Below are 49740 nucleotides of genomic sequence, written 5' to 3'. Positions count from 1 at the left end.
AAAGATCCAAGTACGGATCCAAAAGATCCAAGTACGGATCCAAAAGATCCAAGTACGGATCCAAAAGATCCAAGTACGGATCCAAAAGATCCAAGTACAGATCCAAAAGATCCAAGTACAGATCCAAAAGATCCAAGTATAGATTCAAAAAATCCACCTACTCAAGAAAATTCTAAGACATCAGTATGGCTTCCTAAAACAGGTGGAACATCAATGGATATGATTTCATATATTGCTGGAATGTTGTTATTGGCTTTAGGTGGATTCGTATTTGTTCGTCAACGAAAGAGATAGAAAGACTAGTTCTGGTACAAATAACTTATCAAACTTGGATATATTGATGCTATCAACTAATTTCTAGATATTATGTATATCTAAGCTAAGTGACTTCAAAGAGAAACTATTATTAACTAGGTATTATCTTAATAGTAATTAACTTAGTAGAAATAATAGGAGAAATGAATCTAGGTAGAATACAAAATCAAAAAGGCTGTAGAGCGCTTTTAAAACGCTTTACGGCCTTTTTGATTTCAAATTATTGGGTTTTATAATTGGTTTTACAACAAGTCATAGACACTCCGCTATTGCGAAACTTATCGCCACATAAGGCTCGATTAGGACCACATGTCTCGACCCCAGTGAGCCGCAGCGGTAAACCCGTCACCACCTGACGCACAGGACAAAATCTCAGTTCCGAATATGGTGCCGTCACGCTCCACACCGTGATGTACCCCGATAGTATACAGTTCCACGCGAAGTTATGCCAAAGCGCTGAGCACCAATAGAGCTAGCTGTTTTAGGATGGATTCCTGTAGGTACCCCATCCGGGCAATGCGGTTCGCCCAAGACTTCAAACCTGCGGTTAGGACGTTCAATCTGGTTGAGGTGGCGCCGTTCGGCGACCATCAGTCGTTCAGCCATCGTTCGATGGTGCACCGGATTCGCCTGGCTCTCGAGGACTGGGAGAACGAAGTTGATCGCGCTCGAAGACTTCAGCATGTAGGCGTTCGACATTAGTTTTGAGCGTCCGACCTCGATGCCGATGCCGTTTTCAGTCCAGCATGCCATCGAAGATTCGGTCACCTCCCCCAAGGACGATTATCATGCGCACAAACTTTGTCGTCTATCTCCAACAATTGGGACATTAATTGTGGAAGATCGTATTTCTTAGACATGTGAACACTCCTTTGGATAATGGTATTGAAATCCCTTTTCAAAATATTTTTGGAAGGTGGATATAGTTCCTCAAATCATTGATCGGTCCTTCTACTGGTGAATCATACACCAACCACCTTTTTGTCTCAGATTAAGTTATTGCCTATTTTATTTGGGATTAAACTGCCCATTTACTTAAGTTCATCCTTTTGCAATCCTATACTGGTATTAACATAAATATTCAGTTGTATTTAGGAATCTTAGCCTATTAACTGGCCATTTAACAGGAAAACTTATTCTTACTCAACAATTTCTTAATAGATTTTTCAATTCCAGATGTTCTTTTTCTTTTCAATATAAATACAACCCTTTAGATAATCTAAAAGGAGTAAACAGTACGACTTTATTTCAAATTTCCACATAACAGGTCACAATATAACCTTTTCTTCATTCGAAGGAAGTCCCCGATTTCAAACAGTTCACAAGGATTTTGTATGGTTAATAGCTCAATATGCACTATTTTGCTGCTATTTAACATGAAAAATGCCCCTTTAGATAGATATGTCTAAAGGAGCAAAATGATGCAATTGTTTAAAGTATGCTATGCCTATTTTATTCGTTGAGAGTAGATATAGGAAGGTTTATATTAACTGTTGTTCCTTTATCTATTTCACTTTCAATAAATATCTTTCCTTGATGCTTCTCAATAATTTTATAGCAAATCATTAATCCTAAACCGATACCATTTTCTTTGAGACTATAGAATGGTTCTCCTAGGTAAGGTATACGTTCCTGTTCAATTCCACACCCATAATCAGTAAATCGAATGTTTACTTGATTTTGATCAGGTGCATATTCGATTTGAATCAATATTTCCCCTCCCATTGAAGTTGCCTCAATTGCATTTTTTAAGATATTTATAAAAGCTTGCTTTAATTGATTACATTCACAAAGTATGAATGAAGTATCAGATGTAAACTGAGTTTTAATTTGTATGCAATTCATTGTCGCTTGAGGTTCAAGTAACATTACAACTTGCTTCATTAATACATTCAGGTCATTAGTTTTAATTTCTAATGCCTCAGGTTTTGCTAATGTCATAAATTCATTAGTAATACTATCTATACGTTCAATCTCTGATAACACTATATCTATGTAATACTTAGTATCCTTATTTCCCATTGAATTTAATAACTGTATAAATCCTTTTATTGCTGTTAAAGGATTTTTAATTTCATGAGCAATTGCAGTGGATAATTGACCTACTACAGCAAGTTTCTCCGATTTTCGTAATAATTCCTCTGTTTTTAGCCGTTCAGTGATGTCTCGAGAGATGCTTAAGAAAACTTTTTTGCCATTCAAGTTAAACACACGAACAGAAAATTCAATTGTCAGGTTTTTTCCTCTAGGAAAAACAAATTCATCTTGTAATGTAAAAGATGTTTGCCCTTCTCTAATTTTTTCTATGATTCTTTGGACCATGGGAGAATCTGGTGGAACGTTACTAGGGAATTGCATCGAAAGAAGTTCTTCTCTACTATATCCAAATCTTTTACACGCAACAGGATTTACTTCGATAAAGCGAGTTGGTAATTCATTATCATTCAATTCCACTACATATACTGCATCAGTTGCTTGTTCGATGAGTGCACGGTATTTCATTTCACTGTCACTTAATTGCTGGTGTAATTGATGCAGTTTTCTTTCTGCTTGTTTCCTTTCAGAAATGTCTCTACAAATTCCTGATAAAGCAATTACATTACCTCTAAAATCTAAAATAGGCGAAATTGTCAGGCTTACATCAATTAGAGTTTTATCTTTTCTTTGTCTAACAGTTTCAAAACGGGTAAGAATTGGGTCATTCATATTGGTATTTTTAATGTGGTCTATATATTTTAAAGTTTGATCTATTAAAAATTCAGGTACGCAAGGTAATTTTTTTCCTACAGACTCTTTTTCTGACCAACCAAATATTCTCTCATAAGATTTATTCGCTTGTAACAAATGTCCATCTAAATCAAATATAGTGATAGCATCCACATTATGATTAATAAATGACTCTAGTCGCTCTTTTGTAACCTTCAGTTCATTTTCCGCATGTATTCTTTTCGTTATATCAACAGTAGAACCAACTACCTCAACCACTTTTCTCCCTCTTTTAACAGGTCTAAGAGAGAGAAGTATCGTAGTCTCATCATTTGGCCATGGTAGTTCAAAAGTTACTTCTTCACCATCCCATGCCTGTTGATAATATTTTAATAGTCGAGGAATTAAATGAAATGGAATAATTGAAGCATCTATATTAGATAAACATTTACCTACGACTTGCTGAGAGTGAAACCCGTATTGATAAAATAATTGTCCATCACATAGAGTATGGACAAAATCCCCTCCTACTTTTTTGAATTTAAAAATACCTCCTTGCAATTGGTGTACGGTATCCTTTAATTCTCGTTTTGATTCTAGTAATGTTTCATTCGCTTTGGCTAAATTTTGTGTTAAAACATATAACTTTTGATACGACTCCATAAGAAAAATCCCAATTAAGAGTCCGCATGATATAAAAAATGTACCTTGGATGTTAAGAAGTATAAGTGGTATAGAAGGAAAAAAGAATCCAAATACAACATGAATTATAACTAGATAAGCAGCTAGATAAAGAAAAACGCTTTTAAAAGGATGGATATTTTTGAGATATGTTTTGAATATAGTATATATAATAGCTATTCCTAAAGTTGCTATTAAAGCTGGTCCCCAATCACCACCAAGGTAGAAAATACGCATAAATACAATAAACATTAATGTAATCCAGCCAGCTGTACGACCAAAATAAATAAACGAAATAATTAGTGGAACGACTCGCAGGTCGTAAAACAATCCCATGTGCTTAAAATTAAAAATCATTAAAATGGCAGCTATGATACCTGCGTAAATGCCACAAAATAAACGAAATGATTTAGATTCTACTTTACTTATAAATACTTGAATAAAAATAGATGTACTAACTAAGAATGCAAAAATAGATAGATTAATGATGAATCCTGTAAAAAGCATGCCATATTCCCCCTTAGTAAATATATTGAAAAATAGAAAGGAAATTCTATGAATTATGTGGTGATTAGACTTGTTATTTGGAAAAGGGAAATGAATATTAATAAAAAAAGAAAACAACTTGGATAGGAACAAATTGTTTTCTTATGAAGGGTACAACAAAGAAAGAGTAGGGAAGGAATACATAAACATGCCAATCTAACGGAGTGGAGTAAAATATTAAAAGACTGAAAAATCAGAAAATTTATAAAGCAAAGTTTCCTATTCAATCTCTTTCTTTGTAAGTATAAGTTTAACATCAATAACAAGATAAAACAACAAAAAAATACAAAATTCTGATAAATTCGACATTAAATAACTGCTAAATAAATCCTTTACGTTAATATGTGAAAAGTTTCTTAACGTACTATTTAATAGGAAAAATACCTGTCACTCCCTGGGAAATGTCGAAACTGCAAAATTCTTTCGACATTTCTGGGATGATGACAATGGATTATTTTTTATAATTCTATTTTCTGGTCCCCACGTTTTTCTAGATTTTTAGCAGTTTTACTTTGGACAACATCTTTTTGGTCTTTAAAGGTTCCCATGAGAAAATCATAGGCTGGATTTGTAACACCATACCAGTAATTTTCATTTTTGAAGTGATGCCATAAATGAACTTTTTTCATCCAACGCCCCCATGGTGATATTGGTTGAAGGGGGCGATGCGCGATATAATGCTTCCACTCATAAAATAATAAAAAGAGCATAATACCTGCAATAAATGCGTTTGTCATGACAAAGCTGGATGAAAGAAAATAAAAAATGGCTCCTGAAATTGCAATGTTTGGCCCACTATACCATAAGGGTAAAAATAATAAATGTAATTCATTCGGATTTGTATGATGGTCATAATGTAGGCGCTTAAGCATTTTTAATAAAAATGCATTCTTTGGTGGCTTTAGATGAAAAATAAACCTGTGAGTAGCGTACTCAGCTAAGGAATACATAATCATTCCTAAAATAAAAGCACCCCAAATTTCGATAGAGGTTAAATGTAAAATCATAAATCCAAAGCTAGTGAGGAAAAGACAGCTCATAATCAAAATATCAGGATAGGAAAAATATTCTTTAAAATATTTTAGTTTCATTTATCACGCCTCCAGCTTTCTTTATTTTTTTCTACCTTTCCAAAGAGCCAAGCTTTTTTCCAAAGTTGTCTTACACAATCTTTCTGCTTCAATCGCATCTCCCTTTAATGCAGCTTTTAATAAATCGTGATAATAGTTGAAGGATAACTCACGATGATCTTTTACAGAAAAATACCTTTTTGCCATATCTACATAAATGGAATCAAAGCTATTTAAAATGAGTAGAAAGATCGGATTGGCAGCAAGCCCAGCACACCTTTTTTGCAAATCCCAATCAAATGCTGCATAGCTTTCTGCACTATCTTCAAGTTGCTCAAGATTAGCCAGGAGAGCAACCACTTTAGGTTGATTAAACGTAACAGCATTACGAATATAAGTCGGAGTCAACGAACTTCTAAATTCTAATAAATACATAATAAATTCATCTGTAATGGTATGATGATTCTCAACAATATTAATAAGTGTCGTTAGATTACCATTGCTCCAATAATCATTAATAATCGATGGCATTCCTTTTCTCCCTGTTATCCATCCACTCCTTCCTAAACGTTGAAGCGCCTCACGAATAGTTGGGCGACCAACACCAAATTCTTTCGCAAGCTCTCTTTCCGGTGGTAAAGTACTTCCTACAGAATAAACACCACCCAATATGGATCTAATTAATTCATTCTCAATTTTATCTGAGGTGCTTTCCTTTTCTTTCAAGCCATCTTCCCCTTTATTTTTATGGTAATACATGTTAAGTATATTGGTAATACCAAAAATTATATAATGAATTTGAATTTTCCGTCAATAACAAAGATGCGAATTTTTATAAATAGGTTTATCGAACAAGCCCGTAAACTATTTAGTAGGATGGAAAATGATTACTTAAATACGCTGTTAAAGTAACGAGTGTTACAGTGAAAGAAGAATTAATCGAATTAAAAGATTGAGACCATATTTTTGTTATTCCATTAAAGGGTGCTTTAATTGAGCAAGAATCACAAAAATAATCAAATTTTTTTATAAAAGGATGACTCAATTGAATATAGAAAAAGCGTGTTTTAATTAATCTTTTTTCAAAACACGCTTTTTCTATTTGTTGTTTTATCAGGATGTATTAAGTTAATTTAATCAAACTTTTTTCAGGAGCTACAAATCAATCGTGTTTCCTTCTGAATCGATGGCACGATATAAATACATCCATTGTCCTTTTACTTTAATATAGGTTTTATCGGTTTTCCATGAGTTATTTGTTGATTTAAGATGTTACCATACTTTCTCTAACAAATGAATGAACCCAGCTCATAATCGTTGTATGAGCAACAGATAGTCCTCTTTTCTCCATCATTTTCACCTGGAGATGCCAATTTTCTCGTTCTGGGGTATTTATTTTTCTTAGGTTGATGACGATGGGATAGCATCCCACATCTATCAACTTAAGGTATATTTTTATACAAAATGCGGTCTTTCCATATAGTTTTTTATTATCTTTTATAGATTTTATAAAAGTAGGCATATCAAATAAACCCTGACGGGCTTCAATTTTTTTACTATGCTACCTGATGAGTAGAAGTGGTATACTCATAAACAACACCCAAAATATCAAAGACTGTCTTTTTCTCATATCGATGAGATTTTCGTCCGTTGTGCTGTAGGAGGTTAAACAGACGAAGGAGAACCTTTGATAATTCTTGGGTGTTTTTGTGTAATGCTTGGTAAAAAAGTAAAAAATAATCCTTAATTATGTACATCGCTTTATATTCACTTAGCTCTTTCTGTTTCTTACGTAACAGGAGTTCTCGCATTTTAAACATAGTAGAAGAACATAATAGAATACTAATGAGTTGCCCATAAAGGTGACATTCTAATCGTTCTTGTTTAATAGATTTACAACGATGAATTTGAAGCCAAGATTTCCATATTTTAAATAGCAGTTCAATTTGCCAACGTAGTGAATATAGAACATAGATTTTCTCTTTTGGTACCCATTCCGTAGGAATGTTTGTCATATATATCGTAATGCCTTGTAAAAGTTTTGTACGCTCTGTATATGTAATTCCTTTTTTCTTTTCGCGAATAGCTCGATCACGTAGGCGTTTCTGTTTTTGCTCCTCAGTACATCTATAAACCACAATGCGATTAGGCAGTTTGTCTTTACTCCCCACATATACATCATGTAATTCATACACTTGACCAGGTTGTAATTGCTTCATAATGTCTTTCAAATGAATTTGTATATATACCGGTTAGTTCAGAAAAAATGGTCTCGTTAGATTCTTTAAGACCATTGAAACTTTCTTAACCTTGTTAAAAATGGGGGATCGACTTGAAAATGGTCTTAGCAATGTAAATCCGCATTTTCCTGCCGGTAACGATATATGTTTCATTGACTCTACAGGGGGCATTTAATTGTTTTAGATCATGTCGGATTCTTTTGTCCAAGACTGATGAACCCAACGCATAATTGTTATAGAAGTAATGGATAAGTTCCGTTACCCTAACATTTTTTAACAAGTTATGGAAACTTAATATTGATGTAGCGGTAGTACATAATAGTTATTTGCAAAATTACCACTTATGACTATGTATATATAATAGTTAACATTCCTCCATATAGATATGCAATTTTACATATCCATATAGAGGAAGAAATAATTGGAGAGTACTAAAAAATTATACTAAAATAATTTTTAGGAAATGAAAATTTACCCAGTTAAATTAAAACAGGTATCTTTTTATTAGTATTATTAAATTATAATTATTTTAATTGTAGGAGTGAAGTTCCATAGCAATTTTAGAAGTATAGTATTTTAATGTGTACACATATTAAATAATTAAGATGAAAAAACAAAAAGGACAAAATTATACAAAAACCGACAAAATTTTACTATATACGCACTGAAAATATGATGTTTTAATAGGGGCATAAGATGTTAGTTACATTTTAAGCCATATAAAATCAAGATCATCTTCGTATATGCTTTTTATGTAATGACTTAGGGAATAAGTTTATAGTAGGGCATTATGTACAAATGTTTACAATCTATATTTATATTCCTTAAAACTCATCTTTAAAACAATCTATATAGATTGTTAGTTTTATTGTTGGATTTCAAATTAATTAGAATTTAGTCCAACTATTTTATTAAAAGACACCAATAAATGGAGGGATCACTATGAAAAAAGCGTTAGTCGCAGGGTTATTAGTTACAGCAGTATCTACAAGCTACTTCGCACCTGTAAATACTTTTGCAGAAAGTAGGACTACTTATTTACAACAAACAAGTAGTCAAAACCAAGTTGCTTTGAATAGGTTATCAGAATCGCTTAGGACATTAGGCTCACAGACGCCATTAATTCAAGGATATGGGTTAATCATATTAAAGCAACCAGACCTTGCAGTAAATGCTATACCTGGAATAACAACTGATCAACGTACTGCAAGAAACAATGTTAATGAATGGCTGGATAAATATAATCCAAAACTATTCAAAGTAAATCTAGACTTGCAGAGTTTTGGAACAAGTTTTACAGGTTATTATGATATATTGGTTGAACTAGCTGAAGAAATAAATAAAGATCCGCAAGCAAAAAAAGACTTTGTAAGCGTTCTTGATATGATTCAAGATGATGTGGAAGCAATTCAGCTTGATATGAAAGGAATTTCAGCAAGCTTAAACTATTATAAAGATGGTTTAGTTAGAAATAGTGATAGTTTTTCTGATAAAGTTAGCCGCGCGATCCAAGGTTATAAGAGCTCAGGTGGAGACATTGAAAAATTAAGGGCGGATATTGAAAAACTTGATGAAGGCATTCAAAATGATTTTACAAAACTTTTAGCTCTGCCAAAAGAAAATATAAAAGGTTCTCTAAATATTGGAATGACGATTATTGATATTTGGAAAGACGCAGGTAAGGATCAAACTTTAGACACGTCTAATTTGGAAGTGATTTATAACCAAGTTGGACAACTCCAAAATGATGAAGTAACAAAACTGAATACTGCTATTCATCAGAAGAATCAACAAAAAATTCTATTGCTACAAAAGTTATCGCGAATTGAAGTGCAAGCAACTCAAATGACACTTATTGATCGTCAATTACAAAACTTTACAAGCGGAGTTCAAAATCAAGTTCAGAGTTTTGACAATCTATTAAGTGGTTGGGAAATCTTTAATAGAACAATGACTGAAATGAAGACATATCTTAATAATGATAAGCAACTAGATTCTGATGCAGTAAAAGCAAAATTAACTGAATTTAAAAATTTTACAGATGAATTGAATAAACAAACAAATGAATATTATGATAGTGTTACAAAAATAAAAGTAACTGAAGCAAAATAGTCGAATGAAGAATCATACTTCTTAACAATATGATATAAGGAGAGAAGAATCTAATGAAGAAACCTTATAAAGTAATGGCTTTATCTACATTAATAGCAACAATCGTAGCGGGTAGCATTACGCCATCATATGCCTCAGCAGCGGAAGATACAACAAAATCAGTACCTAATTATACAGATGCAGCAGATAACTACCCAGAGTATTCACTTGGACCACAAGGGCTTCAAGATGCGTTAACGAAAACTGGATCCAATATGTTGGTAATGGACCTGTATGCTTTAACTATTCTTAAACAAGCAAATGTTAATTTGGATGGTTTAACTACAATTAACAATGATTTACAAAATAGTTTGAAGTATAACCAGGATGTTGCTAGACAAAATGCAAAGCAATGGTTAGATGGTATAAAACCACAAATAATTCAGACTAATCAAAATATAATCAGTTATAATCAGGAGTTTCAAAGTTATTATGATATTTTAGTAGAAGCTGCAAAGGATCAGGACAAAGAAACATTACAAGCTGTGCTTAAAGAGTTAATTAATAGTATTTCAGCTTATCAAGGAACCGTGAACAAATTAGCGAAGGATTTGGGGGATTTACGCACTAAATTAGGAGATGATACACGTAACTTAAAAGGTAATGCTGGCCAAATAACAGATATTTTAGCTGGTGAAAAACAAGGAATTCCAGCGATGAAGAAGCAAATCGAAGCAAATTACACATTAATTGATGAGAATAACAAAGTTTATATTGGATCGTCGGTTGCAACTGCCCTCGGTGCATACTTAGTTGCTACGATTATCTTCGCGCCTATTGGTGCAGGTGGATTAGGAGGCGGGATATACGGAGTTGTTACATCGCAGCAGCAGATAAAGCAAGCACAAGAAGAGATTAAAAGGCTAACACAAAATATTTCTACTGCAGAACAACAGGTAGTTAGGTTAACGACATTGGAAAAAAATACTAATAATTTAACAGCAACAATTGATACAGCTATTACTGCTGTTGAAAAGATAAAGGATCAGTGGACGATAATGGGCTCACAATATCAATCATTGTATGATATTGTTGGAAAAGTTAAGCCAGACCAGATTCCTAAAGTTGTAGGAAGACAACTGGAAGCAGCGCAGAAAAGCTGGAACCTGGTTAGCAACCATGCTAAAAACATCCAAAATAGTGAGATTAAATTTGTGGAAGGTAAATAATAATTTTACTTCATGAAATTCCTAGATTAATGAAAAATATAATATACTGACTTTCCCTTTTGTCTCCTGTTCAAGTTTGAGCAGGGGACTTTCTATATAGTTATGAAACCTGACAAAGATTATAGAATAAGAAAATATGAAAACCTCTATTTTAACATGTTGTTTTATTTGCAATGATCGTAATTCATTTGAATTAAAGAATAGTAGTTTATGAATTTAATAGAATACGTAATCCATTTGAAAGGATAGGTGAAAAAAGATGAATAAAAAATTGTATAAGAAAGTTATTTTATCAACGATCATTACTGGAATGGCGGCGAGTAATGTAATCCCACTTCATACTTTTGCAGCAGAACAAACCGTGAAAAATAATGTGTCCCAACAGCAAGAAGGTATTGAGGACTATTCTCTTGGTCCCGATAAATATAAAGAAGTAATGGAGAAAATGGGGGCAAGTATCCTGACAATGGATTCATATGCTCAAACAATCCTTAATCAACAACAGACAGATTTAAGTAACATAAGTTCTATAAATAGCGATTTCCAAGCAAATATGATTGAGCATCAAAAGGAAGCACAATCGAATGCATTATATTGGCTAGGTATTCTAAAGTCTGATATTATGGAAACGATTCAGAATAGTGTAAGTTATAATGATACCTTTCAAGAGAGTTATAATCAATTATTAACTGCTATAGATCAAAAAAATATAGTGACATTTAAATTAAGACTGCTAAGTTTATATCATAGTATTTTGGAAAATAGTACAGAATTTAATACACTAACAAAAAGGTTGGAAACATTCCGAGATAAAATGTCTGAAGATACCAGAAGTTTTAATGAAGATTCTGAGCAATTGATTTCTATTTTAAAAGGCACGAACGGCAATATTTCACTTCTACAACAACAAATCGATAATTGTAATAATATAATTAAAGAAAACTATGATAAACGTGGTGGCTATATAGCTTTATCTGTATTTATGCCTCCAGTTGGTATACCATTGATTGTCACTGCTGACAAGAATATCGCATCTGCACAACAAGAAATAGAACAATTAAAGTCCAAAATTTCTGGAGCAGAGGCAGAAATTGTTATTTTGACTGATGTCAAAAATAAAATGGCACATATGAATGCAACAATTGATACAGCTACAACTGTTACTGAAAATATAAAGAAGCAGTGGGAGACAATCGGGGCAAAATATGCTTCTTTACTAAACAGTGTTAACAACATTAATCCAGAAAATCTTGCTTTAATAAAGGCACAGTTGAATATCGCGAAAAAGGGCTGGCAAGATCTTAAAAATTATGCAGATAATTTATATGAAGGTGCTAAGGTTTTACAAAAAACGGAGAATGTAAAAATAGGAGAGCCAATAAAAGGGCTTGTACAAACAGGACCGGATTGCACTTGAATACGTGTAAAATAACAAGATATACGTTATATAGAAAAGATAGTTTAGTTATTTCAAATTCTTGAAATGTAGGAGACACTATTAATAATGAATCATGTAGCAAAAGAAAAGAGATACAAAAAGGTCTTAGAAGAGATCAAAGATAAAAATTGAGAGATTAGCATACAGTATATAGAAATCCCTTAACAAAACCGGCTGAAACTAGTCAGTTTCTTTTTAAGCACCTTAACAACTTGAAGTAAATCTTTATTTGTTGCACATGTATTTGTATTGGTTTGTCGTTTAAAACCTGATACATACGAATCTGAGGGTCTGTTTTTTGAGGGTGATTAGATAAAAAATTGAATTTAATATTAAAATGGTGTTATTTTACAAAAAAATGAGAGAAAAATATTATTTTAGATAAATATGAAATAATAGAGGGATGATAGAAATATAAATTGTTTAATCTAATTATCTAATAAAAGAAAACACTAAATAACTAGCATGGTATTACTATTTTAAGAAGACGGTTTCAAAAGAACCGTCTTCTTTTTGTTTTTCTATAAAAAGATAGAGACTACTTATTGCCCATTGCTATGTTTTATAATTGTAATAGATTTATTTTAAGCAGTTTTTTAGTAGTAGCTATTTTAAAGATATTATTTTTCATGCTATAAAATTGTAGGCATAATGAAATAATTATAGAAATATATACATATCTTATAAACCTTCTACAGAATTAAAACAAGCAGAAGGTTATTATGTTCAGGAATTTATAAAAATAGCAAGGAACTTAAAATAAGTTCCTTGCTATTTTTATCCTAATCGTCCAAAATTAATTGTTTTTGAATTGGTTTTATTCTATGAATGATGATATTGCACCAATTGAAAAAATCGTTAAACCTGCTAAGATAACCGGTGGATACATCGGTTATCTTAGCAGGAATCTCCCACTTCAAAAAGTCCGTAAGGACGTTAAGTGGTGAGTAGTTCAACATTTATGTTTCCCTATTCTTCCTAAGCTATCTTTAATAGTTGTTTCTCCAAGCTGTGTGTATAATAAGGCCGTATCTTGACTAGTATGCCCAAGTTGTTGCATGACTTGTAACGAGTCTTTTTCTTCCATATATAGCTTATTTGCCAGTGTGTGTCTTAATTTATGAGGAGACATTTTTTTGCCATAGGCCTTAGTATATTTTTCTACTATATCCTGGATAGCCCTAACCGAAAGAGGCTGTGCAGTATGTTTATACTTCGATAAAAACACATTTTTTAATTCTTTCCCTGGAGCGTATTTATTATCTCTAATTTCCATATACTTTTCAAGATCATTCAACGCAATGGGGGTAATCCATACTGAATCTTCTTTATTTCCTTTGCGGATTACATCAATTAGTCTTTCTTTTAGGTTTATATCCTCCACACGAAGATCTGCTAATTCACTTACACGAATACCACTACCAAGAAAGAGGGAGAGGATAGCTACATCACGATCTTTATCTCTAAGGAAATAGAACAACTGATGTTTTGTTAAAGATTTTTCATGTTCGTACTTAACGTAGTTCAAAAATTCTTGATCGTCATTATTATGAAATATCTTAGATCTCATACGTTTTGCACGAGCATTTAATGTTTCTTTATCTTTATGTATTTCTATTTTAGCCATTACATTTCTATAAAAATAACATTCTCCATCTTCATTCTCTGATAGGGAGGTAAGATACTTAAATAATGATTTTAAGGCTGAAATTTTTCTGTTAACAGAGGAATTCTGCATGTTTTGTTGTAGTTTTAAAAATCTCATAAAATTTTCAACATCGTTTTTCTTTAAATTTTCCAAATCAGAGAAGGATATGTCTTTAGTGGGTTTCAATTCAATAATTTGTTCAGATAATAACCAATTAAAGAAGACTCTAAAATCATATACATAATTCAGTAGGGTGGAGGGAGAGGCATCATGCAATTCTTTGTACTCCACAAATTCTTCTATGTAAAAGGGCATTTCATTTAGATTTTCGTATAATTTCTTACGATGTACGGATTTTTGACGTTGCTTGCTGTAATCCATAAAAATCACCTCATATATACCATAACAGAAAAAACACACGAACACAAGTTCGCGTGAAATTCAATTTTTACACAGACTTATTTACATAATTAAATTATGGTTACTTGAATATACCCGAAATTGAATAAGGATAGTGTAATTATTCTATTGAAAATTATAGATAACCAATTGATAAATAAAAATTACATGTGAATGTAGATAAAATAAAGGATTCTTCATACAAAAATCAATATGTGGAAATTGTTTAAAAGTCGTTATCAAATATGAATTGATTATTTGAATCATGATTATGAGGAGTTAATTGGATCAACATAAGAAAAGATTTTATAAATTAAAATGTAATTTACTATAAACATTATTGACGAGTAACTCAGTATTTAATAATTTCTATATAAAATGTGAATTATATAGGTACATATCAATACACTAAGATTAATGTAATTAGGCACAAAAGCCCTAAATAGTGTATTAGATTTTTATATAAGCTTATAATTATTCGTAAAAACGGTATTTCGTGCGAAGTTTGAAGTGTTTATTTTTGCCTCTTTAAAATTGCATCATTCACTTCCCTTTCGTCATTATGAGACGGTGAATAAACAATATAAACCAAAGCGTGAGTTATCCTATGAGGAAGTAAAACTGCTGTTAAATTACTATAAGAATAACGAAATTAACTATGCGTTATTTTCAGTATTTCTTTAGACATTTTTATGTACAGTATTTATATGATTACACAGGACTTGCACCTCATGCAATAAAAGCGGCAGTTGGTCATAAAAATGATCAGACTATGAAAGAGAATTATCTGAAGCAGAGATTAACTAAAGATAACGATGCAGGGAATTTAATTAATGAGAACAGTGATTATTATAAGGTGTTTGTCTTATTTGTTAGTGTTGATTCAAGTTATTTAGAACAGGAATCTTTATATTGAGTGGTGTGGAATCCATGCATAGGATAAAAAAGGACAGATTGATTTAGAAAATCAGTCTGTCCAAAATCAAAAAGAGTTCATTCTCCAAATGTTTGGATTTATAGCATAAAATATGATTCCGTTAAAAACCTATTTCCTTAAAGATATCACCCTTGCTAGTGAATTCATTGCTTTTTCTTTGTTTAAACTTGTCTACGAAACTCATACATATTAAAAGGGATTCCGAAATAGCTCTCTTTGCTATAACGTGTTCATTTATATTGTTAAATGATTAATACCCCCAAATGTCTACTTCAGCTGCAGAAGCGAATCCATTTTGTCCGTTTGTTACTTCTACTTTTACATATTTTGCAGTAACCGGGTCGAATTTTACAGATTTTTTATCTGCATTATTTTCCCACGTTCCAGAAGTTACCTTGTCATACTTAGTGCCATCCACACTCGTGTAAATATTGTAGTTTAAAATGCGTCCATTCTCAGATCCATCTTGCCTTGGTAGATAGTCTACTTGTGAAATCGTTTTGTTGTTATCAAGTTGCAATGTTAAATTGTATGGATATTGATTTGCTACCCAACTGCTATGCCAAAACGTATCTGATTTTCCATCAATCGCCTTACTAGCTGAATCTTGTGATTCCACGCTACTTGCACTTGCTGTCATCGTGTTTTTAGGTAATACATATGGTTGAGCTGAAGTGACTGCTATTTCTGCTGCAGATGCATAACCACTGTGACCTGCCACTACTTCCAGTTTTACATACTGTGCATTAGTATTTGCAAATGTAGCAGTCTTTTTAGTAGAATCATCTGCCCAATTTCCACTTGCAACTTTTGTGAAATTTGTACCGTCAAGGCTAGTATAAATATTATACGAAGTTATATTACCATTACTACCATTATCTTGTCTTGGTAAATATGTCAAACTAGAAATGGTTTGAGATTTATTGAGTTTTAAAGTGATGTAAGGATTTTTATCACTTTGATCCCATTTGTTATGCCAGAATGTTGATGGATCCCCATCAATTGCATTTATTGCAGCTTGACTACTATCATTTTCTTTACTAGATACCGCGTATATTGAAAGCAAAGCAAGACCGTCTTTTTCAATTTCTGAACGTACAGTTGTTAACATTTGTCGTTCCGCATTATTAGGAGTGCTTTTAACGTTAGCAAGTGTATTATTTAATTGAGTCATTAAATTTTGCTTATTTGTATCATTATTATTAATTAATTGATCCTTATATAGACGTACAAGGTCATAAAGTGCTCGAGGATCATTTGCAAATTGTTTCATGACTTGATCATTGATAGTGGACCATTGTGCTGATGTTGTATTCCCTTGCTTGACAAGACCTCTAATATAATCAGCCCAAAGCGGAAAGTTTGGCTGTCCAGCTTGGTCCAAGGTCAACGCAGCAGAACGAATATTATTAGCCGCATTAGCATCTTGACTTATAAGATAATTAGCTAAGAAACGTAACTGTTCTTGAGTAGTTACAGTAGGTGTCATTGCACCTGTATGATTGGTTGCATTTTCATACGTATTAATGTAAGAAGGGGAAAAGTTCGGTCCACCTGAAATTAGAAAATCAGTTCCCCAAGGCTGATACCATGTACTTACTGACTGTCCCCAACCAGTAATATCATTATTGAGTTGCCAGTAGAATTTCCCATCGTCTTGAACTCCCATATAAGACATAGCTGCATGGCCAGGCTGTCCGTACACGCTTGCTGGAACCCCAAAAGCCTTTGCAACTTGACTACCAAACATTGAAATGGTACCACAAACACCACCGTCTCTTAATACATTTGATAAATTCCAAGGAACCCCAAAGAATTTGTCGGATCCCTCATGAACGCTGGCATTGTTATTGTTAGGGTTTTTATCTTGATAAGGCAACAACCATAGAACATTTGAAATATGACTTTGATCTAATTGAATACCAGCAGAATTGAACTTTTCAGTTCCTATTCTTGAACGAACGTAGTCCTGAATATAATCAATATCAGCATCTGTCAAACTAGTGTCCACTACCATACGCATATGCACTACGTCATACCCATTGAAACTAGTAAACAACTTACCGTTCTGTTGCATTTTTTTGAATTTTAGATATCTAGAAACAGGATCGATTTCTGAATGAACCCCACTGCCATCGGCCGCTACACTAGTTGCTTCCCAAGTAGTAATTGGCTTTGAAAAGTCTAATGCCACTGCCATAGCCATTCTTAGATAAACACCATTGCTTGTTTGATTGGCAATGTCTTTATCCGCAACCCATAACTTTACTAAAATCTCAAGTGATTTCATCGGATCACCACTAGGAACGCCACCTTGCAAATATGTGTTAAGCACATCATTGTTTGACATCAGCCAGTTTAGGCCCTGTGCATATGCTGGCCCCCTATTTGCGAATGCTTGCAGTTTTTCTGTTCCACCACTTTGTGTTATAAATTGTGCTTGCAGTATTTTTGACAAATTGGTGGCATCACTTGTCATTGCGATAATATCACTAGCCGACATCGTTTTTAAACTAGAAACGTCAAAAGTTGGAGATGATAAATTAACTTGTTGTGTTGCAGTAGTATCAGCGTGTACACTTAAATTATTTGTCATAATAGGTGTAAATAACGTAGTTGCCAAAATAGCGGATGTTGCAAGCACTTTTATTGGTTTTTGTAATCTTCGATTCTTCCTGTTGTTCATATGGAGCACCCTTTCTTCTTAAATTAGTATTATTAAAGCGTTTTCGCTAAATTAATGAAATGAATTATGATTTCTGATGTAATTCCACATTTTTAATTAACTGTTAATTTTAAAGAATATTCTGAAAAAATAACTTAAACTATGAAACTAATACACGTTATCACAATGGAATTCTCAAGTAGCTCTCTCCCGCGATAACATGTTCATTTATATCGCTAAATGATTAATATCCCCAAATGTCTACTTCAGCTGCAGAAGCCAATCCATTCTGTCCGTTTGTCACTTCTATTTTCACGTATTTCGCAGTAACAGGATTAAATGTTGCCGTTTTCTTATCACTATTATTTTCCCATGTTCCCGAGGATACTTTGTCATACTTAACGCCATCTATACTCGTATAAATATTGTAGTTTAAAATACGGCCATTTTCCGAACCATCTTGTCTTGGCAGATAGTCTACTTTTGAGATCGTTTGATTTTTATCAAGCTCCAATGTTAAATTGTATGGATATTGATTTGCTGTCCAACCGCTATGCCACATTGTATCTGTTTTTCCATCAATCGCCTTACTCGCTGAACCGGTTAATTCTTCACTATTTGCACTTGCTTTCATGGTGTTTTTAGGCAATAAATATGGTTTAACAGATGTAACATCAGTCAAAATATCTACTTCAGCTGCAGAAGCCAACCCATTCTGTCCATTCGTTACTTCTACTTTCACATATTTCGCAGTAACAGGATTAAATGTTGCTGTTTTCTTATCACTATTATTTTCCCATGTCCCCGAGGATACTTTGTCATACTTAACACCATCTACACTCGTATAAATATTGTAATTTAAAATACGGCCATTTTCCGAACTATCTTGTCTTGGCAGATATGCTACTTGTGTAATAGTTTTCGTTTCACCAAGATCTAACGTCAAATTGTATGGATATTGATTTGCTGTCCAACTGCTATGCCACATTGTATCTGTTTTTCCATCAATTGCCTTACTCGCTGAACCAGTTGATTCCTCACTATTTGCACTTGCTTTCATTATATTTTTCGACAATGTAGCTAGTGGTTTTACAGGTTTAGAGTCAGTTGCTTCCCAGATAGGGGCAATTAATGTCGGGTTATTCAAAGCTTCGATTTTTTGTCTTGTTTCTTGCGTTGCTTTCAGTCCCCACTGATCAAAGAATGGAAGTACATTTTGTTTCGCCACTTTGGATGTATTGTAAATAAATGCTTGTATTTTATCTGCATCTGTTTTTGGAAGTTGATCCTCTGGTAACTCTCGATATAGTTTGTGAAGATTTGCATAGAATTCTTCACCATATGCTAAATAAAGTTGCCAAAGCATAACTATTTTTATATCCGCATCTCTAAGTTTTGTATAATCTTTATCTGTTTGTTTTAAATATTGAAAGGCTTGATCGTAACGATTACTACCTTCTAAAAGTGATGGTTGATTAGGGTATATTTCTTTATATGCGGCCGCAGTATACAGGTTAACAGTAACTTCACCCATTCCGCATCCGCCTGTCTCCTCTTCCCACCATGTCCATGGTTGTTGTTGCCTCGCGTGTCCATATTCATGCATCTGCCCTGGTCCAATCTTATTTACATCTAAAGTTTCTTTAATTGTTGCACCAACGAATGCTGCTCCATCAAAAGTTGCATATAAGCCCCAAGATTCTCTAGGATTCTCAAAAGCAGCCCACATACGTTGTGTTGGCCGATGTAACGGATTAGGATCTGTTTCAGATAACCCTGATATTTTATCTTGTGCTCCAATCAGTTTGTCGTATGCTTCCAATAATGGAACTGGATCTTGATTCACTATATACTTATTAGCACTATCTTGTGTAACTGTAAGTACTGCTTTCTTTGATTTTAGTTGTACAGCATGAGCATCTGGATATTTTTTCATCATTGCAATCCAGTCTTCTTTCGTATGCTTCCCTAATTCAAAGAATGGAACAGGGCTTCCACCTTGTGTAATTTTGACCTTAACTGTTCCTGTGTTTTGATAATTATCAAGCCCTAATAACCCACCGTTTGGAGAAGATATCTTATTCGTACCAGGAGAAAGTTCGATTTCTTTTCCCCATTCTTTATCATAGCCATGTGTCCCAATAATCGCTCTAATCTTATTCGTTCCCGATACTTCAATTGTAACCTCTTCATTCGGTTTTATATAAATTCCTGTTGGCATATAATTTTTTTGTTGACTTCTTCGCTCTCTTTTCGCTTCATCCCAATAACTCCCTGTAGCTGGAAGATCAAACTCTCTCTGTTCATATTGATTTACAGTTTGTGCGGCAACTGTTTCAGCGTGTACACTTAAATTATTTGTCATAATAGGTGTAAATAACGTAGTTGCCAAAATAGCGGATGTTGCAAGCACCTTTATTGGTTTTTGTAATCTACGATTCTTCCTTTTGTTCATATGGAGCACCCTTTCTTCTTGAATTTTACGTTAAAGCGCTTTCGATAAATTAATGAAATCAAATATGACTTCTGATATATTCCCAATATTTTTAATCGGCAGCTCCATGTACACAATATAAAAGCCTCCATAGAGCACATATCAGTTATCATCTGTTGTTTGGAGTTATAATTCATGGTTATTAAACATTGCCAAGAACATAAACTTCTGCCTGTTTAAAAATATGATACTTTGCTAATTCTAGATTTTTAAAATAAATTTACTGATTATTCTGAAAATAAATTCGACATAATGTTACTTGAAAATTTATGATACTTTTATTAGTTTTTTCTCCCTTCTTAGTGAACTACCAATTACACCTTTATTAAAACATTAAATCTTTTGTGCGTAAATAGTAGAATTTTGTCGGATTTTTTTAAGTATCTTAATTATTTAATATGTGTTCAAATGAAAATACTATATGTATATAAAGTTATTTTTGAATATCCAAACATTAATCTTAATAGTTATTACTTGATATATACGGTTTTAAATAAAATCTATTCAAAATTCAATTAATTTAAAGTGAATTTTGAATAATTTACTCATACTCTGCATATCAGTTTTTGTTATTTCAGTATGCAAAATTGCATGTTTTAACAAAGATTAAAATAAGATACGCTCTTTTGAATTACTCACTACTTAATTTTACAACATATTATATAAATAAAGGGATTAATAAGTAGAGAATTCTCAACTAAAGTGTATATGAAAGTCTTAACTTGATAGCAATTTGGTGCTACCCCTAGTTGATAAATAGATCAACAAAAAAGAACCCAATTAATAGGTTCTCTTTTGTTGCTTATGATTTTTGTGCTAAAATACGTTCAACCTCATCTATGCCTAATTTACTGGCTTTAGCAATCGTTTCAATTGGTACACCAAGTTCATGCATCCCTTTAATCATCTGTATTTTTCCTTGCTGAACCCCTTCTTGAATTCCTTCTTTTTTTCCCTCATTACGAGCATGAGCAAACTTTGCAGCCTCATCCATTAAGGCCTTTTCTCTTGCTTCATATGCTTGACGGAAAGAAGAATCTTGACTCATATGTTCCCACTTATTCATTGCTTTTTGTAAAATTGGATCTTGGTTCATGGCAATGTCCTCCAATGTTTGTGTGAGATACTCATCTTCATTCGCTGGTAATAATAATAACCAACGAACAAACGAATCTTCCCACGGATTAACTTTCTCTTCACGCCATTGCTGTAGTAACTTTGGAATCTCTACAATATGAACTTCTATATCGTCACTTAATAACTTTTGTTGTTGCTGATTCCAAAGGATTCCTGTTGTATGAAATGCTTCATATTCTGGAAACATTACAAAGTTTAATAAGTTTATGGTAATCGTTTTATGAAGTGAGCTATAAGGCATTCCTTTTTGCAATTGAGAGGTGTATAACCTTCCCCAATAATACAAGCTTCGTTTGATCATATCATGATTGTTATTCAATTGTATTTCTACATTTACCTTTGTTCCTGTATTTAATGTAGCCGAAATATCTAAAATTGATAATTTATCTTCTTCGTATTCGCGATGCAAATGTGGATCTTCTAATTGTAGGGCAGCAATAGGTGATTCCAAAGAATCTTTTAATATGGCATTTAAAAAGGCAACTAAAATATCTTCATTCCCATTTGTGCCAAATAACTGCTTAAATGCAAAATCGATACGTAAGTTTACTAACGAATTGGACATGGTTTTCCTCTTCCTGTTTTAGACTATATCTTTACCTTTATTGTACATAAAACCAAAGCTAATATGCAAACAATCCCCTTTGATTTATATAGGGATTTAAGTCTTCTCTTAAAGGTGTACCGCCACATCACTATCAATCTAACAAAATAAAATACCCCTTAAAATAAAAAAACGCTTTTCTTCCGTAAACTTATAGGAAAGGATAGCGTTTTTTTACACTTGGGGGTAAAGTAAATTCTTAAGTTGATGGGCATGTATGCTCACCCCTATAATGTCTTTTTTACAAACAAAATAAAAATCAACAGACTAATAAACCCAGATACCGCACATACAATAAATAACATTTGATATCCCATGAGTTGTGAAACAAACCCTAGAATGATTGATCCTAAACCAATCCCTAAATCAAAAGCAGTGAAAAATGTAGCGTTTGCTACGCCCCTTTTCTCTGGTGGAGCTAATCGTATAGTTACTACTTGAAGAGCGGGTTGTGCCGATCCAAATCCAATTCCATACAAAATAGCTGTTATAACGAGTCCAACAAGACCTTTTGTCATTGCTAGGACTAATAGTGCAATTATCATTATAAAAAGCGCAGGAACAATAATGATTCCTTCTCCGCGCTTATCGGATATTCTCCCTGCAATCGGTCTAATTACTATAAGTGTGACAGCATAAACTAAGAAAAAAGTACCAGCGTTCACTTGAATCTTTGCCGCAAACAGTGGTAAAAATGTTGTAATGCCACCAAAAGTAAGGGATAAGAAAAATGTCACATTAGCGATTGGTAAAACCGTTTTTTCAAAAAATGATATTGGTTGTTTTGAGGTATGCTGAACGGCTGAAATTTTTGTACCAAGCGCAAGTATGAATGCAATAAGTGCTAATGCTGTGCATAGTAGAAATAAATAATGAAATGAAAATGATTTTGCTACCCAAAGACCTACTATTGGTCCTAAAGCCATACCTAAAGTCATTGCAAGTCCGTACCATCCCATTCCTTCTCCGCGACGAGATGGTGGAATCACATCAGTCACAGCTGTTCCAATCGAAGTTGTAGCAACCGCCCAGCCGATTCCATGGAGGATACGTAATACCACTAAAAATATAACTCCTGTTACCCAATCATAAAAATACATTGTAATTGCAAAAAATAGTAGTCCGCTTATTATAAATACGCACCGACCATATCGATCCATTAATCCTCCAACAATAGGACGGAAAATTACTGCCGATATTGTAAATACTCCAATAATAAATCCAACTTGAGATTCACTTCCGCCTAATTGTTTAATAAACATAGGCAGTGTTGGCATTAGTAAATAAAAACCACTAAATAGTAATAATGCTGTAATTGTCAGCATGATATAGTTTTTTGTCCATAAACGTTCCATTGTAAAGTACTCCTGCTTTCTATCGTAGAATAAATTGAGAATAAAAAACTCGCATCAATTAGGTTCTTACTGCTCCAAAATAGCGAGATAAGCAAATAAAAAAGCAGTACCACCGCTATAGAATTGTTGGTACTGCCATATTGAGTGACGAGTGTTTTATTAATTAGAACGTAGTTGCTACTTTAACTGCCTTTTCAAGCCCTGTAGAAATAATTTCTTCTGCTTTTTCTGGGAATTGGTTGTGGCCTTCAATCACGACTTTCTCCATATCTTTTACACCGAAGAAGCCCATCATACTTGCTACATATTTAATGGCCATTTCCATTTCAGCTTTTGGTCCTATAGAATATACACCGCCGCTTGCGTTTAATAATGCAATTTTTTTATCTCCAATAAGACCGACTGGACCTTCTGGCGTATATTTAAATGTTTTGCCCGCGCGATTTAAGTAATCAATATATGTGTGTAGTACAGCTGGGATTGTTAAATTCCATAATGGGAAACCAAAGACTACTTTATCAGCTGCGAGGAATTGATCTAAATATTTATCAGCAACAGCTACTGCTTTTGCTTCTTCTGCTGTTAAGTCAAATCCTCTGCTTGCTTTAAATGTGCCGTTAATCATATCTACTCCTACATATGGTAATTCTTCCTTGTATAAATCAAGCTCTATCACTGTATCATTTGGATGTGATTCTTTATAGCTTGCTAAAAAAACCTCATATAATTTCACACTAACCGCCTGATCTGCTGGACGATTGTTTGCTTTTACAAATAAAACTGTTGTCATTCTCTTTTCCTCCTGTTACTCTTCTCACGTTGTTATATTTTTAAAGGGATTATATTGTTTTTATAATGTCTTTTTAAAACTGCACTCCATTTCTCCACCTAGCGCTTCAGCTGTATCACCAGTTTCTCTGAAATCATGTGTATGAATTAGTTCAAACTGACCAAAATCTGTTTGTTTATAAAATTCATAGCAAGGGAATCCATCATGTTTACCTTCGATATCAACTGTACCATCTTTTTTGACATGCATAGTTAAAAGATAGTCAACAGCAGGTGCATTTATATTTAATGGATTGCTAGCACTTGCACTCATTTGAAACTTGACGTCATTAGTACTCCATTCAATATCAGTGCATACAATACGTTCTGTACTAGCTTTTCCTGTTCTTGTATGAACGGAACCATCTGGAGTTGTAACTCTTTCCGTTGTTATACCCGTATTTCCATATGTGAAAATTTCTTTTTTGTGAAAATCTACAACTACTTCTTGTTCAACTCTAGAACGCATAGCATTTACAGCATAAGGGGTAAATTCACGTGAATCACCTTCGAACTCGATTAAGTCTCCCGTTTGATTAGATCCAGTCCAACCTATTGAAACCCAAGACATTGGGATAAATACACTTGCTCTAATTTTAACGATATCAGCCATGAGAAACACCTCTGTAATTTTATTTTTAAGTAATACAAAACATTGACTCATTGAGCAAAACAGGTCACAATTTTTTAGGACAATCAATTGTTTTACCTTTAATACTCGCTACCGAATGTTAAGTGTGATCCTTTTTTGATTTGTATTTATATTTAAATTGTCTTTTTAAAACTGTATTCCATCTCTCCAGCTAGCGCCTTTGGAGTATCACCAGTTTTTCTGTAATCGTGTGTATAGATTAATTCAAATCGCCCGAAGTCTGTTTGCTTATAAAATTCATAGCAAGGGAACCCATCATGTTTACCTTCAATATGCAAAGCTCCACTTTTGCTAACACGTATAGTTAATAAATAGTCAGCTGCAGGTGCTGCTGCATCTAAAGGGTTGCTGGCACTGGCCTTCATTTCAAAAGAAACCTCATCAGCGCTCCACACAACATTCGTACATACAATGTTTTCTGTACCTGTTTTTCCTTTTTGATGCTCAATAGAACCATCTGGATTTGTAATTTTTACAGTTGTAATACAAGCATCTGCAAATGTAAAAATTTCTTTTTTATAAAAATCAATAATCACTTCTTGCTCTAATCTTGAACGCATCGTGTTTACGGCGTATGGTGTAAATTCACGTGCATCACCAGTATATTCTAAGATCCTTCCTGTTGCAGAATCCTTAATAGGTTCTAAGCAAGCATACGGAGCAAATACACTTCCTCTAATTTTTACAATATTAGCCATGAGAAACCTCCATAATGTATTAATTTTATTTCGGTGAATCCTATTTCTTTTATATTTTAAATATAGTCAATATAGTTGACTACAATCTGTATAGTACAATAGGATTTGAATTTAGTCAACTGTATTGACTTCATTTGAGAAGGTTTTATATATGAATCATCAAATACTGAGTGAATTCAATCTTATATTACTTTTGCCATTATTCATTCTCACCTTTCTGTTTTTAATAGGATAGAAAATAAACCGACATAACTAGAAATAAAATAACTAAGTTACAAATAGTAACTTCAATGATTAATTTAGTCATTATTTTTGTGTTGTATTTATATTCTCTTTTCTAAAAAAACGTCTATATAGGTTCGTATTTTAAAAATTATTTCTATTAATTTTTTGATGTAAGTAAAAAATTAAATCCTTATTTTATATGGTTTTAAGGTGTGTTTATATAATTAGGAAACTATTTATTTACTAGCCAATAAAAAATAATCAGAAGTGAAATAAAATAGTAAAAATAGTTGACTATTTTATTTACCTTGGTTACTATTAGTGGCATAAAGTGTTTCTGGTTACTATTAGTAACCTTTATTAACGCAAGCAAATAAGACACTTTACAAATACATTGAGAGTTGAAAATACAATACAAAACATCAAGGAAGAAGGAATAATCACATGAATACATTTAATCTTTCCAATGACGGATCTATTCAAACAAATTTGAAAGGGAAAAATCTACTTGCTCAACCTTTCTTAAATAAAGGAATAGCATTCACAAATAAAGAGCGTAAAGATCTTGGCTTAGAAGGGATATTGCCCCCAACAGTTTTATCATTAGAAGAACAAGTTAAACGTGCTTATTTACAATTTAAAGAACAACCTAATAACTTACGGAAAAATGTTTGGTTAAACGATTTATCTAATCGCAATACCGTATTATTCTATCGATTGCTAACAAATCATCTTAGTGAAATGTTACCTATCATTTACACTCCGACTGTTGGACAAGCCATTCAAGAGTATAGTCATGAATATCATCGTCCAGACGGTGTTTATCTTTCTATTAATGATATGGATGGAATTGAAAAAGCATTTGCAAATAGTGGATTTAAAGCAGAGGATATTGATTTAATTGTAGCTACAGATTCTGAAAGTATTCTTGGTATTGGTGATTGGGGAGCAAATGGAATCAATATTTCTGTTGGTAAATTGGCTGTTTACACGGCAGCAGCTGGAATCGATCCCGGTCGTGTGTTGCCTGTTGTATTAGATGTAGGGACAAGCAACGAAGAGTTGTTACAAGATCCTTTTTATATTGGAAATCGACATGAACGAGTTCGAGGCGAAAAATACGACGAATTTATTGATGCCTATGTTGAAAAAGCATTAGAAATGTTCCCAAATGCTTTATTACATTGGGAAGACTTCGGTAATGTCAATGCTCGCAACATTATTGAGAAATACGGAGATAAGATTTTAACATTTAATGATGACATTGAAGGTACTGGAGCTATTACATTAGCAGCTATCCTTTCTGCTGTTCAAGTTACTGATGTCCCATTACGAGAGCATCGAGTAGTGGTATTTGGACCAGGAGCTGCAGGGATTGGTAATGCTGATCAAATTCATGATGCGATGGTGTTTGATGGTCTTTCGAAAGAAGAAGCATATAGTAGATTTTGGGCTGTTGATTACCGAGGGCTTTTAACAGACGATATGGATGGTATTTTAAACTTCCAAAAATCTTACTTACAAAAAACGGAAGAAGTAAAAGGTTGGGCGCGTGATGAATCCGGTAAAATAACTCTTCTAGAAGTGATTAAACAAGTAAAACCTACTATTCTGATTGGAACATCAGGTGTAAAGGGAGCCTTCTCAGAAGAAATCGTAAAAGAAATGGCCAAACATGTGGAACGCCCAGTCATTATGCCAATGTCAAACCCAACGCCATTAGCAGAGGCAACTCCGCAAGATTTACTTACTTGGACAGATGGAAAAGCACTAATTGCAACAGGAAGTCCGTTTGAGCCCGTTTCTTATAAAGGTACAGTATACGAAATTGGTCAATCAAACAACGCATTTGTATTCCCTGGTTTAGGACTTGGTGCGATTGTTGTAAAAGCGAAAGTGATTACAAGCGGTATGTTTACTGCTGCTGCAAATGCTGTAACTGATATGACTGATAGTCGTAAAGCTGGTGCTTCATTACTTCCAAGTACAAAGGACTTGCGTTCTGTCTCTGTAGCAGTAGCAATTAAAGTTGCAAAAGCAGCTATTCAAGATGGCGTGGCTCAACATGTTCCAGAAGATGTTGAACAAGCTGTAAAAGATGCTATGTGGCATCCAACTTATAAATCAATCAAATCTAGTGAAATTTCGGAGATAACTATGTAGGTTTAAATGAATGCCTATCACCTTGATAGGCATCGGTATTTACCGGAAATTATTCACTTTGAAGTTAAAGCGTAATTTAGATATATATATTATGGAGGATTTTAAAATGGAAACTAGTCAAATCTTTATTATTCTAACACCTATTTTCTTTACCATCCTATTAGGATATTTAGCTGGATATTTTAAAAAATTTGATGCGAAGACATCAAAAGGATTAAATACATTAGTAACTAAATTTGCATTACCAGCCCATCTGTTTGTGGGGATTACAACAACCCCTAAGCAAACATTAATTGAAAAATGGCCATTTTTACTTGCCTTAGTTATTGGTATTGTAGGCTTTTATATTGTTTTCCTATTAATTGCTAAATACGTATTTAAGTTTTCATTAACAAAAGCATCAATGTTTTCTTTAAACTCAGCCCAACCAACTTTTGCATTTATGGGGACTCCGGTTTTAGGGAGTTTGTTTGGAGCAAGTGTGGCTGCGCTTCCAATTGCCATTACAGGAATCGTTGTGAATGCCATACTAGATCCATTAGCTACTATTATTGGTGCAGTGGGTCAACGTCAGAATGAAGAGACTGACGAGAAAGAAGGTCTTTTGAAAGTAACTGTTAAATCAATTTTACATGGTCTTTCAGAGCCGCTAGCATGTGTTCCTTTAATTGGGGTTATTCTTGTGCTATGCGGGTTCCAATCACCACATTTATTAGAGAAGAGTTTAGAGCAAATTGGTGGCATTACATCGGGTGCAGCGTTATTTGCTGTTGGGGTTACAATCGGAATTCGTAAAGTTCAATTTAGCCCAACTGCATTTGGGATTTCAATTCTTAAAGTAGTCGTTCAACCACTTATCATGCTTGGAATTGCACATGCAATAGGATTATCTTCAGATGACGTAACAAAGTTAGTTTTATTAGTAGCATTCCCAGGATCTTCAGTAGCTGCTATGATTTCGTTGAAATTTGACAGTCTAGCAGGTGAGACAGCCTCTTCCTTCTTTATTAGTGCGCTTATGTCTCTTGTTACCCTGCCCTTCTTCATTTCTTGGTTGATGTAAATAAAGTTACTGTCAATCAATTGAGGTTGTAAAGTCCTTAAAATTCCCCTCAGACGCTTGAAGGGTACCCTATAAAATGGAAAGTTTAATAAAAAGGCCTTAAAAAATCAAGCGCTTAAGAGATGGTCTCGGTATTCTACCGGGGCCATCTCTTTTAGTATCCGCTGATAAGGGTTATAATTATAGTCCTAAAATGATTCGAGTAAACAACTGAAAATTATTTTGGTGGATTAAGTTGATATACACAATACTATAGTGCTAGATACTATTGTGGGATAAATTAGATACAAGGTAAGTGAAGAAAATCCTAGGAGAGTTTTTATTAAACACAGTATTGTTACTATAATAAATATAATTAGCAATACTGTGTTTTTAGATTGAAATATTTAAAAATATTTAGCAACTTCTTTAGCTCTAATAATAGCTTTTTTCTTAATCTCTTCGGCCTGTTCTGGAAATTTGTTATGTCCCTCGACAAATATCCCTTCAAAGAAAGAGGTTCCAAAGAATTCCATCATAACTTCTAAATACCGATGGCCCATCTCCTTACGCGCTTCTGGTCCTTCAGAGTAAATATCGCCACGTGCTTGAATGTGCAATGCTTTTTTACCTGTTAATAATCCTACCGATCCTTCTTTTGTATACTTAAATGTTTTTCCTGATACAGCCACAGCGTCAAGATATGTTTTTAAAATGGCTGGAATAGAAAAATTCCACATTGGAGTGACGAATACATACTTGTCAGCTAATAGAAATTGTCCGCCTAATTCAGCTAGACGTCCTACTTTTGATATTTCAATAGGTGTTAATTCATGTAAAGGAATTCCAGATCTAAGTTTCTCCCAACCATTAAATACATCAGCATCAAGATATGGAATATCCGCTTTGTATAAATCAAGATGAACAACTTCATCATAGGGATTTAATTCTTTATAGGACTTAATAAATTCTTTTCCAACTGTCAAACTGTATGATTCGGTATTATCAAATGGATGCGCTGTAATATAAAGAAGATTTGCCATTTGTTTCTTCCTACCTTTCTAAAATGAGGTCAGCTATTACTTTAATATGAAACAGTGTAATTTTTTTAATATGAATTGTCTACTTATTAAATGTATTGACTATATTTTTTAGGAGATTGCACTTTGTCTATTCTTAATATTTGTTTGATTTTTGTATTTGTAAGAACCTTTATATTTACTCTTTTATCCAACTTTCAGCCCATTGACTAATTGGTCCAAGAATTTTCCCTAATTCTGTTCCTTTTTTTGTTAGTAAATACTCTATTCGTACAGGGCGTTCCGTGCTCACATGTCGCACTACCATATCGTTATCCTCAAGTTCTTTCATTCTTTCTGTAAGCATACGTTTACTTAAATCTGGAATCATTGAATGAATTTCACTAAAACGTTTAGGACCACTCATTAGTACATAAATAATTAATCCTGTCCACCTTTTCCCTATTAATTCAAAGCTTTTTTCTATTTTAGGTCCTATGTCTCGTTTTTCATCCATCTTTCATACCTCCGTATAGATGATTTGTAATCTTTTATTCCCCGTGTATTTATTGTAATCACATAAATTATATCAAATAAATAAAACAATTCCTTTATTTTGGTAGGAAATTATAATTAATTGGATATTTAAAGTAACCTGTATATTTTTGTAATGAGGAAAATTTTTTGAAAAAATCGATATTTTTATCATGTTATTTCTTATTTAATATGTAATTTTACTAAGTTTTTATGTGAATAAATATTTCTTGATGTTGTAAGTGAGGCATATTACTTTCATAACAAAAACAACATAGTTAACTTGATGGATTATGTTATTCGTAGTACAATGAATCAAAAAGTCAACTTAATTGACTTTTAAGGAGGTCTTATGTATGAATCATCAAGTATTTAGTGAATTAGATCTTACATCCCTTTTGTCATTATCCTTTAGTACATCGATTAATGAACTACATGACAGATTGAGTGAATTGGGATTTGGAGATATTAGACCTATACATGGTTTTATGTTTAAATACATCACCCCTAATGGAGCGACAGGTATAGAACTAGCTGAATATTTAGGAATTACAAAGCAAGCTGTAAGTAAAATGGTGGATTATCTTGAGAAAAGTGGTTATGTAATGCGTAAAACTCATCCCACTGATAAGAGAGGGAAAATTATTGTTTTGACTGAACGGGGTTGGTTAGTAGTGCAAGCAAAAGAGAAGATACTAACTGAGATTGAAGAGCGCTGGATTGAAAACATAGGTGCTGAACGAATGCAAATGCTCAAGGAAGATTTAACAAAATTAGTTTATGAAGCAAATGAAAGTAATTCACCAGTGAAGTTTAGACCTGTCTGGTAAATATAAATTTTATAAAGAAGATTAACTGTACGTCTATTAACAGTTTAAGAAACAGACAATCCTCCAAACGATAAAAGTGAAAGTAAGATTTTTCTATTTAAATGGAAACAAACTTTTCGTTATGGTGGGTTTCAAAATATTAATTTGATGGGTATGGAGTAATTTCGCCTAAAAGATTGTTTGTGGAAATAAAAACCCTAACCAAGATGTTATTGCCTAAACATATAATGCTTTAAAACCAATATAACACTGTAGGGTGTATGTTGGTTTTTTCATTTTTTGTTATACTTGTTATTTTTGCTTTTGTGGGCTTTAAGACTTTAATCTGATGATTATAGGTTAGAATTTCTTTAGCGTAGAAAAAGCAACCTTAATTTTCTAGAAAATGTATTAGCGTGGGGTTTTTCCGATTATCTTAACTCCAAAGTGACAATCATTGTTAAATCAATGGTTGTCACTTTGTTTACATGTATTCAATGTAGTTTTAAGTTGTTTAATTAACTCTGTTCGAGGAAAATTTATACTAATCCGGCTTTATAAACCAAAAACTAGTCAATAACACGAAAATAAAGTGTTAGATTGTTTTTTGGTTTATTGCATTATCGATCCCCGTGAGCGGAACAAAAAAGGTTTGAGTCTCTTTGTCCGGCTGCTTTCGACCAGCTGTCCCGACGGTCGGATTCACATCGGCAAGTTCGTCGGCACACACAGCCCCCGCCATCAGCGGACGCAAGCTGCCATCTCCCAGCAAATTTTCGGCTTCCGGTAGCGGTGCATGTCCGTTTCCGTCAACACGTTGATCGCCCATCCGTCAAACACCCGACGCATATCTGCTTCGTCAAAAAAACGTTTCCGCCGCCCCTCATGCTCGTAATAACGGGGTTCCAATTCGATGCCCTGACCGGCACCGTAATGAACATCGCACGTGGAATTCAAGCGGGCTAGCAGCAATCCGCCAGTGCCGACAACTCTCGCAATTTCGCTAACAATAGAAACAGTATCGTCCCAGTGAAAATAATGCAGGGACAAATCCGCGACAACCGCCCTCGCGCTACCATCCGGAAACGGCAATCCTCCTGTCATATCGAATAGGTTTGTTTCAACGCCTGGCACATATTTGCGTATAATCGCCAACGACTCAGAGGAGAAGTCGCAGGCGATGACCCGATAACCTCGTTCTGTTAAAAATAAAGAGTCGCTGCCATATCCGCAGCCAAGATCAATGACCGGTCCATCTTGGGCCAATCCTAGCATCGGCTCGTATTTTTCCAGCCAAAAATCTACTTGCGGCTTGCCGAGATTCACATCGGCAAACACCTCGTTCCAATGTTCAGCTTCTGAACGCCTCGTCATAGTCAGAACCTCACTTTCTGCGGAGAAGAGCGTAATAATTAGATGCTTGCTATCATTTTGACAAAAGGAACGCTTCCTTTCTAAATCGGACACATCTTAAGTGTTTTCTGTACGTTAAGAGACATCTGTCCAGAAAATCTTATGTTTATGAACAGAGGATAAAACTCAATAATAGAATATTAATATTCTATTTTTATATAAAAAAAATAAGATCCGAAGAGCTTATTTTAATAATAATATCAACGCAATTATCAATGATATTATCGAAGATACAATCATAAATAATAAAGCTCAGTCATGAGTTATTGCCCTGTAACTGTCATTCCTGCTGTGTAAATTGTATCAATAGAACCATCTGTGCTTACAACTTCAACTTTGTATCGGTATGTGCCATTTTCATAAACATCATCGCCATATCCTGTGAAAGTTGAAATTTCATCATATGAGCCAGCTGGAACCCACTGATTGTTCCATTTGAAATTAGTTTCAAATTCTCCCCAGCTATCTCCGTTTTTCTTTTCGATGCTGACATTGTAATGAATTTCTTCAGCTCGGTCATTCGTGATTCTTGCAATTAAGCTATTACCAAAAGTAACTTGTGTAGAATGTATTTTAACCGTAACATCGTTTACTGTTTCGCCAGGACCACAGATATAATGACAGCCATCCCATTCCTCAGCTTGTGCCTTTGATGTATCTAAATTCATAACCGTTAAACCGCCTAAAGCTAACGCACCACTCAACGCAATTGTAGCTAATTTTTTCATGATAATTCCTCCTATTAACCGTTATAAGTGAATGTTTTTGTTTTTACGTATTCATTGCCAGCATAAAAAGGTTTCTATGACTCATTTCTATCACCCTTCAGCTTATATAATTCGACAAATGGTGATAATTTCCTGCAAATAAAATAAATAAGCACTCCCGCAGGAATGCTTATTCAAATTCAATTTCTGTTTTATTGTCTGATGTGAAGTATCTTATGGTTGTTTTGCCGTATTCTTGCAAGCCACTCTGCGCAACGGCGTCTTTTAACTTTATTCTCGTTCTGTAGCCGAATTTTTCCCGTAGGCCTTCGTCTGCATTTGACAATGCTGTTTTGTCAACGAAAACATATAGGGGTCCCGCCACATTGCTATCAAGCAAAAAAAATACAACTACCCACAATGAAATTTTGTGCTAACTTGTTATAAAAAAGCTTATTTTTTCGTTTTGGGGGTATTTGCTTTTCTTAGCTTGATGGTGATGGAGTAGCACCAACAAAACGCGAATTTGGCCCAGTACCAGCGTTGCTGTAACCAGGGGCAAAGTAGCAAATAATGATATATTATTTCTACTCTGTCCCATTCATTTGTATTGCTAATTATCTTTTTGTTGTATTTTACGATACAGCGTCATGCGAGAGATACCAGCTTTTTCTGCAGCATCCGTACGATTCATTCCTTGATCTATAAGATATAAAGCATAATTTACCTTTTCCTCATCAGTTTTGGGTCTTCCGGGATGTTTCCCACGTTTCTTGGCTGCTATGATTCCCTCTTTTGTTCGTTCAGAGGTTAAATCTCTTTCAAATTGAGCAATCCCTGCAAAAACAGTAAAGAGCATTTTTCCATGTGCTGTTGTTGTATCAAGCCAAGCTTCTTTTAGGCTTTTCAAGTTTGCTCCTTTTTGAGAAATGAGTTCGGCAATTTCAATTAAATCTTTTGTAGAACGAGAAAGACGAGTCAAATCTGTTACTACTACTGTATCTCCTTGGCGTAGAAATTCTAACATACGATTCAACTCAGGGCGGTCTCGTTTAACTCCTGTTATTTTTTCAAAAAAAATACGTTCACAACCGGCTTCTTTTAATTGTTGTTCTTGGCGATCTAAATTTTGATCAATCGTAGACACTCGCATATATCCAAATTTCATGTAATTCTTCCTTTTTTTATTTTCATTGTATCAAAAATGTCTTTTAATAGATATTGTTACAAATAATTTTGTTACACATTTTTGTTACACCTAGATTACTGGTTTACTTGACTTCATATTTTGATACAAACTGCTGTAACAAAAATGGTCGTTTTAGTTACAATCCTTAGCTTACAAAAATCAAGGTTTCGACTTCCAAAAAATGTATTAACGTGGTTTTTATGTCATTTGGCTGGCGGGACCCCAATAAAAAAATGAAACCCGTTAGGGTTTATTTGATATGCAGAATTTTCAATAATCTACACTGGTTTTTTAGAAAAAGAAAAAAGCCATTTTTGAAAATGACTTTTATTAACCTTAGCTTGATAGCGATGTGCTGTGCCCCAAAAAAAGTTTTATGCTAATCTATTTCTTCCCATCTTTCATGCTATAATACCCTAAATTAATCACAATTAAGAAATAACCACCCATAATTCCGGCAGCAAATGTCCATATAACACTATAGTGTTCAATCTCATACATAATAATCGCACCGAGTATCGCTGCTGCAAACCGATTAATCATACCAAGCGTCGGTGTTTTTGTTTTTTTTACAATGCTATCTCCAAACTTTTCAATACGCCTTCCTAAAATCCAAACACAATACATACTAACAAGCAAGCCAATGCTTGCACCTAAAAAATGGGGCGAAAAAGGCGTCATAATCCATCCTAATAACATCGTGCCTAGCAAATAATACATTTGTATTTTAAATGCCCTTAGTGCCATACGAATCATGCTGTACTCCTTTACCTTTCTCATTGAGACTTTATTACTTAGGCTCAAGGGTCTTCTTTTTTTCTTCCAGTATAATTTGATTTATTTTAATTAAGGTATCGGTCATTTGCTGCAAGGCTTCGATATCAATTTTAGAGAAGTATTTCTCAATAAGTAAATCATCTAGCTGAGACAATCGTTCTATATACTTGCTACCGTTAGGACCAATTGTAAGGAAATACTCACGTTTATTGTTAGGATTTACGTGTTTCGAAATCATATTATGTTTCTCCAATTTAGATAAAACTTGGCTGACAGCACTTTTGGATATATTAAAAGTGGTCGCAATACTGTTAGCTGTAGTATTTTTATTTAAATTAATATAGATTATCATGTTCTCTTGCTGCCCTGTAAGACCAAACTCATTCTTTAACTCCTGAGATAGTAAAATGTTTAATTCATTGTAGGCTCGGTTCATGTCGGTAATTACTTCTTTATAAGAACTAGTCATACTATTCTTCCTCCAATCATTCTGTTATTCCATTGTACGCCGTTTTTTCGTTTTGACATATAGTTTAGTTTAGTTAACTTAACTATATAATACCTTTATGTTAGTGTAAAGGAAAAAGTAATCAAATTTGTTTTGATTACTTTTTTCGGAATTATAATAAAGGGGAAATTAGACGCATTAGGGATTCCAGTATTCGTTTTTGAATACTACGTTTTTGAAACGATTCCCATCGAATTTCAGTTGAATAATTAAAGTCCTTTTCAAAATCACGTTTAATATCAAGAACTGTCTTAGATTCATAAAGTACGCTAATGATTTCATAATTTAGTTCAAAGCTACGGACATCCATATTTGCTGTGCCAATTGTGGCAATTTTATCATCTACAAGTACAATTTTAGCGTGCATAAAACCATCTTTATAGCTGTAAATTGAAGCACCGGCTTTTAGAAGTGGTGTGAAGTATGATTGAGATGCTTGATCACTCATGATTCTATCTCTCTTACCTGGATATAGAATGCGTACATCTATTCCAGCTATTGCACTTAAACGTAGTAATGTTAATGTTTCTTGATCCGGAATGAAGTAGGGTGTTGCGATCCAAATTGATTTCTTAGCAGAACCTATAACAGCAAGTAAAGTATTACGAATACTTGTATCATCTGAACTTGGTCCACTTGCTACAATTTGAACAGCACCTTCTGCATGAGGATTTTCTCTATCTGGAAAGTACTTTGTATTCATAAATTGATTCCAAGAATAAGTATTTAGACTACTAGAGGCATAGAGCCAATCCTCAAGGAATACTGCTTGTAATTTGTACAATGCTTTTCCTTCTATTCTTAAGTGGCTATCACGCCAAATTGGGAATTTTTTAGAACGACCAAGATACTCATCTCCAACGTTGAGTCCACCTGTAAAACCAATCTCTCCATCTACAATGACAATTTTACGATGGTTACGATAATTTACTGTTTCAAGTGGCCATGGCGAACGAATGGGATCAAATGCCACAACCTCAATTCCTGCATCTTTCATAGGTTGTAAGAAACGATTTCGTAATAAATTGCTTCCGATCCCATCATAAAGAAAGCGTACAGTTACACCAGATTTTGCTTTCTTTATTAATGCATCTCGAATTTTTGTACCAATTTCATCTGCTCGATAAATAAAGTATTGAATATGTATATGATGTGTAGCATTTTCGATAGCTTGTATAATGTTTGTAAATGTTTGATCCCCATTTGTTAAGAGTTTTGTTGTGGTATTATTGGCAACAGGACCGCCACCGAATTTTTGTACAACCTGTGTTAAATAAGCAGAGCGCTCACTTAATGAGGAAGTGAATGATAAATCTAGGCGTTTTCCTTCTAAAATCTCACGGAATAATTTTCTTTTCTCTTCTGAACGATATAGATGCTTCTTTCTTCTCCAACGACTTCGGCCAAAAAGAGCGTACAAAAGTACACCAACAACAGGAAGAAGTGCTAATACTAAAAACCATGCTAAAGTACTTTGTGGGGAACGGTTTTCGATAAAAATAATGAAGGCAATTCCTACTATTGTGATAGACCATAGTACGTCGACAAAGTTATATAATGAGATAATGGATGTATCCAACAGAAAGAGAACGATAGAGACAAGTGTAAATACAAATAATAATTGAACTTTAGGATTTTTCATCTTTATAAAATTCACCTATTCTTTCTTAAATATAGGATTCGTATATGGAAGCTGTAACCTAACATTTCTATTAGGGATAATCATAGGGTTGGTGCTTTAGTCCGTCATATAATTCCCGTAAAATGTAATAGGTTAATAAATTATAGAGTTTTTAAAACTCGTTTCTTCAAGTTTTCGTTAATGCACCATCCAATAAATTGGATTTTGTGCTATTCTATTTATTGGATGATGCTGAATAAATTCAAGCACATGAAAGTCAAAGAGATACAAGGAATTTTCCTTGTATCTCTTTGACTATAGATTTACTTCCTCTATACTGACGCAGTAGATATAGAACCTTTTTGTTTATCTTTTTTGAATACAGACAGTACTATAATTATAAGAGATACAAGCCCAACGAGCCCCATCGTCTGAACATATGATCCCATTCCATATCCTTCAAAAAAGAAACTGCTACGCAATGCTTCTACACTGTACTTAAGAGGGGTCCAAGAATATAACCAATGTTTGGTCAGATCTGGAAGAAATTCGTGTGCCAGTGATAAGATTGGCATAGAAAAGAAGAAGACTAGCATTAATATTGGTACCCCTAGACGCCCAATCCAGTTGAGTACTGCACTTTGCAAAAGAAAGAACATAAAGCCAAAGAAAAGTAATAATAAGAAAATTTCTCCTTGGTTCGGTATGTTTACCCCGAGTATAGTATGAGCAATGAAAAGAATTAAACTTGCAATTACTATCACGAAAACAGAACCTGCAAGAATCTGTGATAGGACTAATTTTCCTGTAATACGTCCGTTTGTAAACTTTTGGACAGCCATAAATAAGATTAATGAACTGATAAGAATAGTAAACCATAAAACTTGTGTCATCATAGCAGGGATATTTCCGTTTCCTGTATGTGATTGAACTGGATGAATCAACTCCGTTTTAACAAGTAATGGGCTTGCTAATAACTTTGCCTGTTCAGTTGTTATTGTCATATTTCTTTGTGAAAGCTGATCAAGCAAGGTATTACGGATATTTTCGTTTATCCCTCCAATGAGCTTATCGATCATTTGGTTCGAAGTCATTGAAACATTATAGTTTAGTCCTTGATTCACCAAGACTTGCACCTCAGTTTGTTGTCCCTTAGGTGTGGTCAGCGATACAAGTTGCTGGGATATTTCTGGTGGAAACACAATTGCAGCGTAATACTTCTTATCCTTCATCCCTTGCAATACATCTTTTTGCGTTTGTAAGAACGTCCATTTAACTGGGATTTGCTTATTTTGCAGAATTTGCTCTTTTATTTTATCTCCTACATTTACACTTCCTTGTCCTGGTAAGTTCACACCTGTATCCTGTATTACCAGAGCGATCGGCAAGTCTTTTGGTACAGGATTAACAGTTGATCCCATAAAAGCAAAACTAGCGATGATAACAGCAGCCATAATGCCTAACAAGCCACCTAGAACCATCTTTTGTTTGAAAAATTGCTTTATTGTAAGCATTTAAAATTATTCCTCCTAGTATTCGTTCAACGAAAAGATAGATAACGAACAATGTGTAGTTTATAATAAAAGCGTGTTGTTTATAGTGTAATTATATCGTTTTTACTACACAATTCAATTTACATTTAAGGCATGAATGTACGATAAGAAACAAAAGGATGAAATCTGTTGTGTATAATAACAATAACGAACAGGGAGGTATAAGATGTTGAAAAAAGCAGATCTGCGGATTATTCGGACAAAGAAATTTATATATGATGCTTTTATCAAACTGATAGCGGAAAAGGGATACGATGCTATTACCATTCAAGATATCACAGATGAGGCACTCATTAATCGGGCAACATTTTTCTCACATTATAGGAAAAAAGAAGCCAATCTAACTTTTAGATTAGCTTCTTTTTGTAATATTAAACTAAGTTTAATACAGTTACTTTTTCACGTGTCATAGATTCAAGGCTCTTATGAATACCTTGTGCTCCCATACCAGAACCTTTTACACCGATGAATGGGAAGTGATCAGGACCGCGCTCTGTACGTCCGTTAATTTGAACAGAACCCGTATCGATTTTGTTAGCAATTGCAAATGCTTTGTTAATGTCTTTTGTGAAGACACTTGCTTGTAAACCGAAATCTGATTTGTTCGCAATTTCAATTGCTTGTTCATCAGAAGAAACACGGATGATTGGAAGGATTGGACCGAATGGCTCTTCCCAAGCAACTTTCATGTCTTCTGTTACATCGTCAATTAATGTTGGGTAAATTAAGTTGCGCTCACGTTTGTTACCGATTACGATTGTTGCACCTTTTTCTACCGCATCGTCAACTAAACCTTGAACGAAATCAGCAGATTTATCGTCGATTAATGGAACGATTGTGCTGTCTTGTTCTGGAGAACCAACAGTTAATTCAGCCACTTGATCTTTTAATAAGCTAACAAGTTCGTCTGCTACATTTTCATGCACAAGCACGCGCTTAATTGCTGTACAACGTTGACCAGAGTATGAGAATGCACCGCTTACGATATGTTTCGCAGCTTCCTCTAGGTCAGCATCTTCACGAACGATACCAGGGTCTTTACCACCAAGCTCTAATACAAGTGGAATCATCGCAGCTTTTTTCGCTAAGTGTTTACCTGTATTTGTACCACCTGTGAACGATACCATATCGATGCCAGCATGCTCTACTAAGTAGTCACCAATTACAGAACCACGTCCTGTAATTACATTTACAAGTCCTTTTGGAAGACCTGCTTTATGAAGTGCTTCAACCATTTTAATACCGCTAATTGCGCCTTGTGTTGCTGGTTTGAAGATAACAGCGTTACCCATAATAAGTGCTGGTGCAAGTTTTGCAGCAGATAAGTTTACTGGGTAGTTAAATGGTGAGATTGCTAATACAACACCAAGTGGTGCGCGTTGGATAATCGCAAGTTTAGATTTAGATCCGCCAGGGAAGCTATCCCCCATCATGCTTTCTCCGTGCATGTGAAGTGCTTCGTCAACTGTGTAACGAATAAAGTCAGCTGTACGAACAACTTCTTTCTTTGCATCTTTATATCCTTTACCAACTTCTTTCATAATGATATCGGCAATTTCATCTTGCATATTTACGAGCTCATCAGCCCATTTATATAAATATTTTGCGCGATCTTGTAGGGAAGCTTCCGCCCATGATTTTTGAGCTTCTTTTGCAGATGCAATTGCTTCATCTACTTCTCCGCGAGTAATTGCTTGTACTTGACCAATTACTTCGTATAAGTATGGAGATGGAATGTCGATTATTTCTCCTGAAGAGCTTTCTCTCCATTCTCCGTTTACATAAAATTTGTACGTATTGCTAGTTGTCATGATTAGTCCTCCTAAAATAGTAACCTGTAAAAGTGAGTATAAATTGGGTGTTTTCCCCCATCCCCCTTCTCATGGGATGGGAAAAGTTACCCAAATTCAGATTCCAGCCCAAACATCTTTTCCGTATCGTCCTTCACGTTGTAACTGATCCAACCAATTTCTTGCCTCTTGTTCACTGACTCCATGCATTTCTTGATATGCGTGACAAAGAGTATCTTCTACATCCGGAGCCATTCGGCTTCCATCACCACATATATAAAGGTGGGCACCGTTATCTAATAACGAAATTAAATTCGCTCCATCTTGTTTCATTAAGTGCTGTACATATGTTTTTGGATGTCCTTCCGAGCGAGAAAAAGCTGTGTGTAAAGATATTAAGCCATCTTTTTCATCATTTTCTAGTTCTGTACGATAGAGATAATCTTTTTCAGGATGACGACAACCGAAATACAGATGCGCTTCCCCTAAGTTAACACCTTTTTGCTTTTGAACACGACGCGTTTGTAAGAATCCACGGAATGGTGCAACTCCAGTACCTGGTCCAACCATGATAATTGGTTTTTCTGGATCTTCAGGTAACTGAAAACGGGATTCTGGCGTTCTAATAAAACAAGTAATCTCATCTTCATTGTGACGCTGAGCTAAATAATTAGATGCGACACCTTTATATTCTCCTTGTCCACTCCATGCAGGTCCACTAACAACACCGACCGTAATACTTAGACGATCCTGTGCAACGAGTGGAGAACTTGAAATAGAATAGTAACGCGGTTTGAGTGCAGGGAGAAGTTCTAAAAAGCGTTCAAACGGGATTTCACACGCTTCATACTTTTCAAGAAGATCCAACATTGAAATGTGTTTCTTTAGTATTTGGTCCTGATAAACTTCATCTTCCAATAATGCTTCCAATTCGTATTTATGAGGAGGACAAACTGTAAATCTTGCCAATTCTCGTATTTGTGCTCGAGTTGCCGCTTCTTGAATCTCAACACTATGGCTAAGAAGGTCAAATAAACTAACAGGACGGTCCAAAGGAAGATGAGCTGTACTGCTTCCACTTGTACTCAGAATGACTTGATCCTTCTCGTTTAATCTAAAACGTTTTAAAATTCGGTTGACATTTTTTCGGCTGTTACTTGGCAGTACTCCAAGGTGATCTCCTACTTGATAAGTAACGCCTTCCGGCAAGGCTATCTCAATATGTCGAGTGCTCCGCTCACTTTCAGATGACTGAAGCTCCCTGCTAGCAATCACCGTTGCATAAACAGCTTCGTTTTTTTGAACGATTGGATTAGCATGAGGACCTGAAATCAACTGAACGGAAAGCGATGATTGATGAGACACTGTTTCTGTTCCCTCTTTCATCTTTAGGCCAAAAACATTCGAGACATCCTTCCACATGTTCTTTTGCCATTGGACAAAATCATTCTCGAAATCTCCTCCAGCGTCAGCCTCTCCTCTTTCGGTATACCTTATGGCACCTTTCAGTTCAAGCTCTTTGTCAATAAATTTCGGAACACTCTGGTAAGTATTCGCCCAATTTCGATCTCCGCAACCCAAAACTGCATACCTGATCCCTGTACATTCCTCTGCGCTTGCTTGTTCCAGCCATTTTACGAACTGAGCGGCATTCTCAGGAGGTTGACCATTATATGAAGAAGTTACAATGAGTACCGCACCTTCTTTAGGTAACTTTCCGATATAATCATTTAATGTTCTCACATCGCTCTGGAAGCCCAGTAACCTTGCATGGTCTGCGAGCTTCCTAGCAAACTCTTCCGCTCTTCCTAGATTTGAACCATATAATACAAGCAGAGATACGTTTTCAGCACCTTCAAGTACTTCTTGTTTTGAATATTGAGAAGTCACTTTTTTCTTTTCTTCATTCTCCTTTTCATCATCTAACGGAAGATTCAATAAAGGTGCAACTTCCTTCCCTTCTCTTAATTTAACTCTAATTCTGAAATTTTCTGGTTTTATGGTCAATGATTGCTTAATCTTCAACTGATAGTTTTCAGAATCAATTAATTCCAACTTTTGAAGAATCATTCCAAGCACAAGCGTAGCTTCATAAAGTGCGAACTGCATACCGATACAAGCACGTTGACCATTCCCAAATGGTTTATATGCATGATTTGGTACTTTGGAAGGGTCTGCGAAACGTTCCGGACGGAATTCTTCTGCATCCTCTCCCCACACTTCTTTATCCCGATGAAGCGCGGGAAGAAGCACGGTCAACCCTTCACCTTTTTTCACATGATACTGTCCGCCGATTATAGTATCCTCCTTTGGATACACATCAAAAGATGGAGCGGTCGGCCATAACCGTATGGCCTCGTTTAGAATCATGCGAATGTATTTGAGGTTTAGCACTTGTTTATAAGATGGAGTGGAATCACCGAGGACCTGATCCACTTCTTCGTATGCTTTCTTCAGAACTTCCGGATGTTTCAGTAAAAAATAAGTCGTAAAGGATAATAAACCACTTGTTGTTTCATGCCCAGCAATTAAGAAAGTAATAATTTGGTATCGGATATTCTCATCATCCAACACTTCCCCGGTCTCAGGGTCTTTACTGCTTAACATGCGGGCCAGCAGATCTATCTCTCCATTATTTCCATTAGCCTTCCGCTCTTTAATAATTTTATCTACCAACGAAAACATGCTTTGTATATCATCTTGGAATTGTCTGTTTTTTCTAATCATCAGAGTATCCAGGCCCTTCGAGCGGGCAATTTTATGCATAGCTTCGTCAAGTGCACGTACCATGCTGTCGATAAATGGATCATGTTTTTCTTTATAAAAACTATTAAATCGGTAGTTAAAACCACAAAGACCGATCGTATCCAAAGTAAGGCGGGTCATGTCTCCCGGTACATCGATATAATCACTATCGTGATTCAACCGAGCCCATTTCTGAATCAGCTGCGAAGCGATGTCTAACATCATGGTATGATATCCCTTCATGGCTTGTTGGCTGAATGTTGGCAGCAATATATTATGGGCTTTTCGCCAGTTTGGCTCCGATGTTTTACTCGTAAACAGACCGTCCCCCGTAAATTCACGTACATGCACCATATCATTTGCGACATGTTTATCAAAACGATTGATATCACAGACTTCCGTTACAAGTTTGTGTTCAGAGATACATATTGTTTTAAAACCTGGAGCAGTCAACCGAAATATTGGTCCATATTCTTTCGCCATCTCGCAAAAAGAAATAGTAGGTTGACTCATGTCGAATAAAGGGTAGTTGCCTAGTGGTCCATATGTTTTGGGTTGTGGAATATTACTTGTTTGTTCTTCTCTCATGTTCATCCTCCTAGCATACGTTCAACAAAAAGATAGATAACGAACAACATGTAGTTTATAATAAAAGCGTGTTGTTTATAGTGTAATTATATCGTTTTCGCTACACAATTCAATTTACATTTAAGACATAAATGTACGATAAGAAACAAAAGGATGAAATCTGTTGTGTATAATGACAATAACGAACAGGGAGGTATAAGATGTTGAAAAAAGCGGATCTGCGGATTATTCGGACAAAGAAATTTATATATGATGCTTTTATCAAACTGATAGCGGAAAAGGGATACGATGCTATTACCATTCAAGACATCACAGATGAGGCACTCATCAATCGGGCAACATTTTACTCGCATTACAGGGATAAACAAGATTTGTTAACAAAGCTTAGTGAGAATGTACTAGGAGAGTTGACAAGTAAGATGGTCCTATATGCCCATGTGCAGGGACATCAAATAGATCTTTCGGAATTCGAGGGGATTTTACAATCCATATTTGAGTGTATATTAAAACATGCAGACTTTTATAAAAGCATGCTTGGACCTCATGGCATTCATGATTTTAACCTAAAAATGCAGCAGACTATTATGGATAATCTTGAACAAAATTTCATTGCGCTTAAAATTGAAGACCATGACTTAGATATTCCAAAGGATATGGTATTCCATTTCATCACTTCCTGTGTTGTTGGGATGGCAATTTGGTGGCTTCAAAATGACATGAAATATTCACCGAAATATACTGCAAAACAATTAGTGAAGCTTATGACTAAAGGACCCTTGTGTGCAGTGGGTTTTACTTTGTTTAATGAGGGCTAGAAGGAACAACTGTGCCGGGAAGTGCAAAGTGGTTTCTAATAAATATATTATAGAAGAAACACGAAGTTTTTTACTACTGTGTTTCTTCAAATTTTCGCTAATGGATTGCTCGATAAAGAGAACCTTACAAAGAAAGGAATAAAATATTCTCCTCGTAGTAAACAACTCAGTGGTATCAATGTATATATGGTGCCCTCTACTACCATAAGGAAGTTTCTTTTTTGAAAAATCTTAAGAAGATCTCTGGAGTGTTAGACGTTCTTTCATATTTAATTTGAATGTCCCATATGGATTTACGTGGGCATAGATAAGTGGTGTTAAAGCTCTAAAATCTTCTGGCACTAACTTTTGCAGTAAAGATTTATTTTTGTCTAGGAGAACTTCTTGAATCATTAAAGTATTGATTAATACTAAACAATTTTGGAGGAGATGAAGAGAAAGTACGGCAATCTCTTGATCTTCCATACGATTCGTTTGAATCTCTCCTCCTTTTCCATAAAAAATGAAGCTGTTAGCAGAGTTCCAATTCTCAACTACATTTAATCCTTCGTGGATTTCTCTCCGGATCTCTTCTGATGATAAATACTCACAGAGAAAAATGGTTTTTAATGCTTTTCCTAATTCACTTAGTGCTCGATAAGTTGGATGCCCACTGTTACGGGTAAATCGTTTGAGAACCGCCTCCGTTTCAGCTGTACCAAGCCGTAAGGCTGTAGCATACTTAATCATTTGATCATACTGTTGTTCTATTAAATTCCAATTGATTGGTCGAGTTAAAACTGGCTGCAAGTTTGGATATGACTCTTGCATACCTACATCCGGACGATACAACTTTTGTGCATGAATGGCTTTGAACCTTGGCATCAGTTGAAATCCCAGCAAATGACAAAAAGCAAAAGCAACTTCACTTTGTCCATGTGTATCTACATAGTTCTTCTCTACTTCCATATTTGTACAATGCCGCAGCAATCCTTCAATCATAGCAGCTACTTCTGAAGAAGAACAAGATTTGAGTTGCGAATAAATACACGTAGAATTCTTTTCTACATGCCAATAAATCATTACTCCCCGACCTCTATATCGAATATGCCATTCTGTCAGTAAGTTTTGATCCCATGCTCCAAACTTTTTACTATCAGATGCACATGCCGTCGTTCCTTTTCCCCATATTTCGGTTACACGAGTGGCTAGAATAGCATTGGTTACTTTTGAAATGGCTTGTCGTAAATTTTCTTTATGAATAAATTTACGGCGCACATAAAGCAACTCTTTATAACTTTCTCCATGGTCCCCGGCAGCAACACGTTTTAATCCTGTGTTCGTTCCCAATCCATATAGACAAAGGATAAGTCTACGTTGAAGTGTCTCCTTATCGAGAATCTCTCGATTCCCTAATGTTTGAAATGTATCTGTTAAATGGACACGTAAATCTGCTTCTTTTAAAATATCTAAAAGATTGGTCATTGGCCAGCGATTCATAACCTCTGCTTTTACGAGATTGAGATTAACTGGTTCAGCCTGTGCCTGCAAAGGAGACACAGAAATCCACCCGTTTCCTTTACTCAAAATGCGTACTTTATTCTCGTTCTTCACATGTTTATTTAATTTTTCCAAAGCCGTATTCATACTATTTTTTAATTCTTGAATAAGTGTTTGTGCTTCAAGGGGTTTCCGTAGGGCTTCGTAATGTTTTTCCCTGTTTTGTTCAAAGTCCTCTGGTAAATCTTCCTCTGGATTTCTATATCGGTCTGCTCCGACTACCCATACTTCTTTGCAACGCAATCGATCTCGTAAAGCTTGAAGAACGCAGATTTCATAATTCATTCGGTTGATACGATTTGTTTCTTTATCAATAACTGTATCAATCCATGCTGGTTTTACAACTCCTTCTATCGGAATGTAATCTGCTTCATTGTATGTATATTGATTGGTAAGCTTATATTGCTTGAGTAAATCAATTGCATCTATTACAGGGCGATGTACGTCATTGTTCGATCGAAACTCTAAAATATCCAATAACGCGGGAACCATTCTCCTATAATGAGTACCGTAGGAAGACCTCATAACGGTATGAACCTTTTGTCTGTAAGCCGGGCCTGTATGCTTCATTTCTTTCACAATGCCTTTTAATGTATCTTCACCTACGACAGGAAATAAAACATCTCGTATAATACCATCCGGTTGTTCCACTGCTTTTTCGGCCATGCGAAATAATACGTTTGTCTTACCACTTACTTTACGAAAATCACGTAAAAACTCCTTTTCCACTTTTCGTTCTGCACGAGCCCCAATACGGTGAACAATTTGAATAATGAGTTCAACTAAATTATCTGTAATTTCTCTACCTCTACACCAAAAGAAAGCTGCTAATAATGTGTAACGGATAGGATCTGGGTGCCTACGTAACTCTCTAATATCTTCAGAAACCGCACGCTGTCTGTACGTTCGGATCATCTTAGGTGGAACACCGGAGAATAAATCTGATGGAAGCTGTATATCTCGTACAATTCGGAGCTTTTCTATTTCTTGTAACAAACTATCTAATCCAATTCTTCCAGGATCAGATACAAGTTCGCGAAAACTAAGGATAGTTTGATCCTCTTCAAGTTGTTCTATCTGGGACCAAGTACGTATAAAGGCATCTAATTGGGACTTTGAATGCTCTGAAAGCTGTGTGAAAATGAGTCTTGAAATATGTTCTTCATATTGGCGAATAGCTGATTTGATATTTCTCTCTAGTTGGTATTGAGTTGGAGGAATAAGCTGTTGTTGTCTGAGATAGTGTAGAACATATTCTCGTACACGATCTATTTGTAGTTCTTGTGGTAGAATGTTAGCTTGTAGCCATAGTTTTATTTGTTCCATATCTTCGGAAGTACTCTCTCGAAATCCCATATATTCACGGATTTGTGCTCGATGATATTTAATGGAGCGTCCGTTCCAATCATATTCCTGAAAGGAATCTGCAGGTACTCCTACTTGTTTTGCAACATATTCAATCAGCTGTTTATTAATTTCTTGTTTTCCTTTTGGAAAGCGACCCTGGTACTGAAAAAGTTTTAGGGAAACAGCAAATCCAAGTCGTGTGCTTCCATATTTATTTCCAATTAAGCGCATCTCTTCGGGGATAACTGTAAAATGTTCAATAAGTTCCTCTAGCTCCCAGTTTTGCTTCACCTTATTATGCCTCCTTATCGTATCTATCAAGAAAATTTTAGCATATTAAAAAAGTTCTGGAAGCCAGAACTCTATTGTTTAAAATATTTACTTTGCCCCTGGTTACAGCAACGCTGGTACTGGGCCAATTTCGTACGCTAGGCAAATTTCCATAGAAAAAAAGCCGTTTACTCTAAGTTTAGAGAGATAATCGGCTTTTTCTTTGTAAATCAAAAAAATAAAATCATATGAAACCTATAAATATATATTATTACATAAAATATGATTCTTAGTATTCTATAATCAATTAATCCTCATCATACAAATTATCTACAGATTCTTGTAAAGAATCTAATAGATAGTCGCTGAAGTTTTCATAAGTAATGGTATACAGTTCCTTTGAAAAACGACTCCAAAAAACAACAGGGCACTCGCCATCTTTCATTTGATTGGTATCTAAACATGTCACAGTACCATCGATATCATTTAAAACAATGTATTGTTCAGGAAGGTTATATGTTTCTCTATATAACTTGGTTTGGTAAACAACGGAAGAATCCACAGCTGTTGTCTCACAACCATGGATATCCATACCATCCAGTCCGCCGCTACCGTACTGTTTTAAAAACCAATGATAGCTGTCTGGGAAATTAATGTTTAGCATTTGTGTTGCTTCTCGAATTGTATCTTCATTTATCCCTCCCATAAAATCGCCATTTTTTTCATATTTGGTAATGATTGAAATAATCTTGTCATTCATCTTTTTATTTCCCTTCTAAATGTTCTCGCGTTCTCATTTTCCAATAGTTGTTTCTAAAATTATTATACTGTTTATGTTTATATAGCTCTTTGTCGTTTCTAAAACTTTCTCCTGATTCTACTAAACCATGTAATGCTTTAGTAAATTCATCATGTTTATTGGCTGGTATTTCAACCATTGCTCCAGGTTCTTTTTGCGTTAAATAATGCAACTCAATTTTGTAGCTATCCTGTTGTAAAAGGTACCCCGCCATCTAAAGCTAGTTGAAGATTCGACTTTCCGCTTTTATTAACGGATGGTGGGGCGACGTAATCCCAATCTATATTTTTTCATACGGTAAACCCCATTTCTATCAAGCTAAGCTCATACAACATCAATCATAGTAGAGGTTGCTTCTTTTTTCTAAAGGTTACGTGTAGGGAATTTAAAGATTTGCATACGAAATAAACCCTAACTGGTTTCATTTTTTTGAATTAAGCCGCTTGATTATCAGACTCCCGAAATGATATGGTGACTCCTATTTATCGATCAATATCAATGGTTAATTAAAGAGATGACTTCACTAATTATAAATTTTTAATAAACTAGTAAAA

The 49740-nt window shown here is 34.6% G+C and carries 34 protein-coding genes and 7 pseudogenes; 12 read left to right on the top strand and 29 right to left on the bottom strand.

Features of this window, described 5'->3' with window-relative positions; translation table 11 throughout:
- Positions 1-294: LPXTG cell wall anchor domain-containing protein (locus V7S50_RS29385; protein WP_336376503.1), on the top strand; the 294-nt coding region annotated here is incomplete at its 5' end.
- Positions 295-1767: 1473 nt separating this feature from the next.
- Here the strand turns inward: V7S50_RS29385 and V7S50_RS29380 are convergent.
- The 5 genes and pseudogenes from V7S50_RS29380 to V7S50_RS29360 form a co-directional block, all read right to left on the bottom strand.
- Positions 1768-4209 (bottom strand): PAS domain S-box protein, encoded by a 2442-nt coding sequence (locus V7S50_RS29380; RefSeq protein WP_336376502.1) that lies wholly within the window; start codon positions 4207-4209, stop codon positions 1768-1770.
- A gap of 497 nt (positions 4210-4706) precedes the next feature.
- Positions 4707-5339, bottom strand: coding sequence for a sterol desaturase family protein (locus V7S50_RS29375; protein ID WP_147807482.1), 633 nt, complete (start codon positions 5337-5339; stop codon positions 4707-4709).
- Between the two features lie 21 nt (positions 5340-5360).
- Entirely contained in the window at positions 5361-6044 is a 684-nt protein-coding gene (locus V7S50_RS29370) for a GntR family transcriptional regulator (protein ID WP_336376501.1), read from the bottom strand.
- A gap of 435 nt (positions 6045-6479) precedes the next feature.
- Positions 6480-6678: pseudogene (locus V7S50_RS29365) on the bottom strand (DDE-type integrase/transposase/recombinase); the annotation flags it as partial.
- Between the two features lie 196 nt (positions 6679-6874).
- Positions 6875-7570 (bottom strand): annotated as a pseudogene (locus V7S50_RS29360) (IS4 family transposase); the annotation flags it as partial.
- 930 nt (positions 7571-8500) lie between these two features.
- On the opposite strand from V7S50_RS29360, the gene nheA reads away from it, so the two are divergent.
- From nheA to V7S50_RS29340, 4 genes and pseudogenes are all read left to right on the top strand, one after another.
- Positions 8501-9670, top strand: a complete 1170-nt coding sequence (nheA, locus tag V7S50_RS29355; protein WP_336376500.1) for a non-hemolytic enterotoxin subunit A — start codon at positions 8501-8503, stop codon at positions 9668-9670.
- 53 nt (positions 9671-9723) lie between these two features.
- Complete coding sequence (gene nheB / locus V7S50_RS29350) at positions 9724-10878, top strand: non-hemolytic enterotoxin subunit B (RefSeq protein ID WP_336376499.1); 1155 nt, start codon at positions 9724-9726, stop codon at positions 10876-10878.
- Positions 10879-11137: 259 nt separating this feature from the next.
- The gene (gene nheC / locus V7S50_RS29345) at positions 11138-12295 is read left to right on the top strand and encodes a non-hemolytic enterotoxin subunit C (RefSeq protein WP_336376498.1); all 1158 of its coding nucleotides are present in this window, start codon (positions 11138-11140) and stop codon (positions 12293-12295) included.
- Between the two features lie 679 nt (positions 12296-12974).
- Positions 12975-13079 (top strand): annotated as a pseudogene (locus V7S50_RS29340) (LysR family transcriptional regulator); the annotation flags it as partial.
- A 189-nt stretch (positions 13080-13268) separates the two neighbouring features.
- Here V7S50_RS29340 and xerS read toward each other — a convergent pair.
- A complete protein-coding gene (gene xerS / locus V7S50_RS29335; protein ID WP_336376497.1) occupies positions 13269-14345 on the bottom strand; it encodes a tyrosine recombinase XerS in 1077 nt (358 codons plus the stop codon).
- A gap of 585 nt (positions 14346-14930) precedes the next feature.
- Here xerS and V7S50_RS29330 point away from each other — a divergent pair.
- Both V7S50_RS29330 and V7S50_RS29325 read left to right on the top strand, forming a co-directional pair.
- A pseudogene (locus tag V7S50_RS29330) lies at positions 14931-15279 on the top strand (hypothetical protein); the annotation flags it as partial.
- Positions 15246-15388 (top strand): annotated as a pseudogene (locus tag V7S50_RS29325) (IS6 family transposase); the annotation flags it as partial. The pseudogenes V7S50_RS29330 and V7S50_RS29325, both read left to right, overlap by 34 nt.
- Positions 15389-15550: 162 nt before the next feature.
- Here the strand turns inward: V7S50_RS29325 and V7S50_RS29320 are convergent.
- The 7 genes from V7S50_RS29320 to V7S50_RS29290 form a co-directional block, all read right to left on the bottom strand.
- The gene (locus V7S50_RS29320; protein ID WP_336376594.1) at positions 15551-17986 is read right to left on the bottom strand and encodes a discoidin domain-containing protein; all 2436 of its coding nucleotides are present in this window, start codon (positions 17984-17986) and stop codon (positions 15551-15553) included.
- A 223-nt stretch (positions 17987-18209) separates the two neighbouring features.
- Positions 18210-20420 carry a discoidin domain-containing protein gene (locus V7S50_RS29315; protein WP_336376496.1) on the bottom strand — a complete coding sequence of 737 codons (2211 nt, stop codon included), beginning with the start codon at positions 20418-20420 and terminating at the stop codon, positions 18210-18212.
- Between the two features lie 841 nt (positions 20421-21261).
- Positions 21262-22161 (bottom strand): Rpn family recombination-promoting nuclease/putative transposase, encoded by a 900-nt coding sequence (locus V7S50_RS29310; RefSeq protein WP_336376495.1) that lies wholly within the window; start codon positions 22159-22161, stop codon positions 21262-21264.
- Between the two features lie 266 nt (positions 22162-22427).
- Positions 22428-23555, bottom strand: a complete 1128-nt coding sequence (locus V7S50_RS29305; RefSeq protein WP_336376494.1) for an MFS transporter — start codon at positions 23553-23555, stop codon at positions 22428-22430.
- Between the two features lie 163 nt (positions 23556-23718).
- Entirely contained in the window at positions 23719-24345 is a 627-nt protein-coding gene (locus tag V7S50_RS29300) for an FMN-dependent NADH-azoreductase (RefSeq protein WP_336376493.1), read from the bottom strand.
- A gap of 60 nt (positions 24346-24405) precedes the next feature.
- Entirely contained in the window at positions 24406-24996 is a 591-nt protein-coding gene (locus tag V7S50_RS29295; RefSeq protein WP_336376492.1) for a DUF3238 domain-containing protein, read from the bottom strand.
- A gap of 152 nt (positions 24997-25148) precedes the next feature.
- Positions 25149-25733 (bottom strand): DUF3238 domain-containing protein, encoded by a 585-nt coding sequence (locus V7S50_RS29290; protein ID WP_147807493.1) that lies wholly within the window; start codon positions 25731-25733, stop codon positions 25149-25151.
- A 669-nt stretch (positions 25734-26402) separates the two neighbouring features.
- Here V7S50_RS29290 and V7S50_RS29285 point away from each other — a divergent pair.
- The gene (locus tag V7S50_RS29285; RefSeq protein ID WP_336376491.1) at positions 26403-28121 is read left to right on the top strand and encodes an NAD-dependent malic enzyme; all 1719 of its coding nucleotides are present in this window, start codon (positions 26403-26405) and stop codon (positions 28119-28121) included.
- Positions 28122-28227: 106 nt separating this feature from the next.
- Positions 28228-29184, top strand: a complete 957-nt coding sequence (locus V7S50_RS29280) for an AEC family transporter (protein WP_336376490.1) — start codon at positions 28228-28230, stop codon at positions 29182-29184.
- Between the two features lie 386 nt (positions 29185-29570).
- Here V7S50_RS29280 and V7S50_RS29275 read toward each other — a convergent pair whose 3' ends face one another.
- Positions 29571-30206, bottom strand: coding sequence for an FMN-dependent NADH-azoreductase (locus V7S50_RS29275; RefSeq protein WP_147807496.1), 636 nt, complete (start codon positions 30204-30206; stop codon positions 29571-29573).
- A 175-nt stretch (positions 30207-30381) separates the two neighbouring features.
- The gene (locus V7S50_RS29270; RefSeq protein WP_147807497.1) at positions 30382-30699 is read right to left on the bottom strand and encodes a winged helix-turn-helix transcriptional regulator; all 318 of its coding nucleotides are present in this window, start codon (positions 30697-30699) and stop codon (positions 30382-30384) included.
- Between the two features lie 373 nt (positions 30700-31072).
- Here V7S50_RS29270 and V7S50_RS29265 point away from each other — a divergent pair, with 373 nt between their 5' ends.
- Positions 31073-31546 (top strand): MarR family winged helix-turn-helix transcriptional regulator, encoded by a 474-nt coding sequence (locus tag V7S50_RS29265; protein WP_336376489.1) that lies wholly within the window; start codon positions 31073-31075, stop codon positions 31544-31546.
- Between the two features lie 574 nt (positions 31547-32120).
- Here the strand turns inward: V7S50_RS29265 and V7S50_RS29260 are convergent.
- The 9 genes and pseudogenes from V7S50_RS29260 to V7S50_RS29220 form a co-directional block, all read right to left on the bottom strand.
- Complete coding sequence (locus V7S50_RS29260; protein ID WP_170833709.1) at positions 32121-32279, bottom strand: hypothetical protein; 159 nt, start codon at positions 32277-32279, stop codon at positions 32121-32123.
- The gene (locus V7S50_RS29255) at positions 32267-32899 is read right to left on the bottom strand and encodes a class I SAM-dependent methyltransferase (RefSeq protein ID WP_336376487.1); all 633 of its coding nucleotides are present in this window, start codon (positions 32897-32899) and stop codon (positions 32267-32269) included. Before V7S50_RS29255 ends, V7S50_RS29260 begins: the two co-directional genes overlap by 13 nt.
- Before the next feature lie 302 nt (positions 32900-33201).
- Positions 33202-33666, bottom strand: coding sequence for a hypothetical protein (locus V7S50_RS29250; RefSeq protein WP_336376486.1), 465 nt, complete (start codon positions 33664-33666; stop codon positions 33202-33204).
- Positions 33667-33835: 169 nt separating this feature from the next.
- Positions 33836-34018: pseudogene (locus tag V7S50_RS29245) on the bottom strand (hypothetical protein); the annotation flags it as partial.
- 240 nt (positions 34019-34258) lie between these two features.
- Positions 34259-34813, bottom strand: coding sequence for a recombinase family protein (locus V7S50_RS29240; protein ID WP_199668330.1), 555 nt, complete (start codon positions 34811-34813; stop codon positions 34259-34261).
- Between the two features lie 405 nt (positions 34814-35218).
- A complete protein-coding gene (locus V7S50_RS29235) occupies positions 35219-35590 on the bottom strand; it encodes an ATP synthase subunit I (protein WP_336376593.1) in 372 nt (123 codons plus the stop codon).
- Positions 35591-35624: 34 nt separating this feature from the next.
- Positions 35625-36080, bottom strand: coding sequence for a MarR family winged helix-turn-helix transcriptional regulator (locus V7S50_RS29230; RefSeq protein ID WP_018783527.1), 456 nt, complete (start codon positions 36078-36080; stop codon positions 35625-35627).
- A gap of 151 nt (positions 36081-36231) precedes the next feature.
- Positions 36232-37761 (bottom strand): cardiolipin synthase, encoded by a 1530-nt coding sequence (locus V7S50_RS29225; protein ID WP_262715092.1) that lies wholly within the window; start codon positions 37759-37761, stop codon positions 36232-36234.
- Positions 37762-38072: 311 nt separating this feature from the next.
- Positions 38073-39254: a YhgE/Pip domain-containing protein gene (locus V7S50_RS29220; RefSeq protein WP_336376485.1), complete on the bottom strand. Its 1182-nt coding sequence runs from the start codon at positions 39252-39254 to the stop codon at positions 38073-38075.
- 205 nt (positions 39255-39459) lie between these two features.
- On the opposite strand from V7S50_RS29220, the pseudogene V7S50_RS29215 reads away from it, so the two are divergent.
- Positions 39460-39639, top strand: a pseudogene (locus tag V7S50_RS29215) (TetR/AcrR family transcriptional regulator); the annotation flags it as partial.
- Between the two features lie 25 nt (positions 39640-39664).
- On the opposite strand, the gene gapN reads toward V7S50_RS29215, so the two are convergent.
- Together gapN and V7S50_RS29205 are read right to left on the bottom strand one after the other, a co-directional pair.
- Positions 39665-41104 carry an NADP-dependent glyceraldehyde-3-phosphate dehydrogenase gene (gapN, locus tag V7S50_RS29210; RefSeq protein ID WP_336376484.1) on the bottom strand — a complete coding sequence of 480 codons (1440 nt, stop codon included), beginning with the start codon at positions 41102-41104 and terminating at the stop codon, positions 39665-39667.
- 96 nt (positions 41105-41200) lie between these two features.
- Complete coding sequence (locus tag V7S50_RS29205) at positions 41201-44416, bottom strand: bifunctional cytochrome P450/NADPH--P450 reductase (RefSeq protein ID WP_336376483.1); 3216 nt, start codon at positions 44414-44416, stop codon at positions 41201-41203.
- Between the two features lie 200 nt (positions 44417-44616).
- Between V7S50_RS29205 and V7S50_RS29200 the strand changes: the two genes are divergently transcribed.
- Complete coding sequence (locus tag V7S50_RS29200; RefSeq protein ID WP_336376482.1) at positions 44617-45231, top strand: TetR/AcrR family transcriptional regulator; 615 nt, start codon at positions 44617-44619, stop codon at positions 45229-45231.
- Positions 45232-45462: 231 nt separating this feature from the next.
- On the opposite strand, the gene V7S50_RS29195 is transcribed toward V7S50_RS29200, so the two are convergent.
- The 3 genes from V7S50_RS29195 to V7S50_RS29185 all read right to left on the bottom strand — a co-directional run bounded on the left by V7S50_RS29195 (position 45463) and on the right by V7S50_RS29185 (position 49400).
- Positions 45463-48426 carry a Tn3 family transposase gene (locus V7S50_RS29195; protein ID WP_336376592.1) on the bottom strand — a complete coding sequence of 988 codons (2964 nt, stop codon included), beginning with the start codon at positions 48424-48426 and terminating at the stop codon, positions 45463-45465.
- A gap of 268 nt (positions 48427-48694) precedes the next feature.
- The gene (locus tag V7S50_RS29190; RefSeq protein WP_336376481.1) at positions 48695-49147 is read right to left on the bottom strand and encodes an SMI1/KNR4 family protein; all 453 of its coding nucleotides are present in this window, start codon (positions 49145-49147) and stop codon (positions 48695-48697) included.
- Positions 49148-49151: 4 nt separating this feature from the next.
- Positions 49152-49400, bottom strand: a complete 249-nt coding sequence (locus tag V7S50_RS29185) for an HNH/ENDO VII family nuclease (RefSeq protein WP_336376480.1) — start codon at positions 49398-49400, stop codon at positions 49152-49154.
- Positions 49401-49740 lie beyond the last annotated feature (340 nt).

Source organism: Bacillus sp. CCNWLW194 (assembly GCF_037120585.1).
Lineage (GTDB): Bacteria > Bacillota > Bacilli > Bacillales > Bacillaceae_G > Bacillus_A > Bacillus_A basilensis.
Note: the sequence above shows the minus strand (reverse complement) of the source record. Positions and strands in the feature narration are given on the sequence as shown.

Bases quoted from the DNA above. Each gene is read 5' to 3' on its own strand.
- V7S50_RS29295 (WP_336376492.1), bottom strand. From the start codon at position 24,996: ATGGCTGATATCGTTAAAATTAGAGCAAGTGTATTTATCCCAATGTCT.
- V7S50_RS29285 (WP_336376491.1), top strand. From the start codon at position 26,403: ATGAATACATTTAATCTTTCCAATGACGGATCTATTCAAACAAATTTG.
- V7S50_RS29270 (WP_147807497.1), bottom strand. From the start codon at position 30,699: ATGGATGAAAAACGAGACATAGGACCTAAAATAGAAAAAAGCTTTGAA.
- V7S50_RS29280 (WP_336376490.1), top strand. From the start codon at position 28,228: ATGGAAACTAGTCAAATCTTTATTATTCTAACACCTATTTTCTTTACC.
- V7S50_RS29265 (WP_336376489.1), top strand. From the start codon at position 31,073: ATGAATCATCAAGTATTTAGTGAATTAGATCTTACATCCCTTTTGTCA.
- xerS (WP_336376497.1), bottom strand. From the start codon at position 14,345: ATGGATTACAGCAAGCAACGTCAAAAATCCGTACATCGTAAGAAATTA.
- V7S50_RS29225 (WP_262715092.1), bottom strand. From the start codon at position 37,761: ATGAAAAATCCTAAAGTTCAATTATTATTTGTATTTACACTTGTCTCT.
- V7S50_RS29275 (WP_147807496.1), bottom strand. From the start codon at position 30,206: ATGGCAAATCTTCTTTATATTACAGCGCATCCATTTGATAATACCGAA.
- V7S50_RS29320 (WP_336376594.1), bottom strand. From the start codon at position 17,986: ATGAACAACAGGAAGAATCGAAGATTACAAAAACCAATAAAAGTGCTT.
- V7S50_RS29230 (WP_018783527.1), bottom strand. From the start codon at position 36,080: ATGACTAGTTCTTATAAAGAAGTAATTACCGACATGAACCGAGCCTAC.
- nheC (WP_336376498.1), top strand. From the start codon at position 11,138: ATGAATAAAAAATTGTATAAGAAAGTTATTTTATCAACGATCATTACT.
- V7S50_RS29220 (WP_336376485.1), bottom strand. From the start codon at position 39,254: ATGCTTACAATAAAGCAATTTTTCAAACAAAAGATGGTTCTAGGTGGC.
- V7S50_RS29300 (WP_336376493.1), bottom strand. From the start codon at position 24,345: ATGACAACAGTTTTATTTGTAAAAGCAAACAATCGTCCAGCAGATCAG.
- V7S50_RS29255 (WP_336376487.1), bottom strand. From the start codon at position 32,899: ATGACGAGGCGTTCAGAAGCTGAACATTGGAACGAGGTGTTTGCCGAT.
- nheB (WP_336376499.1), top strand. From the start codon at position 9,724: ATGAAGAAACCTTATAAAGTAATGGCTTTATCTACATTAATAGCAACA.
- gapN (WP_336376484.1), bottom strand. From the start codon at position 41,104: ATGACAACTAGCAATACGTACAAATTTTATGTAAACGGAGAATGGAGA.
- V7S50_RS29200 (WP_336376482.1), top strand. From the start codon at position 44,617: ATGTTGAAAAAAGCGGATCTGCGGATTATTCGGACAAAGAAATTTATA.
- V7S50_RS29185 (WP_336376480.1), bottom strand. From the start codon at position 49,400: ATGGCGGGGTACCTTTTACAACAGGATAGCTACAAAATTGAGTTGCAT.
- nheA (WP_336376500.1), top strand. From the start codon at position 8,501: ATGAAAAAAGCGTTAGTCGCAGGGTTATTAGTTACAGCAGTATCTACA.
- V7S50_RS29315 (WP_336376496.1), bottom strand. From the start codon at position 20,420: ATGAACAAAAGGAAGAATCGTAGATTACAAAAACCAATAAAGGTGCTT.
- V7S50_RS29380 (WP_336376502.1), bottom strand. From the start codon at position 4,209: ATGCTTTTTACAGGATTCATCATTAATCTATCTATTTTTGCATTCTTA.
- V7S50_RS29310 (WP_336376495.1), bottom strand. From the start codon at position 22,161: ATGTCCAATTCGTTAGTAAACTTACGTATCGATTTTGCATTTAAGCAG.
- V7S50_RS29240 (WP_199668330.1), bottom strand. From the start codon at position 34,813: ATGAAATTTGGATATATGCGAGTGTCTACGATTGATCAAAATTTAGAT.
- V7S50_RS29375 (WP_147807482.1), bottom strand. From the start codon at position 5,339: ATGAAACTAAAATATTTTAAAGAATATTTTTCCTATCCTGATATTTTG.
- V7S50_RS29305 (WP_336376494.1), bottom strand. From the start codon at position 23,555: ATGGAACGTTTATGGACAAAAAACTATATCATGCTGACAATTACAGCA.
- V7S50_RS29250 (WP_336376486.1), bottom strand. From the start codon at position 33,666: ATGAAAAAATTAGCTACAATTGCGTTGAGTGGTGCGTTAGCTTTAGGC.
- V7S50_RS29205 (WP_336376483.1), bottom strand. From the start codon at position 44,416: ATGAGAGAAGAACAAACAAGTAATATTCCACAACCCAAAACATATGGA.
- V7S50_RS29290 (WP_147807493.1), bottom strand. From the start codon at position 25,733: ATGGCTAATATTGTAAAAATTAGAGGAAGTGTATTTGCTCCGTATGCT.
- V7S50_RS29235 (WP_336376593.1), bottom strand. From the start codon at position 35,590: ATGATTCGTATGGCACTAAGGGCATTTAAAATACAAATGTATTATTTG.
- V7S50_RS29190 (WP_336376481.1), bottom strand. From the start codon at position 49,147: ATGAATGACAAGATTATTTCAATCATTACCAAATATGAAAAAAATGGC.